This is a genomic window from Pseudomonas sp. Pseusp9 (assembly GCF_059491265.1).
Genome location: NZ_CP168500.1, coordinates 3,919,080 through 3,976,551, shown reverse-complemented (window position 1 = coordinate 3,976,551; position 57,472 = coordinate 3,919,080). Strand labels below are relative to the sequence as shown.

At 56.6% G+C, this 57,472-nt stretch carries 49 protein-coding genes and 4 pseudogenes (1 of these 53 running past the window's edge); 26 read left to right on the top strand and 27 right to left on the bottom strand.

Going from position 1 to position 57,472, the window contains the following annotated elements; translation table 11 throughout:
- The 5 genes from ACEN8E_RS17795 to ACEN8E_RS17775 form a co-directional block, all read right to left on the bottom strand.
- On the bottom strand, positions 1–335 hold the start of the coding sequence (locus tag ACEN8E_RS17795) for a CoA-acylating methylmalonate-semialdehyde dehydrogenase (RefSeq protein ID WP_495589230.1). 1,174 nt of this gene lie to the left of the window's left edge; only the first 335 of its 1,509 coding nucleotides appear in the window; it begins with the start codon at positions 333–335; its stop codon lies off the left edge, out of view.
- Positions 336–437: 102 nt separating this feature from the next.
- Positions 438–2,141 carry an AMP-binding protein gene (locus ACEN8E_RS17790; RefSeq protein WP_495589229.1) on the bottom strand — a complete coding sequence of 568 codons (1,704 nt, stop codon included), beginning with the start codon at positions 2,139–2,141 and terminating at the stop codon, positions 438–440.
- A 268-nt stretch (positions 2,142–2,409) separates the two neighbouring features.
- Positions 2,410–3,660, bottom strand: coding sequence for an OprD family porin (locus ACEN8E_RS17785; RefSeq protein WP_495589228.1), 1,251 nt, complete (start codon positions 3,658–3,660; stop codon positions 2,410–2,412).
- A 169-nt stretch (positions 3,661–3,829) separates the two neighbouring features.
- Positions 3,830–5,479: a cation acetate symporter gene (locus ACEN8E_RS17780; RefSeq protein WP_495589227.1), complete on the bottom strand. Its 1,650-nt coding sequence runs from the start codon at positions 5,477–5,479 to the stop codon at positions 3,830–3,832.
- Positions 5,476–5,805: a DUF485 domain-containing protein gene (locus tag ACEN8E_RS17775; protein WP_495589226.1), complete on the bottom strand. Its 330-nt coding sequence runs from the start codon at positions 5,803–5,805 to the stop codon at positions 5,476–5,478. The genes ACEN8E_RS17780 and ACEN8E_RS17775 overlap by 4 nt, the downstream gene beginning before the upstream one ends.
- Positions 5,806–6,209: 404 nt before the next feature.
- Here ACEN8E_RS17775 and ACEN8E_RS17770 point away from each other — a divergent pair, with 404 nt between their 5' ends.
- Positions 6,210–7,160 carry a LysR family transcriptional regulator gene (locus ACEN8E_RS17770; RefSeq protein ID WP_495593347.1) on the top strand — a complete coding sequence of 317 codons (951 nt, stop codon included), beginning with the start codon at positions 6,210–6,212 and terminating at the stop codon, positions 7,158–7,160.
- Positions 7,161–7,261: 101 nt separating this feature from the next.
- Here the strand turns inward: ACEN8E_RS17770 and pqqE are convergent, their stop codons facing one another.
- The 7 genes from pqqE to ACEN8E_RS17735 all read right to left on the bottom strand — a co-directional run bounded on the left by pqqE (position 7,262) and on the right by ACEN8E_RS17735 (position 13,882).
- Positions 7,262–8,437, bottom strand: a complete 1,176-nt coding sequence (pqqE, locus tag ACEN8E_RS17765) for a pyrroloquinoline quinone biosynthesis protein PqqE (protein ID WP_495589225.1) — start codon at positions 8,435–8,437, stop codon at positions 7,262–7,264.
- Positions 8,409–8,684, bottom strand: coding sequence for a pyrroloquinoline quinone biosynthesis peptide chaperone PqqD (pqqD, locus tag ACEN8E_RS17760; protein WP_495589224.1), 276 nt, complete (start codon positions 8,682–8,684; stop codon positions 8,409–8,411). The genes pqqE and pqqD overlap by 29 nt, the downstream gene beginning before the upstream one ends.
- A complete protein-coding gene (gene pqqC, locus ACEN8E_RS17755; protein ID WP_495589223.1) occupies positions 8,681–9,433 on the bottom strand; it encodes a pyrroloquinoline-quinone synthase PqqC in 753 nt (250 codons plus the stop codon). Before pqqC ends, pqqD begins: the two co-directional genes overlap by 4 nt.
- Before the next feature lie 126 nt (positions 9,434–9,559).
- Positions 9,560–10,471 carry a pyrroloquinoline quinone biosynthesis protein PqqB gene (gene pqqB, locus ACEN8E_RS17750; RefSeq protein ID WP_495589222.1) on the bottom strand — a complete coding sequence of 304 codons (912 nt, stop codon included), beginning with the start codon at positions 10,469–10,471 and terminating at the stop codon, positions 9,560–9,562.
- 126 nt (positions 10,472–10,597) lie between these two features.
- The gene (pqqA, locus tag ACEN8E_RS17745) at positions 10,598–10,669 is read right to left on the bottom strand and encodes a pyrroloquinoline quinone precursor peptide PqqA (protein ID WP_008365141.1); all 72 of its coding nucleotides are present in this window, start codon (positions 10,667–10,669) and stop codon (positions 10,598–10,600) included.
- 113 nt (positions 10,670–10,782) lie between these two features.
- A complete protein-coding gene (locus ACEN8E_RS17740; protein ID WP_495593346.1) occupies positions 10,783–12,876 on the bottom strand; it encodes a PQQ-dependent dehydrogenase, methanol/ethanol family in 2,094 nt (697 codons plus the stop codon).
- A 73-nt stretch (positions 12,877–12,949) separates the two neighbouring features.
- On the bottom strand, positions 12,950–13,882 hold the full coding sequence (locus ACEN8E_RS17735; protein ID WP_495589221.1) for a transporter: 933 nt from the start codon (positions 13,880–13,882) through the stop codon (positions 12,950–12,952).
- A 256-nt stretch (positions 13,883–14,138) separates the two neighbouring features.
- Between ACEN8E_RS17735 and ACEN8E_RS17730 the strand changes: the two genes are divergently transcribed.
- On the top strand, positions 14,139–16,040 hold the full coding sequence (locus tag ACEN8E_RS17730) for a sigma-54-dependent Fis family transcriptional regulator (RefSeq protein WP_495589220.1): 1,902 nt from the start codon (positions 14,139–14,141) through the stop codon (positions 16,038–16,040).
- A 55-nt stretch (positions 16,041–16,095) separates the two neighbouring features.
- On the opposite strand, the gene ACEN8E_RS17725 is transcribed toward ACEN8E_RS17730, so the two are convergent.
- Positions 16,096–16,368 carry a DUF4242 domain-containing protein gene (locus ACEN8E_RS17725; RefSeq protein ID WP_495589219.1) on the bottom strand — a complete coding sequence of 91 codons (273 nt, stop codon included), beginning with the start codon at positions 16,366–16,368 and terminating at the stop codon, positions 16,096–16,098.
- Between the two features lie 92 nt (positions 16,369–16,460).
- The gene (locus ACEN8E_RS17720; RefSeq protein ID WP_495589218.1) at positions 16,461–17,951 is read right to left on the bottom strand and encodes an aldehyde dehydrogenase family protein; all 1,491 of its coding nucleotides are present in this window, start codon (positions 17,949–17,951) and stop codon (positions 16,461–16,463) included.
- Positions 17,952–18,074: 123 nt separating this feature from the next.
- Between ACEN8E_RS17720 and ACEN8E_RS17715 the strand changes: the two genes are divergently transcribed.
- Together ACEN8E_RS17715 and ACEN8E_RS17710 are read left to right on the top strand one after the other, a co-directional pair.
- A complete protein-coding gene (locus ACEN8E_RS17715; protein WP_495593410.1) occupies positions 18,075–18,929 on the top strand; it encodes a hypothetical protein in 855 nt (284 codons plus the stop codon).
- Between the two features lie 362 nt (positions 18,930–19,291).
- Positions 19,292–19,468, top strand: a pseudogene (locus ACEN8E_RS17710) (IS5/IS1182 family transposase); the annotation flags it as partial.
- 838 nt (positions 19,469–20,306) lie between these two features.
- On the opposite strand, the gene ACEN8E_RS17705 reads toward ACEN8E_RS17710, so the two are convergent.
- Entirely contained in the window at positions 20,307–21,260 is a 954-nt protein-coding gene (locus ACEN8E_RS17705) for a LysR family transcriptional regulator (protein WP_495589217.1), read from the bottom strand.
- 128 nt (positions 21,261–21,388) lie between these two features.
- On the opposite strand from ACEN8E_RS17705, the gene ACEN8E_RS17700 reads away from it, so the two are divergent.
- The 6 genes from ACEN8E_RS17700 (at position 21,389) to ACEN8E_RS17675 (ending at position 27,419) form a co-directional block, all read left to right on the top strand.
- On the top strand, positions 21,389–22,567 hold the full coding sequence (locus ACEN8E_RS17700; protein ID WP_495589216.1) for a M20 aminoacylase family protein: 1,179 nt from the start codon (positions 21,389–21,391) through the stop codon (positions 22,565–22,567).
- A gap of 51 nt (positions 22,568–22,618) precedes the next feature.
- Positions 22,619–23,398, top strand: a complete 780-nt coding sequence (locus ACEN8E_RS17695; RefSeq protein ID WP_495589215.1) for an ABC transporter substrate-binding protein — start codon at positions 22,619–22,621, stop codon at positions 23,396–23,398.
- A 377-nt stretch (positions 23,399–23,775) separates the two neighbouring features.
- Complete coding sequence (locus ACEN8E_RS17690; protein ID WP_495593345.1) at positions 23,776–25,062, top strand: OprD family porin; 1,287 nt, start codon at positions 23,776–23,778, stop codon at positions 25,060–25,062.
- A gap of 140 nt (positions 25,063–25,202) precedes the next feature.
- Complete coding sequence (locus ACEN8E_RS17685) at positions 25,203–25,931, top strand: ABC transporter permease (RefSeq protein ID WP_495588733.1); 729 nt, start codon at positions 25,203–25,205, stop codon at positions 25,929–25,931.
- Entirely contained in the window at positions 25,928–26,638 is a 711-nt protein-coding gene (locus ACEN8E_RS17680) for an ABC transporter permease (RefSeq protein ID WP_429371962.1), read from the top strand. The genes ACEN8E_RS17685 and ACEN8E_RS17680 overlap by 4 nt, the downstream gene beginning before the upstream one ends.
- A 16-nt stretch (positions 26,639–26,654) precedes the next feature.
- Positions 26,655–27,419: an ABC transporter ATP-binding protein gene (locus ACEN8E_RS17675; protein WP_322617920.1), complete on the top strand. Its 765-nt coding sequence runs from the start codon at positions 26,655–26,657 to the stop codon at positions 27,417–27,419.
- Between the two features lie 457 nt (positions 27,420–27,876).
- On the opposite strand, the gene ACEN8E_RS17670 is transcribed toward ACEN8E_RS17675, so the two are convergent.
- From ACEN8E_RS17670 to putA, 4 genes and pseudogenes are all read right to left on the bottom strand, one after another.
- Positions 27,877–27,972 carry a helix-turn-helix domain-containing protein gene (locus ACEN8E_RS17670; protein ID WP_495589214.1) on the bottom strand — a complete coding sequence of 32 codons (96 nt, stop codon included), beginning with the start codon at positions 27,970–27,972 and terminating at the stop codon, positions 27,877–27,879.
- Positions 27,973–28,366: 394 nt separating this feature from the next.
- Positions 28,367–28,571 (bottom strand): annotated as a pseudogene (locus tag ACEN8E_RS17665) (IS3 family transposase); the annotation flags it as partial.
- Between the two features lie 159 nt (positions 28,572–28,730).
- Complete coding sequence (locus tag ACEN8E_RS17660) at positions 28,731–30,374, bottom strand: acetolactate synthase large subunit (RefSeq protein WP_495589213.1); 1,644 nt, start codon at positions 30,372–30,374, stop codon at positions 28,731–28,733.
- A gap of 172 nt (positions 30,375–30,546) precedes the next feature.
- Positions 30,547–34,491, bottom strand: coding sequence for a trifunctional transcriptional regulator/proline dehydrogenase/L-glutamate gamma-semialdehyde dehydrogenase (gene putA / locus ACEN8E_RS17655; protein ID WP_495589212.1), 3,945 nt, complete (start codon positions 34,489–34,491; stop codon positions 30,547–30,549).
- A gap of 559 nt (positions 34,492–35,050) precedes the next feature.
- Here putA and ACEN8E_RS17650 point away from each other — a divergent pair.
- From ACEN8E_RS17650 to ACEN8E_RS17610, 9 genes are all read left to right on the top strand, one after another.
- Entirely contained in the window at positions 35,051–35,773 is a 723-nt protein-coding gene (locus ACEN8E_RS17650; protein ID WP_495589211.1) for a FadR/GntR family transcriptional regulator, read from the top strand.
- A 675-nt stretch (positions 35,774–36,448) separates the two neighbouring features.
- Entirely contained in the window at positions 36,449–37,072 is a 624-nt protein-coding gene (locus tag ACEN8E_RS17645; RefSeq protein WP_495589210.1) for a helix-turn-helix domain-containing protein, read from the top strand.
- A 71-nt stretch (positions 37,073–37,143) separates the two neighbouring features.
- A complete protein-coding gene (locus ACEN8E_RS17640; protein WP_495589209.1) occupies positions 37,144–37,668 on the top strand; it encodes a GAF domain-containing protein in 525 nt (174 codons plus the stop codon).
- Positions 37,669–37,679: 11 nt separating this feature from the next.
- A complete protein-coding gene (locus ACEN8E_RS17635; protein WP_495589208.1) occupies positions 37,680–39,770 on the top strand; it encodes a hydantoinase/oxoprolinase family protein in 2,091 nt (696 codons plus the stop codon).
- On the top strand, positions 39,763–41,418 hold the full coding sequence (locus tag ACEN8E_RS17630) for a hydantoinase B/oxoprolinase family protein (RefSeq protein ID WP_495589207.1): 1,656 nt from the start codon (positions 39,763–39,765) through the stop codon (positions 41,416–41,418). Before ACEN8E_RS17635 ends, ACEN8E_RS17630 begins: the two co-directional genes overlap by 8 nt.
- Positions 41,419–41,538: 120 nt before the next feature.
- Positions 41,539–42,924, top strand: coding sequence for an aminopeptidase P family protein (locus tag ACEN8E_RS17625; RefSeq protein WP_495589206.1), 1,386 nt, complete (start codon positions 41,539–41,541; stop codon positions 42,922–42,924).
- 119 nt (positions 42,925–43,043) lie between these two features.
- Positions 43,044–43,922: a hypothetical protein gene (locus tag ACEN8E_RS17620; protein WP_495589205.1), complete on the top strand. Its 879-nt coding sequence runs from the start codon at positions 43,044–43,046 to the stop codon at positions 43,920–43,922.
- Between the two features lie 156 nt (positions 43,923–44,078).
- Complete coding sequence (locus tag ACEN8E_RS17615; RefSeq protein WP_495589204.1) at positions 44,079–45,440, top strand: MFS transporter; 1,362 nt, start codon at positions 44,079–44,081, stop codon at positions 45,438–45,440.
- 289 nt (positions 45,441–45,729) lie between these two features.
- Positions 45,730–45,936 carry a 4-oxalocrotonate tautomerase gene (locus ACEN8E_RS17610; RefSeq protein WP_495589203.1) on the top strand — a complete coding sequence of 69 codons (207 nt, stop codon included), beginning with the start codon at positions 45,730–45,732 and terminating at the stop codon, positions 45,934–45,936.
- A gap of 82 nt (positions 45,937–46,018) precedes the next feature.
- Here ACEN8E_RS17610 and ACEN8E_RS17605 read toward each other — a convergent pair whose 3' ends face one another.
- Positions 46,019–46,252, bottom strand: a complete 234-nt coding sequence (locus ACEN8E_RS17605) for a hypothetical protein (RefSeq protein ID WP_495589202.1) — start codon at positions 46,250–46,252, stop codon at positions 46,019–46,021.
- 89 nt (positions 46,253–46,341) lie between these two features.
- On the opposite strand from ACEN8E_RS17605, the gene ACEN8E_RS17600 reads away from it, so the two are divergent.
- Together ACEN8E_RS17600 and ACEN8E_RS17595 are read left to right on the top strand one after the other, a co-directional pair.
- Positions 46,342–47,565, top strand: coding sequence for a DUF3422 domain-containing protein (locus ACEN8E_RS17600; RefSeq protein ID WP_495589201.1), 1,224 nt, complete (start codon positions 46,342–46,344; stop codon positions 47,563–47,565).
- Between the two features lie 520 nt (positions 47,566–48,085).
- The gene (locus ACEN8E_RS17595; RefSeq protein ID WP_495589200.1) at positions 48,086–48,901 is read left to right on the top strand and encodes a transporter; all 816 of its coding nucleotides are present in this window, start codon (positions 48,086–48,088) and stop codon (positions 48,899–48,901) included.
- A gap of 277 nt (positions 48,902–49,178) precedes the next feature.
- Here the strand turns inward: ACEN8E_RS17595 and ACEN8E_RS17590 are convergent, their stop codons facing one another.
- Positions 49,179–49,940 (bottom strand): LysR substrate-binding domain-containing protein, encoded by a 762-nt coding sequence (locus ACEN8E_RS17590; RefSeq protein WP_495589199.1) that lies wholly within the window; start codon positions 49,938–49,940, stop codon positions 49,179–49,181.
- A gap of 197 nt (positions 49,941–50,137) precedes the next feature.
- On the opposite strand from ACEN8E_RS17590, the gene ACEN8E_RS17585 reads away from it, so the two are divergent.
- Complete coding sequence (locus ACEN8E_RS17585) at positions 50,138–51,028, top strand: DMT family transporter (RefSeq protein WP_495589198.1); 891 nt, start codon at positions 50,138–50,140, stop codon at positions 51,026–51,028.
- Between the two features lie 112 nt (positions 51,029–51,140).
- Positions 51,141–51,539 carry a flavodoxin family protein gene (locus ACEN8E_RS17580; protein WP_495589197.1) on the top strand — a complete coding sequence of 133 codons (399 nt, stop codon included), beginning with the start codon at positions 51,141–51,143 and terminating at the stop codon, positions 51,537–51,539.
- Here ACEN8E_RS17580 and ACEN8E_RS17575 read toward each other — a convergent pair.
- From ACEN8E_RS17575 to ACEN8E_RS17565, 3 genes and pseudogenes are all read right to left on the bottom strand, one after another.
- Positions 51,427–51,774, bottom strand: a pseudogene (locus ACEN8E_RS17575) (hypothetical protein); the annotation flags it as partial. The gene ACEN8E_RS17580 and the pseudogene ACEN8E_RS17575 sit on opposite strands and share 113 nt — an antisense overlap.
- A 21-nt stretch (positions 51,775–51,795) precedes the next feature.
- Positions 51,796–51,960 (bottom strand): hypothetical protein, encoded by a 165-nt coding sequence (locus ACEN8E_RS17570; RefSeq protein ID WP_495589196.1) that lies wholly within the window; start codon positions 51,958–51,960, stop codon positions 51,796–51,798.
- Complete coding sequence (locus ACEN8E_RS17565; RefSeq protein WP_495589195.1) at positions 51,960–52,286, bottom strand: nuclear transport factor 2 family protein; 327 nt, start codon at positions 52,284–52,286, stop codon at positions 51,960–51,962. The genes ACEN8E_RS17570 and ACEN8E_RS17565 overlap by 1 nt, the downstream gene beginning before the upstream one ends.
- Before the next feature lie 99 nt (positions 52,287–52,385).
- Here ACEN8E_RS17565 and ACEN8E_RS17560 point away from each other — a divergent pair, with 99 nt between their 5' ends.
- Positions 52,386–52,727, top strand: a complete 342-nt coding sequence (locus tag ACEN8E_RS17560) for a winged helix-turn-helix transcriptional regulator (protein ID WP_495589194.1) — start codon at positions 52,386–52,388, stop codon at positions 52,725–52,727.
- Positions 52,728–53,062: 335 nt separating this feature from the next.
- Here the strand turns inward: ACEN8E_RS17560 and alr are convergent, their stop codons facing one another.
- The gene (gene alr, locus ACEN8E_RS17555; protein WP_495589193.1) at positions 53,063–54,292 is read right to left on the bottom strand and encodes an alanine racemase; all 1,230 of its coding nucleotides are present in this window, start codon (positions 54,290–54,292) and stop codon (positions 53,063–53,065) included.
- A gap of 384 nt (positions 54,293–54,676) precedes the next feature.
- Between alr and ACEN8E_RS17550 the strand changes: the two genes are divergently transcribed.
- Entirely contained in the window at positions 54,677–55,096 is a 420-nt protein-coding gene (locus ACEN8E_RS17550; RefSeq protein WP_495593344.1) for a DJ-1/PfpI family protein, read from the top strand.
- Between the two features lie 141 nt (positions 55,097–55,237).
- Here the strand turns inward: ACEN8E_RS17550 and ACEN8E_RS17545 are convergent, their stop codons facing one another.
- Positions 55,238–55,861, bottom strand: a complete 624-nt coding sequence (locus tag ACEN8E_RS17545) for an eCIS core domain-containing protein (protein ID WP_495593343.1) — start codon at positions 55,859–55,861, stop codon at positions 55,238–55,240.
- 183 nt (positions 55,862–56,044) lie between these two features.
- Between ACEN8E_RS17545 and ACEN8E_RS17540 the strand changes: the two are divergent.
- Positions 56,045–56,305: pseudogene (locus tag ACEN8E_RS17540) on the top strand (helix-turn-helix transcriptional regulator); the annotation flags it as partial.
- Between the two features lie 27 nt (positions 56,306–56,332).
- Here ACEN8E_RS17540 and ACEN8E_RS17535 read toward each other — a convergent pair.
- Positions 56,333–57,412 carry a saccharopine dehydrogenase family protein gene (locus ACEN8E_RS17535; protein WP_495589192.1) on the bottom strand — a complete coding sequence of 360 codons (1,080 nt, stop codon included), beginning with the start codon at positions 57,410–57,412 and terminating at the stop codon, positions 56,333–56,335.
- Positions 57,413–57,472 lie beyond the last annotated feature (60 nt).

Here is a 57,472-nt window from a genome sequence, read left to right as displayed (position 1 = left end):
TCCAGACCGCGGAATACATCACCTTCGGCATCGGGCAGGGTCTTGCCCTGTTCGGCGGTGAGCAAGGCAGCCAGTTCCTTGATGTTCTCGCGGATCAGTTGCTGGTATTTGAAGAAGATCCGGGAACGGGCGCCGATCGGCGTCTTGCGCCAGGTCTTGAAGGCTTCCTTGGCGCTGGCGACGGCGGCGTCCATTTCCTCTGCGGTGGCGAAGGGCACGCGAGCCAGGACTTCCTGAGTGGCCGGGTTGACCACGTCGCGCCACTGAGTGGTGCGCGATTCGACGAACTCGCCGTTGATCAGGAGCTTGACGCTTGGAACGATGGAAGAGGTCATTTTCGGGTCCTGCCTGCTTTCTTTGGGTCGAGTTAAGCCCCTCGGCCAGATTGGCCGAGCGGTCGGATTTGAATTCGGAAGGGCCGGCGCACCGGCCCCGGTTCAGCCCTTGAGCTGAGGGAAGTCTTCTTCGAAGTACTCTTGCGGGCCGCGTGCGTCGCTCTGGCGACGCTGGGTTTCCATCTGCCGCAGTTCTACCCGGCGGATCTTGCCGGAGATGGTCTTGGGCAACTCGGTGACGAACTCGATGCGTCGTACCCGCTTGTAGGGCGCCAGGTGCTCACGGGCGAAGGCGAGGATGTTGCCGGCCAGTTCGGCACTCCCGGGTTCGTCATGGGCCAGGATCAGAAACGCCTTGGGCACGGCCAGGCGCACTGGGTCCGGGCTTGGCACCACAGCCACTTCCATCACCGCCGGGTGCTCGATCAGTGCGCTTTCCAGCTCGAAGGGGCTGATTCGGTAGTCGGAGGCTTTGAACACGTCGTCGGCGCGACCGACAAAAGTGATGTAGCCATCGGCGTCGATCTGCGCGGTGTCGCCGGTACGGTAGTAGCCGTCGCGCATCACTTCGGCGGTTTTTTCCGGGCAGTCCTCGTAGCACAGCATCAGGCCGAGTGGTCGCACGTCCAGCGGCAGGGCCACTTCGCCTTCGTTACCCGGCACGCCATCAGGGTCGAGCATGGTCACCCGGTAGCCCGGCAGCGGACGGCCCATGGACCCCGGCTTGAGCGGCTGGCCGGGCGTGTTGCCGACCAGAGCGGTGGTTTCCGACTGACCGAATCCGTCGCGCAGCGCAAGGCCCCAGGCATGCTGGATCTGCTCGATGATTTCCGGGTTGAGCGGCTCACCGGCGCCCACCAGCTCGCGCAGGCACAGGCGATCCTTGATACCGGCCAGATCCTCCTGGATCAGCATGCGCCACACGGTGGGCGGAGCGCACAGGCTGGTGACGCCGTAGCGTTCCAGAGCGCCGAGCAGGGCTGGAGCGCTGAAGCGCGCGACGTTGTGGATGAAGATGCAGGCGCCGGCGTTCCACGGCGCGAAGAGGCAGCTCCAGGCGTGCTTGGCCCAGCCCGGTGACGAGATATTCAGATGCAGGTCGCCCGGCTGCAGGCCGATCCAGTACATGGTCGACAGGTGGCCGACCGGGTAACTCTGGTGACTGTGCAACACCATCTTCGGCTTGGAGGTCGTGCCGGAGGTGAAGTACAGCAGCATCGGGTCGGTGGCCAGGGTGCGACCCTCGACTTCGAACTGTTCGCAGTGTTCGCTGGCAGCGCTGTGCGGGGTCCAGCCTGCGGGGGCCGGGCCAACACAGATGCGGCTGCAACCTTCACCCAGGCCGTCGAACTTGTCGACATGAGCGGCGCCGACCACCAGGTGACGCACATGGCCGCGCTCGATGCGATCACGCAAGTCTTCAGGGGTCAGCAGCGCGGTGGCGGGGATGACCACGGCGCCGAGCTTGAAGGCCGCCAGCATGGTTTCCCAGAGGGCAACGTCGTTACCGAGCATCAGCAGGATGCGCTCGCCGCGGCGTACGCCAAGGGCACGCAGGTGATTGGCCACCTGATTGGAGCGCGAGGCCAATTGCTGGAAACTGTAGCGCTGTTCGCTGCCGTCTTCTTCGACTATCCAGAGCGCGTTGGCCTGGTTGCCCTGCGCCATTGCATCGAAGTAGTCCAGAGCCCAGTTGAACTCGGTCAACTGTGGCCAGCGGAAATCACGCACGGCTGTGGCGTAATCGGTGCGGTGCTCCAGCAGGAAGTCTCGAGCGGCGAGGAAAGGTTGGCAGTGGCTGTTCATTGGTGTCTCCCGAGACCCGTGCGGGTACTTGATGGCAAGGAGACGGCGGTAAGCATGAATGTCTTCACGATGGGTGCCCTTGTTTGTTTTTATTGGGTCTGAGCCGGTGCATGACCAGGCGGTGAAACCGAGTATAGGCATGCAAAAATCAAATAAGAATGCTCATAAAAACCGGTGCGTTGTGCAAAAAAATCATGGCATTTCCGCGCCGGTCGGGAGCCGCCTGCATCCGCGGAAATTGGACGCGGCCCCCGGCTGGCGGGGCTATTTACCAGAGCGGCAGGGTATAGCTGAGGATCAGGCGGTTCTCGTCGAGGTCGCTACCAAAATGGGAGGTGCGCACCGTTGCATTGCGCCATTTGAGACCGACGTTTTTCAGTGGTCCGTCCTGCACCACGTAGCCGATGTCGGTATCACGTTCCCATTCGCGGCCGTCGGGCTTGCGCGCACCCAAGTCGATGTTGTCGCCCGACAGGTAGCGGGTCATGAAGGTCAGGCCGGGAACTCCGAGCGCAGCGAAGTTGTAGTCGTAGCGCGCCTGCCAGGAGCGTTCGTCCTTGTTGGCGAAGTCACCGATCTGCACGAAGTTGACGAGGAACGCGTCACTGCCGTTGACGTAGGCGAAACCGGTATCGCCGCTCATGCGCTGGTAGCCGAGACCGAAGGCATGGCCACCGAGGGCGTAGGTGAACAGCGCGCCAAGCGCAGTGTTGTCGATGTTGCTGCTGCCGTCGTCGGTGGAGCGGGCGTAGCGCAGGTCGCTCTTGAGCGACTGCCCCTCACCCAGTGGCAACACCTGCACCAGGTTGAGTTGGTGCTGATGGTAGAAATTGTCCAGGCCACCGTAGCTGTAGCTCGTGTTCAACCGGTCGTTCCACTGGTAGGCCAGGGTGGCGAAATCGAAGGCATTGCTGCGCGCCTGGCTGCTGACGATGCCTTTGGCGCCCGTGGTGGTGATGCCCATTTTCTCGTAGTCCGAGGAGTCACGCTGGTTGACCCGGTCCACGTGCCCGGCATCGATGGTCAGGCCCTTGATCTCCTGAACGTTCAGCTGGCCACCGCGAAAGGTTTGCGGCAGCAGGCGCGAGTCATTGGCCAGCAGCACCGGTAACCTGGGTGTCAGGGTGCCGACCTTGAGCACGCTGTTCGAGGCCTTGAACTTGGCGGTCAAGCCCAGCTCGCCGTATTCGTCCTTGGCGCGCCTGGGCGATTGGTTTTCGCGCTTGAGCAGGCCGGAGCCGGCGCGATCGGGGCTGGAATCGAGCTTGAGGCCGAGCAGACCGAGGGCGTCGAGGCCGAAGCCGACCGTGCCGTCGGTGTAGCCGGACTCGTAGCGCAGCAGCAGGCCCTGGGCCCATTCCTCTTGTTTGGACTGGGCGGCACCTGGCTGACGATAGTCACGATTGAAGTAAAAATTGCGCAACTCCAGTTTGGCCTTGCTGTCTGCGAGGAAGTCCGCGTGGGCCTGGGTGGCAAGGCTGCTGCCTGCCAGGAACAGGGTAAAAAGGGTGGGTTTCATTGCATGCCTCTTGTTGTTATAGGCAAGCCGTTCCCGCACCGGTCGGGGCCGGTGGAGGGAGGGCTCTGTGGCGGTGCCCTGCGCCAGGTGGCGCAGGGCGTGAGTAAAAAAGCGCGAAGCAAAGGAGCGCACTCGCGCTCGGGGCCGTCGGCCCCGAAAAGCTGTGGCCTTAGTGACCGCTGGCCATGGCAGCGCCCAGGCCGGTCTGGGCGCGGACGAACTGATCGGCAAAGGCGGCACGCTCGCGGTCGGCGCGTTCGCTACGGTCCAGCCTGGACACCAGCACGATGACCAGGAACGCCAACGGCATGGAGAACAGCGCAGGCTGATCGTAGGGGAAGATCGCCTGGGCATGGCCCAATACACCGACCCATACCGACGGTGAGCCGATGACCAGGGCCAGCGCGCTGACCAGGCCGGTCAGGCCACCGTAGAGGGCGCCACGGGTGGTCAGGCCACCCCAATACATGGCCATGATCAACACCGGGAAGTTTGCCGAGGCCGCAATGCCGAACGTCAGGCCGACCAGGAAGGCGATGTTTTGGCCCTCGAACAGAATGCCGAGGGAAATCGCGACAATGCCCAGACAGACAGTGGCGATGCGCGACACGCGCATTTCCTGCTTCTCGTCGGCGTTGCCCTTCTTCAGGACCGAGGCATAAAGGTCGTGGGAGATGGCCGAGGCGCCCGCCAGGGCCAGGCCGGCCACCACTGCAAGGATGGTGGCGAAGGCTACGGCGGAGAGGAAGCCGAGAAACAGGTTGCCGCCCACCGCCTTGGCCAGGTGCATCGCCACCATGTTGCCGCCGCCGATCATCGCGCCGCCGAGCTTACCGTCGACGTAGTACTGTGGGTCCGTGCCAACGATGACGATGGCGGTATAGCCCAGGATGCAGACCACGAGGAAGAAGAAGCCGATGAACACCGTGGCGAACAGCACCGACTTGCGCGCCTCCTTGGCGTTGGGCACGGTGAAGAAACGCATCAGGATGTGCGGCAGACCGGCGATGCCAAAGACCAGGCCAAGGGACAGTGATACGGCGTTGATCGGGTCGGCCAGCAAGGTGCCCGGGCCCATGATCTTCACGCCGCTGGCGTGCACCGCCACCGCCTGAGCCGACAGCGTCTCGAAGCTGAAGCCGAAGCGGCTCAGGGCCATGATCATCAGGGTCGTACCGCCAGCCAGCAGCAGGACCGCCTTGGTGATCTGCACCCAAGTGGTGGCGAGCATGCCGCCGAAGATCACGTAGACCAGCATCAGCAGGCCAACCACCACCACCGCCGTGCGATAGTCGAGGCCAAACAGCAGCTTGATCAACTGGCCGGCACCGACCATCTGCACCACCAGGTAGCAACACACCACCGTCAGCGAACCGAGGGCGGCGAAGCTGCGCACGCGAGTCTGATCGAGGCGGAAGGAGACGATGTCGGCGAAGGTGTAGCGGCCCAGGTTGCGCAGGCGCTCGGCCATCAGGAAGGTGACGATGGGCCAGCCGACAAAGAAGCCGATGATATAGATGAAGCCGTCATAGCCCTTGGTGAACACCAGGCTCGAGAGGCCCAGCAAAGTGGCGGCAGACATATAGTCACCGGCGATCGCCAGGCCATTCTGAAACCCCGTGATACCGCCACCGGCACTGTAGAAGTCGGCGGCAGAGCGCGTGCGGCGCGACGCCCACCAGGTGATCAGCAACGTGGCGAGGACGAAGACGAAGAACATGCCGATGGCATGCACGTTGAGCGGTTGCTTCTCGGCGGTGATGGGGCCGGCGTTGGCCAGCAGGGGGCTGAGGGCGAGCAGGGCGATCAGGCGTTTCATGCGCGGGTCTCCTTGAGGATCTGCGCGCTGAGCGCGTCGAAGCGGGTGTTGGCGGTGTGCACGTACCAGGCGGTCAGCAACCAGGACAGCAAGATGATTGCCACGCCAATCGGTATGCCGAGGCTGAGGTGACTGCCGTCGTACAGGGGCAGGTGCAGCCAGGCAGGGGCGAAGGCCACCACCATGATGAAGCTGTAATAGACGGCCAGGACCGCGCCGCTCAGTGACCAGGCCAGCAGCGAGCGCTGGCGGGTGAGGTGCTGGAACTTGGGATTGGCCCTGACTTGGGCGCAGGTCCGGGCGTGATCCGGATGGTCAGTCGTCATGGTGAGGCTCCGCTTTTTAATTGTTTTTGTTTGTCGGCCTTTTCAGGGGCGTACGGGTACCCGGGCGACGACCCGAAGCGGGGCGTCACCTGAATGCTTTTGCTGGAGTCATTGCCTCTCTGGTGATCTTCCCGAGGCGAGGGGAGGGTGGAAGGTCGCAGGAATCACGCCTGTAAGGTGCTCGCCGCACGAGCCCTCGGCGGGCAAAAATCCGGCCGTGATTGCGCTGCCGCGCAGCGGCCTGTTTTCAGTTTGAAAGCCAACATTGCGCCCTGCATTCATGCTGTCAGTCCTGTTTGGGTTGGGGACCTTGCTGGCTGGCAAACGGTGCTGTTCAAACCAGGCTGAATGCGAGTATATGGTTGCAAATTTCCAATATGTATTGGCAGAAAAGCCTAATGAATATGCAAAAACGCACAACGCACAGTCAGGTGAATTGGGACGATATGCGCTTCTTCCTCGAAGTCGCCCGTGCCCGCACCGCCAGTGGTGCCGCACGCCGCCTGGGGGTGGACTACACCACGGTGTCGCGGCGCATCCGCGCCCTCGAGCAAAGCCTGGGCGCTTTGTTGTTCGAGAAATCCCGAACGGCGGGCTTCGTCCTGACGGTCGAGGGGCAGCACCTGATCAGCCACGCCGAAACGTTGGAGAGCACGTTGCTGGCAGCCTGCGAGCAGGTTTCCGGAACCACCGGCGGGCTCGCCGGGCACCTGCGCATCGGCTGTACCGAAGCGTTTGGCTCCTGCTTCATCACCACGCAGATGAGCCACTTCATCATTCACTATCCGAATATCTCAGTGGACATCCTGCCGGTCCCGCACTTCGTCAACCTGTCGCGGCGCGAGGCGGACATTGCCATCACCCTGGAGCGGCCCGAGCGTGGTCCCTACGTGTGCTCGCGTCTGTGCGACTACCGCTTGCGCCTGTATGCGACACCGGCGTACCTGGCCAATCATCCGCCGATTACCAGCAGCGAGGACCTGGCGAGTCACCCGTTCGTGACCTATGTCGAGGATCTGGCCTTCAGCTTCAAGCTGCTCTACCTGAACGACCTGCTGCCCGGCGCGCAAAGCCGCCTGCGCAGCACCAGCGTAGTGTCCCAGTACCATGCGGCGCTGGAAGGGCGCGCGCTGGCCATTTTGCCCTGCTTCCTCGCAGGTCCCGACCCGCGCTTGTGTGAAGTGCTGCCGGATGAGGTCGAGGTCACTCGACAGTTCTGGATGTACTACAGCGAGGATCTGCGCAAGCTCAAGCGGATCACCCTGGTAGCCGACTATCTGCGCGCCTGCGCGGAGCTCAATCATCCCCTGCTGATGGGCGAGTCGCGCGTGATGGCCTACCTGCCGTCGCCCTGAGTTGCAACGTTGGTCCGCGGCTAACCAGCACGCACCCGGCGGCGCTTGCGGCCGCCGATGAGGGCTCATTGACGTGGCCACGGTGAGCCTGGATTCATGCATTAACCGACCTTGACGATCAGCCGTGAATTTCGTTCATTGCGAAAGGCCAGTTGGTCGATGGTCTGGGTCGCGTGTTCGGCTTCTTCGCGAGCCTTGAGGATCACGCCGTGTTGGGGCGACTTGCTGCACACCGGGTCGGCGTGGCTGGCGTCGCCGGTGAGCATGAACGCCTGGCAGCGGCAGCCGCCGAAGTCTTGCTCTTTCTCGTCACAGGAGCGGCACGGCTCGGGCATCCAGTCATAACCGCGAAAGCGGTTGAAGCCGAACGAGTCGTACCAGATGTGTTGCATGCTGTGCTCGCGCACGTTGGGAAACTGTACCGGCAGCTGTCGGGCCCCGTGACAGGGCAGGGCGGTGCCGTCGGGCGTGACCGTCAGAAAAATACTGCCCCAGCCATTCATGCAGGCTTTCGGGCGTTCTTCGTAATAGTCCGGGGTGACGAATATCAGCTTGCACGGATGCCCTTCGGCTTGCAGTCTGGCGCGGTATTCATTGGTGATGCGCTCGGCACGCACCAGCTGTGCCTGGGTCGGCAACAGCCCGACGCGATTGAGCTGCGCCCAGCCGTAGAACTGGCACGTGGCGAGCTCGACAAAGTCCGCTTCCAGGGCGATGCACAGCTCGATGATGCGGTCGATCTGGTCGATGTTGTGCCGATGGGTGACGAAGTTCAGCACCATCGGATAACCGTGGGCCTTCACCGCCCGGGCCATTGCCAGTTTCTGCGCAAAGGCCTTTTTCGACCCGGCCAGCAGATTGTTCACCTGCTCGTCGCTGGCCTGGAAACTGATCTGGATGTGATCGAGGCCGGCCTGCTTGAAGTCGCTGATTTTCTGCTCGGTCAGGCCGATGCCGGAGGTGATCAGGTTGGTGTAGAAACCCAGCTGGCGGGCTTCGGCAATCAGCTCGGCGAGGTCCTGGCGCACCAATGGTTCGCCGCCGGAAAAGCCCAGTTGCGCCGCACCCATTTCCCGCGCCTCGCGGAACACCTTGATCCACTGTGCGGTGCTCAGCTCCTGGCCTTGCTCGGCGAAATCCAGCGGATTGGAACAGTAGGGGCATTGCAGCGGGCAACGATAGGTCAGCTCGGCCAGCAGCCACAGCGGCAGGCCGACTTCCGGTGTGGGCGGCACCTGCACCGATGCCTCAGGCAAGTTCGATCCAGTGCTGCGCACGGGCCACCTCCATGAATTGCTCGATGTCGTCACCCTGTTCGGGCACGCCAGGGAACTGCTGGTCGAGTTCGGCGATGATCGCCGCGACATCCCGTTGTCCGTCAATCAAGCCACCGATCAGCGCGGCACTTGCGTTGAGCTTGATCATGCCTTCCGGGTACAGCAGCACGTGGCCTTGTTGCGCCGGCTCGTACTGGAAGCGGTAGCCGGGGCGCCAGGTCGGGGTCTTGCTGCGATCGAAACTCATACGGTGATTCCTTTGTGCCAGACCCGTTCCCCGGTCACGCTGTGATACGGCGGGCGTTTCAGTTCGTAGGCCATGCTCATGGCATCGAGCATGCTCCAAAGAATGTCCAGTTTGAACTGGAGAATGTCCAGCATGCGCTCCTGGCCTTCGCGGGTCGTGTAGTGCTGCAGGGTGATCGCCAGACCGTGCTCGACATCCCGCCGTGCCTGGCCCAGGCGCGTGCGGAAATATTCGTAGCCGGCCGGATCGATCCACGGGTAATGCTGTGGCCAACTGTCCAGGCGCGACTGGTGGATCTGCGGGGCGAACAGTTCGGTCAGCGAGCTGCTGGCGGCCTCCTGCCAACGGGCGCGGCGCGCGAAGTTGACGTAGGCGTCCACGGCGAAGCGCACGCCAGGCAGCACCAGCTCCTGGGAGCGCAACTGGTCCGGGTCGAGGCCCACGGCCTGGCCCAGGTGCAGCCAGGCTTCGATGCCGCCGTCTTCACCGGGCGCACCGTCGTGGTCGAGCAGGCGCTGAATCCACTCGCGGCGAATCTCGCGGTCCGGGCAATTGGCCAGAATGGCCGCGTCCTTCAGGGGGATGTTCACCTGGTAGTAGAAACGGTTGGCGACCCAGCCCTGAATCTGTTCACGGCTCGCCCGGCCTTGGTACATCGCCACGTGATAGGGGTGATGGATGTGGTAATAGGCGCCCTTGGCGCGCAGGGCCGCTTCGAATTCGGCGGGGGACAGCGGGGTGTCGGTCATTGCTTTTCTCCGGGTGCAACCGGTGGAATCCTGGGTGTCTGGGTGGACGCCTTCGCGAGCAGGCTCGCTCCCACAGAGTTACGCGGTCAACTGTGGGAGCGAGCCTGCTCGCGAAGGGGGTATCCGCTACAGCACAATACTCATGCCGTCATACGCCACTTCAACCTGGCGCCGCTCCAGCTCCGCGCGCTGCGGCGAATCCTCATCGAGAATCGGGTTGGTGTTGTTGATGTGGATAAGCACCTTGCGCTGTTCCGGCAGTTGCTCGAGCACTTCGAGCATGCCGCCGGGGCCGTTTTGCGCCAGATGGCCCATCTCCCGGCCGGTGCGGGTGCCGACGCCACGCCGCTGCATTTCATCGTCATCCCACAAGGTGCCGTCGACCAACAGGCAATCGCTGCCGGCCATGATCTCCAGCAGCGGTGCATCGACCTTGCCCAGCCCCGGCGCATAGAACAGCTTGCCGCCGGTGCCCCGGTCTTCGACGATCAGGCCGATGTTGTCGCCCGGATGCGGGTCGAAGCGGTGCGGCGAGTACGGTGGCGCGGCGCTGCGCAGAGGCAGCGGGGTGAAGCGCAGGTTCGGGCAGACGGGGACGGTGAAGCTTTGATCGAGTTCGATGCGGTTCCAGTTCAGCCCGCCGTTCCAGTGCGTCAGCATGGTGAACAGTGGAAAACCGCTGCTCAGGTCTTCGTGGACCATGTCGGTGCACCAGACCTGGTGCGGGCACCCCTCACGCAGCATGAGCAGGCCGGTGGTGTGGTCGATCTGGCTGTCCATCAGGATGATCGCGCCGATCCCGGTATCGCGCAGGGCCCGGCCCGGCTGCATCGGGGCGAAGCCCTGGAGTTGGGCGCGGATGTCCGGGGAGGTGTTGCACAGCACCCAGTTCACGCCGTCATCGGAAATCGCGATGGACGATTGCGTCCGCGCCTGGGCCCGCAGGCTGCCGTCGCGAAAGCCTGCGCAGTTCACGCAGTTGCAGTTCCACTGGGGGAAACCGCCGCCGGCGGCGGAACCTAGAATCTGGATATACATGATTTGATCCGACAAACAATCGCGTCAGGGCGCGACTGCGCAAAAAAGTGCCCCGGCGCACCGGGGCCAAATTGACGTGGTGCCATGCTGGTGGAGTGGAGTCGCGCACAGCACCACGCTTGCGGGTCAGCGGCTGGCGAAGTACATGGTGACTTCAAAGCCGATACGCAGGTCGGTGTAGGCAGGTTTGGTCCACATGATCGAATTCCTCACTATTGTTGGATGGTTCATCTCAAAAAGCTGTTGCGCATCCTTGCTCGACGGCGAGTCCGGTCACGCCGGCTCACCGCCATCGCGTTACCCAAGTGCGGTCATGGCGTGGCTTTGGCCGTGGCCGGCTGTTGCGCCTTGAGGTAGTCCGCGTATTCGCGGCTCATCACGTATTGCTTGATTTTCTCGACATCGGCGGGCTCCAGCGTGTCTTTGAAAGCAGGCATGCCCAAAGGCTTCAACACGCCATCAAGGACGATCTGCCGGAACAGGCTACGCCGCGCCTCGTCGGACTTGCGCAGGTCGGGAATCAACCCGCCGCTGACGGCGCCCACGCCGTGGCAGACAGAACAGTAGGAGCCAAACAGCTGTTGGCCCGCGGCGAGGTCTGTGGTGGATGCCTCGACCGGCTTCGGTATGCGGGTCACGACTTGCGCTTTTTCCGACAGTGGCGGCAATGAGTCCTTGCCACCGAGTTTGAACACCAGCAGGCGACTGACGTTGCCCACCCCCGGGGCATTCGCGGCATCACCGCCGATCAGGGGCGCGACACCGCCCCAACCCGCCATCACGGCAATGTACTGCTCACCTTCGAAGCGATAACTGATGGGGGCCGCGACGATGCCGGTCTGGGCGCCGAAGGACCACAGCTTCTTGCCTTTGTCCGCAGAGTAAGCGATGAGGTTGCCGTCTGCCGTTCCCTGGAACACCAGGTTACCCGCGGTGCTCAGGGTGCCGCCGTTCCAGTAGTGCGGGTAGGGCGCGCGCCAGACTTCTTTTTGCTTCACCGGGTCCCAGGCCAGTAATGCACCGGACACTGCCTCGCGGGGGATTTCAGTGGCGTCGGAAAACCCGGCGCCGGTGTTGAATCCCTTGCGTTTGATGAAGTCCTTGGCTTCGTTGCGGTAGACGCCTGGAATTTCCTGGTAAGGGATGTACACCAGACCGGTCTGCGGGTTGAACGACATCGAGTGCCATCCGTGTGCGCCGAACGGACTCGGCCACATCACAATGGGCTTGTCCTTGTAGCGCACACCGGGTGTTTCCACGGGTTTGCCGGTCGCCATATCGATCTTCTCGGCCCACGTCACCTTGCCGAATTTTTCCGCGGAGAGCAGTTGGCCGGTTTCGCGATCCAGCACATAGAAGAAACCGTTCTTCGGTGCCTGCATGATCACTTTGCGCTGTTTGCCGGCGATCTCCAGCTCGGCCAGGGTGAGCTGTTGGGTCGCTGTGAAGTCCCACGAATCACCCGGGGTCACTTGATAGTGCCAAGCCAGGCGGCCACTGTCCGGGTGGATGGCCAGAATCGATGACAGGTAGAGATTGTCGCCGCCACGCGGGCTGCGAATGTTGCGGTTCCACGGTGAACCATTGCCGGTGCCGATGTAGAGCAGGTCGAGTTGCGGATCGTAGGCCATGCTGTCCCACACGGTGCCGCCACCGCCAAGTTTCCAGTACTGGTCACCGGTCCAGGTCTTGGCTGCCTCGGCCAGCTCCGGGTGCTCGTAGGGTTTGTTCGGATCGCCTGGCACGGTGTAGAAGCGCCATTCCATTTTTCCGCTTTCGGCGTCGTAGGCAGAAAAGTAGCCGCGTACGCCGTATTCGGCGCCGCCGTTGCCAATGATCACCTTGCCTTTGACCACCCGTGGCGCACCGGTAATGGTGTAGGGCAGGCTGTTGTCGGTTGTCTGCTGGCTCCACACCTGTTGACCGGTCTTGGCATCAAGGGCGATGAGACGGCCGTCGAGGGTGCCGATATAGACTTTGCCATTCCACAGTGCGACACCGCGGTTGACGGCATCGCAGCAGGCATCGCGGGCTTTGCCGCGATCAATCTGCGGGTCGAAGGTCCATAGCTGTTTGCCGGTCTTGACGTCGATGGCGATGGCACGGCTCCAGGACAGCGACGCATAAAGCACGCCGTCCGAGAATAGCGGCGTCGCTTCCAGGCCCCGGTGGTTATCGAGGTCCAGATGCCAGGCCAGGCCCAGTTGGTCGGCGTTCTGTTCGGTGATCTGCTTGAGGGGGCTGAAGCGCTGTTCGGAATAGGTTCGACCGTGGCTGAGCCACTGGCTGCCGTCGTTCTCGCTGGCGACGATGGCGGCTTGATCGACTGGGGTGGCGCCGACCATCGGGGCGAGCAGGGCCAGGGTCAGGGCGGCGATTTTCAGAGGTGCTGACTGCGTCTTGATCATTACGCAAGAGTCCTGTTGTGCTTGTTGTAGGTAGATCGTTTTGCGTGCTGTGCGCGCGAACGCGTGAAAGCTAGAACAGTTGCAGGAGGCGTAGATTGATTCGCCTTTCCTCTTTGAAGCCATTGTCCACGGACATGTCCTGGCCGTAATTGACCATCAGCTGGGTGCTCGGCGTGACGAAGTAGGAAGTGCCCACGGTATATTTGCTGGTGCCGGGTTTATCGTCCATGTCCAGCCCGGCGATTTCGCTTTCGCCACCCCAGAGTTTCGATACGCCGGCACGTACATCGAAGCGCTCGGTAAAGTTGTAGCGCAGAAAAGCCTGGCCCTGGTAGAGCGGATCCTGCTTTTGGGTAACGCCTGCGCTGCCGTAGTCATTGTTGTGGCCGAAGAACGTGACATCGCCCACCAGATCGAGGGTCAGCTTTTCGGTCAGCCCGGTGATGTAGCCACTCTGCAACGTGAACTTCCAGCGGTTCTCGCCCAGGTTGATCGCGTCGTGTTTGTCGTAGCTGCCGGTGGGCACGAAGAGAAAAGGGGTGATGCCGAAGTAGCGGCGTTTTTCAGGTTCATTCACCAGCCAGACGGTAGCGGCAAGGATCAGGTCGCCGATGCCGCTGTCGCTGCCCAGGTCCTTCAGGTCGTCCCTGGCCCGCAGGTTGCCGAATGGCAGGAGAAACTGCGGATCGACGATGTAATCGCCCAACTGCATGAAATGCACGCCACGCAGGATACCGATATCCGAATCCAGCCCTGCATGGATCGGCACCTTGTGGCCATCGGCATAGAGCGCATTGCGTTCGGCATGTTGGTAATAAAGCAGGCCCAGGTTGGTGTCCTTGGGAAGTGCGGTGTAATCGCCGGCATCGACGTCCAGGGCCAGGGCGCCGCAGGAAAAACCGGCCATCAGGCTAAACAGCGAAGCGTGCAACAGATGCGCTTGAAGAAGCTCGCGCGATAACCGGCCCGGGTTGGCGCGAGCCGGCCCTGTGCTCATTTTCATGACATCACCTTTATTGTTTTTGTTTATGATTAACGCCAGGCCGGAGGGGATGTCCGGCTTGGTGATGTCATTGAGCAGGGCCTGTGCCAGTTTTTCTGTTTAGTGAAAAACTTCATATAAATCAATAATATGAATAACATTAAAAGTGATCGAAGCAAGCGCGGGGGTTGTCCCGCTGTATCGCTGGCTCAAACTGAGACAGTGGCTTGGGGTCAGGTCGGCCCAGTTCGAGACACCTGCCTGCGAGATGCCTGCCATGCGCAAAATCAGTCCCCCCTCTGAGACGCCTCCTTCGCGCAAACGATTCGTCGATTCCCAAGTGGTCGAACGCTCATGGCAGCGTTCGTGGAACTACGGAATATGTCATCGCGACAACCTGCTTTTCGAAGCGCCGGTCGTCGCCAGCAGTTCGCAGATCGCTGAAAGCAATCGCCTGTTATTGAGCTGTGCCACTCCGGAAATGGAACAACTGCACGCGGCCCTGTCGCCCAAGGATTGGGTGCTGGCGTGTCTTGATCTGGAAGGCGTGGTCATCAGCAGCCTGGGCCGACGCAACGCAGAGAATCGTGAGTTGAACCAGGTCTTTCGCGTTGGCGCACAGATTTCCGAGCAGAATGTCGGTACTACCGCACCCAGTTGCGTGCTGACCGAATGCGATTCGGTTTTTTTCGTCGGCGAGGAACACTATCTGGAAGAGGCACGCCAGTTTTCCTGCCTGGCCACGCCGATCTTCGGTCTGAACGGCAGCATCGTCGGTGTCCTGGATGCGAGCAGTAAACAGGGGGCGCCTTCGATCTACACCCTGGAGTCCCTGGTGTTTGCCGCCCGGGCCATAGAAAACCGCATGTTCGCCCAGCTCGGGGAGGTGCTGCTGGTGCATGTGCACCACCGCCTGGACATCCTTGGAACGCCCATGGAGGGGCTGCTGGCTTTCAATTCGGCCGGCAAGCTACAGTGCGCCAACCGCATCGCCGGTCAATTGCTGAAGCTCGGAGAAATCCAGATCGACCTGGATTTCTCCGAGCTGTTCGACATGCCCTTCATCCATGCCGCCTGCTACCGACGTCACGACCTCAGCGCACCGCTGCGTCTGCGCAGCCACCATAGCGGCGAGCTGCACGCTTGCATCACCATGACACCTGGCCAGAAACCGGCGCGGCGCGAGGCTGCGAAGTTCCTGCCAGCCATCGTCGCCGAACAGCCTCCAGCGCCGCAATCCAGGCCCTGTCTGGAGGATCCTGCCTTGCAGGGTGCCCTTGACCGCGCACGCAAGGCCTTTGCCCACGACATCCCGGTGCTGGTCAACGGCGAAACCGGCACGGGCAAGGAGGTCTTCGCCCGACTGTTGCACGAAGGCAGCGACCGCGCCGGCGAAGCCTTCGTCGCGATCAATTGCTCATCGATCCCGGCCAGCCTCATCGAATCTGAACTGTTCGGTCACGTTGAAGGTGCCTTTACCGGTAGCCGCAAAGGGGGCGCCAGCGGGAAGATCGAAGAGGCCCACAAGGGCACACTGTTTCTCGACGAGATAGGCGACATGCCCCTGGAGCTTCAGGGGCGGCTGCTGCGTGTTTTGCAAGAGCGCAGCCTGACCCGTCTTGGCAGCAGCCAGGTGATCAAGGTCGATTGCGCGCTGATCTGTGCCACCCACCGCGACCTCAAGCAACTCACGGACAACGGGGGCTTTCGCGAGGATCTGTACTACCGCATCAATGGCCTGCGTGTGTCCCTGCCGGCCCTGCGTGAACGCAGTGACCTTCAAGCGCTGATCGACCATCTGCTGCGCGCTGAAACCTCCGCACACCGGCCGGTTCAGCTCAACAGCCAGGCGTTGCAGGCGCTGTTGGCCTACCGCTGGCCAGGCAATATCCGACAGCTTTACCAAACCCTGCGTCTGGCAGCCGCCCTGGCAGAAAATGAAGGGGAAATCGGTTTGCAGCACCTGCCGGACGAAGTCCTGGAAACCTGTGCCGCGCAGACCGCAGTGGATCCTGGCACACCGCAACCTCAGGAGCGGACGACCTTGCACGCCACCGAACTGCGCGCCATCAAGGCGGCGGTGGAAGCCAACGGCGGCAATCTCTCGGCGACAGCACGCAGCCTGGGTATCGGCCGGGCGACGCTGTACCGCAAGCTCAAAGGCATGGAGCAAAGTTGACGCTGTGGGCAAGGCTGCGCTCCGACGGGGCGCCAGCCTTGTCCAGGCAGACGGTCTATTCGGCGGTGGTCGGATCGATGATTTCAACCACTTCGGACACGCGGTTGGCCGGGAAACCGCCCTGTGCGGCGTGTTCGCGAACCTGTTGCTCGTTCGGTGCGATGTACAGGCAGTAGACCTTGTCGTCCGTCACGTAACTGTGCAGCCATTGAATCTGTGGCCCCAGGGAGCCAAGCACGGCACACGACTTTTGCGAGATCGCCCGGAGTTCTTGCGCCGAGAGTTTTCCGGCTCCCGGGATTTCTCGTTCGATGACATATTTCGGCATAGTGGTTTCCTCGAAAAGCAGTGAAGGGCGAGCCGCCCGGAATAAAAAGCAGGCCGAGGCCGCGTGAGACGGCCCCGACCTGAAAGCGGGATTCAGAGTTTGATCATGACGGTTTTCAGTTCGGTGTAGTGCTCGATGGCCGCCGCGCCCATTTCGCGGCCGACGCCGGAAAGCTTGTGGCCGCCAAAGGGCAGTACCGGGTCGAGGGCGCTGTGGCAGTTGACCCACACCGAGCCCGACTTGATGCGCGGGATCATGCGATGCACCGCCCCCAAATCGTTGGACCAGATACTCGCCCCCAGCCCATAGGGATTGTCGTTGGCCAACCGCACCACCTCGTCGATGTCGTCGAAGGGCATGGCCACCAGCACAGGACCGAAGATTTCCTCCTGGACCAGGCGATGCTTCTGGTCGACATCCACGATCACCGTGGGTTGGACGAAGTAGCCGGGGCCTGATTTCTCGCCGCCGCAGGCAACAGTGGCGCCCAGCTCGCGGCCCATTTCGATGTAGTGGTGCACCCGGTCCTGTTGCTTGGCGGAAATAAGCGGGCCCATGTCCACGCTGGGGTCGAGGCCATTGCCCAGCTTCATGCCATTGGCGACCTCGACGATGTCACCCACCACCCGGTCGAAATGCTTGCGCTGTACATAAAGTCGCGAACCTGCGCAGCACACCTGGCCCTGATTGAAGAAGATGGCATTGGCAGCGCCGGTGGCGGCCTGCTGCAGGTCGGCATCGGCGAGGACGATGGTGGGGGACTTGCCGCCCAGTTCCAGGGTGACGCGGGTCATGTTGTCCATGGCCGTCTTGCCGATCTGCTTGCCCACTTCGGTGGAGCCGGTGAACGTGAGCTTGTCCACGCCGGGGTGACGGGTAAGGGCAGCGCCGGCATTGAGTCCGGTCCCCGTGACCACGTTGAACACGCCGGCGGGATAACCGGCCTCCAGCACCAGTTCGGCCAGCTTGAGTGCACTGACCGGTGTCTCGTCGGCAGGCTTGAGTACCAGGCTGCAACCCGTGGCCAGGGCGGGGCCAAGTTTCCAGCACGCCAGCATGAAGGGAAAGTTCCAGGCAACGATGGCCCCGACCACACCGACCGCCTCACGACGGATGAAAGCGTGGAAATCGGAATCCGGCATCAGCGGCAGCGACGGATCCACGGTGCTGCCCGAAATCTTGGTCGCCCAGCCAGCCATGTAGCGCAGGAAGTCGATGGACAACTGAACGTCCACCAGGCGCGCCATCTGCACGCTCTTGCCATTGTTCAGACATTCAAGCTCGGCGATCACCTGCGCATCGCGCTCGATGAGATCGGCCAGGCGCCACAGCAGATTTTGCCGCTCGCGCGGGCGCATGCGACTCCAGACGGAGTCGTCGAAGGCACGGCGCGCGGCTTGTACGGCGCGATCCACATCGACATGGTCAGCGGATGGCACTTCCAGCAAGAGGTTGGCAGTAGCCGGATTGCGCACGGCCATGGTTGCGCCGCCGGAAGCGAACACCCATTCGGTGCCGATCAACATGCGCGGTTGCCTGGAAAGGAATTCGACGGTCTTGTGATGCAGCGGTACAGATTCCATGGGTGAGGCCTCGTTGTTGTGGGTCTTGTGCGTGACCCTGGAGCAACGCATGTGCCAGCCACAGGAAAATGCCGCGGGCACTGGCCGCGGCGTTGTCGGCAGGCAAACCAGACAGTTGCGGACATGGGGGAGTTGTATCGAACCCGTACAACTGTCTCGGAACGGGGCAGTCACAAGGGAAGCCGGATACGATCAGATCAGGGCAAAGACCTTGATAACTGCGGTGCAAGTCATCCAAACCCGATGATTGCGATTGGCCGATTGCTGACTGTCACGAAGGGCAGCAACCGATACAAGTCGGGCAGTCGGGGGCGTAGTGACAGCGGCTTAACCGTTGATGGTGATCGTGCCCAAAGATCACCGGTTGAAATTGAAGCTATGCTGGAAAAAAACATCGGATTTGTACATGCCGGACAGCCAGTCACGGTGAAAGTCGAAACGTTCTTACTTTTGGTGGCGGAGAAAAGAATGGGTGCTAATACATCAAGTCTTTCTAAGGATACCTATAAAAAATTTGCGATAAATAGTGCTGTTGGTTATTTCGGATTTGTGGTTGTTATGTTGTGGTATCAGTCCTCGGCAGAGATTCCAAATAAGCTGAATGAGTCCTCAGGTGTACTTTCAGAGGAAAGGGTTGGAGGTAAGGTTGTGACGAAAATTACCAATGGAAAGGATGTGTATTCGTTCACCTGTGCTTCGAGTTTGAGAGGGTTTTCGACATGTATCACGAAGCAAGAAAGTTCTGAGTTGTTGGGCCGGAATGCGAGTGTGCTCTGGTATGACCAAAAAATCTTTCCTGCAATAGAGCAGCGGAAACTGGTCGTGCTGGTGGTGGAAGGGAAAGAAATTATCAGTAGGGCGATGTCCGAGGAGAGGCTGGCTAGCGGTAAGAGAATTAATTTTTGGATATCCGGTGTCGTTGGTTTTTTTGCGCTTTGCGTCTCTGCTTTCTTTTTAAAGAAGGCAAGGCAGAGTTAAAGTGGTTCAGAAAATATTAAATTCTACTTCCAGTCTCATGTCATACCTAAGTACTCCAGAGAGTTCGGCGCCAATTATTAACGTGGTTTGATTCTGGCATAGGATATCTAACAATTAAGCTAAGGGGCGGCAGTACGCTGATCAGTTCCGACAACCATCCAGGCATAGCTGCTCATTTGCTGATCGCTCCGCCCACCTTCTGCTTTTGGCTGTGGATTCAACCGGTCGATGCAACGGATTGGCTAAATCGTTCAGCGGGCGTTTCTGCCTTTCGCGACGGGCAGCAAACGACCCAGAGTGTGCAAGAACGCCTCCGCGAACCCTTGCTATGATTTCTAAGGATTACATCGCAGGGATTGCCCATGAAGCGCTTCATCCAAGGTAAACATCGAGGCCAGGGCACCTTACTTCCCGAGAGCCTCGACAACTACGTGAGCGATACCAATCCAGTGCGCGTAGTCGACGAACTCGACCAGGTCACACGAGGATTTGAAGGTGCCATTCCAGTCGATACTGGCCGACCTGCTTCCTTCCCCGCGCACACCAAGCGATAGACAGATGTGGGGGAAGATGGAATCCTTTCTGAATGCACATTGGGAGTTTAATTGTTGTGCTTGAAGGTGAAGTAGAAGCACTGTTTCCAGAGAGGGCAGAGAGGGCAGAGAGGGCAGAGAGGGCAGAGAGGGCAGAAGTGTAGAGGGAAAAGCACTAGATGATCGACTGTTTCCTGGTTTTACTAGCGCAGTACGGTGATAAAAATTATAAAGTGCGATAGAGGGGTGTAGCTAATGACGGATTTTTTATTGTTCTTGGCTGGCTTTTTTCCTTCTCTGGCACTTGTGGTGCATTTGGTTGTCGAGCGTAGAAAGGTGCTGGGGGAAGATGTGGGGTCGATATTGGATGTAATTAATAAAGTCCTGGCTACTCTGGTTTTGATTGAGTTTGCTTTTCTTGTTCTAATGTATCTAAGGTTTGTTGCTGGCTAATGGTGTTAATGAGGTGGAAGTGATTTTCGCGGCGGATTGCCAGTTTAATGCGGCTGGCGCTACGCTGGATAGCGATGAAGTCCTCGCGCGCTCAAGGACGAAGTTGAGCACGAACCGGAGACCTATGATACTCCGGGCACCTAACGCGGCATCCAAGTCGTTCGCTTCGCTCACTGGGACCGCGTGCCGCAGCCCCTTAATTTAAACGTCAGGCGTCAAATGCATAGCATCCTGCAGTGAAAAGGGGGCAGATTTATTTTTGTTACTAAACGTCCGTTCCTGGCCGATTGCAGCCTGTCGCGAAGGGCTGCAACCGCCCCATACCGGTCTTTATACCGGGGTTACCTTGGCAGCGGGTCAGGCGTTCAAACAGGGGCCGTGTTGGCCTTCTTCAAAACGACAAAGTAAGCACATCAAACAATGCCCGGTCCGCCACCGCCGCCGAGCGGGCGCGCCGCTTGATTTCCATCAGCAAGCAGTCCTTGAAGCATTGCGCCGCCGTACTAAGCACGGCGTTGCGACGGGTGATGACGCCAAGTTGGCTGCTTTCGAACCGCTCTTGCAGCGGTAACGCAGTTACCCAGCCTTGCATCGATTCGGTGGCCATCATCACGCTTGGGCAATGGGTGAGCATGCCCCCATGGCGCACCATTTCGAATAGCAGCGAGGTAGAGTGGGCGCAGTGCAACCGCGCTCGGTCAATCTGCGCGCCATGTTGCCAGAACAGCTCCTGCATGAAAGCGCCATAGTTGGCCTGTGTGTAATTCACCACCCAATCCTGATCCAGCAATTGGTGCAGGGAGGTCGCGTTGGCGCAGGGGTGGTCGCGGTGAGCGATGACGCTCATTTCATAGGTCATCAACGGCGTACTGTCGAACTCTTGTAGCGACATGGTCGGCGTTACCGGTCCAACGGCAAAATCGAGTGTACCTTCGCGCAAGCGTGGCAGCGCCACAGCGCTCAAGCCCTCGAAGATTTCCAACTGCACGCCGGGCATGCGTTCACGAAAATGCTGCACCGCCTTGGTCAGAAAGGTCAGCATGATCCACGGCGTGACCGCAATGGACAGCCGACCCGTTATTTCGCCGCGTAGTTGTGCAAGCTGCGTATTGGCCCGTTCGATCTGGCCAACGACCAGCCGCGCATGCCCCAGTAGTATCCGGCCGGTCTCGGTGAAGTCGATCCCTCGAGCGGTTCGCATCACCAGTGGCAGTTGGGCCGTTGCTTCCAGCTCACGTAGCGACTTGGTCACGGCCGCATGGGAAAGATCCAACAGGCGTGCCGCCGCGCGGATGCTGCCGGTATCGGCTACGGCAACCAAGGCTTGAAGGTAATGAACTTTCATGAAGGGGGCTCGAAATAATGGCGAGGGGGCAACCAATGGTTGCCAGTGTAACTAATTTGGGTCTCCCTGGGCCGCAGGTGCCTGCTTATGCTTGGAACCACCCCCCAACACCGACCAGGAACCCCATTATGCAGCACGACGCCGTATTAGCCGGTATCCGCGATATTCAGGACGAGATGATTGAGTTGCGTCACCGTATTCACGCGCATCCGGAACTCAGTTTCGAGGAGTTCGTGACCAGTGACCTGATCGCCGATTGCCTGCAGCGCTGGGGCTATGCCGTGCATCGCGGACTGGGGGGTACCGGAGTGGTCGGCACACTTCGCAATGGCGAAGGCCGCGCCCTGGGTCTGCGGGCCGATATGGACGCGCTGCCCATTCAAGAGGCCACCGGCCTTGCCTATGCGAGCAAGCTCGAAGGCAAAATGCATGCTTGTGGCCACGACGGTCATACCGCCTCGTTGCTTGCTGCGGCTAAATACCTGGCTGAGTACAAACCGTTCAAGGGCACGCTGCACATGATTTTCCAGCCTGCCGAGGAAAATGGTGGCGGCGCCCATGAAATGCTCAAAGACGGTTTGTTTGAGCTGTTTCCATGCGACGCGGTGTTCGCGTTACACAATATGCCAGGCTATCCAGTGGGCAAGTTCGGCTTTCTGGCCGGTCCTTACATGGCTTCGGCCGACGACGTCACCATTCACGTTCGCGCCTTGGGTGGTCATGGTGCAATGCCGCACAAGGCAATCGATCCTGTGGTGGTCAGTGCTTCTATCGTGATGGCGCTGCAAAGCGTGGTGTCGCGTAACGTCCATCCGCTCGACACAGCCATTATCACGGTGGGTTCTATCCATGCGGGTAAGGCGAGCAATGTCATTCCCGATAGTGCCGAAATGCGCCTGTCGGTACGAGCGCACAGTGCGCAGGTGCGGGATCTGCTGCAAAGCCGTATTACCGAGTTGGCGCAGCACCAGGCCAAGAGCTTCGGAGCGACCGCCGATGTTGAGTACACCCGCAGCTATCCGGTGCTGATCAACCATGTCGAGGAGACCGCACTGGCACGTGAGGTGGCGCGCGAATGGCTGGGGGAGGCAGGTCTGATCGAGAATATGGTGCCGCTGACCGGCAGTGAAGATTTTGCCTTCCTGCTGGAGAAGTGTCCCGGGTGTTACCTGATTATTGGTAATGGCGAGGGCGAGGGCGGCTGCATGGTGCATAACCCGGGTTATGACTTCAACGATGACTGCCTGCCGCTGGCAGCGACGTACTGGGTCAAACTGACTGAAAGATTTTTACCGTTGAATCCTTGAGCTGCAAAGCTCACTTATTGCCGATAGTCCTAATCTAATAATGAGGTGATTATGTTCCGACTCAACACTCTTTTTGCAACTACATTACTGGGTTTCAGCATGGCGGCCATGGCCCAGACCGATACTGAAATCAAGTTTGGTGTGGACCCCAGTTATCCGCCATTTGAAGTCAAACAACCTGATGGCTCCCTGAGTGGCTTTGACATCGACCTGGGTAATGCTATTTGTGCCGAGCTCAAGGTCCGTTGCGTTTGGGTCGAGCAGCCTTTCGACGGCATGATTCCTGCCTTGAAGGCGAAGAAGTTTGACGCAATCTTATCGGCGTTCAGTGCCACCGAGGTGCGACGTAAACAAGTGGACTTCAGTCATCGACTTTACAACGGTCCATCGGCCCTAATCGCCAAAGAACATTCAAACCTGCTACCGACCGCCGAGTCCTTGAAAGGCAAGACCGTTGGGGTTATGCAAGGTTCGGCGCAAGAGATGTTCGCGAAGGCAGAATGGGGGCCTCACGACGTCAACATTCTCTCCTATCAAAGCCAGGATCAAGTTTACATCGACCTGATCAGTGGCCGCTTGGACGCGGCTTTTCAACCGGCGGTACAAGGTGATCTCGGATTTTTGCAAAAGCCTCAGGGCAAAGGCTTTGCCTTTGCCGGCGAGCCCCTTACCGATAAGCGCTTGACCGATGACGGTGTCGCGATCGGAATTAGAAAAGGAGACGATCCGCTTCGAGAGAAACTCAATACAGCCATTGCCAGCATTCGCGCGTCGGGTGAGTACGACAAACTTGCGAGTCAATATTTCAACTTTGATATCTATGGCAAATGATCCCGGTTCGACGAGTCAAGATGTCAGGGAAGTGAAGTAGATATCACTGGTGCGCAGCATTACAGCTGTAAATCATCGCAATAACTCGTGCGGTTATTTGGTTTGAAGCAAGTTATGTATTGCCCGTTTTAGATTATGGGTTTCACCCGCTGAGGTTGGTGGCATGTTTTCTGTGCGTGGCGCATCCACGCAAATGGTTCTTGATCATTGGCTTTGGCGGTTCTACCCACTCGAACGCTGAGCGCTGGCTGGCGTGTAATTAGTTGTATGCCAAGGATGGCGAGTGGACAAAATCGCGTCGAACAAATAAACAGTTGTCCCGAACAAAACTGATTTGGGGTGACAGTACTTTTAATAATAAAAAAGAGCAAAGCACGATGTGTATGATGAAGTGGAACATTGTTGCCCTGTCTGTTGCCGCAAGCATCTCGCCGATGGCGATGGCCGCATCCCAGGACGACAGCAAGGGTTTCGTTGACGACAGCACTCTCTCAGCCCTGACTCGCCTGCAGTACATGAACCGCGACTTCAAGGATGGTTTCAGCAACCCTACCAACGGTGGTAAAAGCGGTTATCGTCAGGACACCGGCTTAGCCGAACGAGTCAACTACAACTCAGGCTTCACTCAAGGCACCATCGGCGTCGGTGTCGATGCTTATGCCATGGGTACCGCCAAACTCGACGGTGGCAAGGGCCGCGCAGGCAACGGCATGTTTCAGGTCGACAATGATGGCTCCGAAGCTAAAACACAGTCGGCCGCAGGGGGCGTAGTCAAGTTTCGCGTTTCCGACACCGTCGCCAAATACGGCAACCAAGTGGTTGTCAACCCGGTATTCAGCACCGGCGATAGCCGCCTGCTGCCAGAAGTCGCGACCGGCACCCTTGTTACCAGTAACGAAATCAAGGGGCTGGAATTGAACGCCGGCCACTTTACCGCGCTGCGTACACAGACCGGCCAATTTAATGACAGTGCGGGCCTGGAGTCGATCAATTTCGGTAGTGCAACCTATAAGTTCACCCCAGACCTTGTTGCTGGCTTCGCCGCCTCCGATGTTGAAGACAACTTCAAGAAGCAGTACATCGAAACCTACTACAACCTGCCTATCGTCGAAGGCCAGGCGCTGAACTTCAGCCTCAACGGCTACCACACCAAAAGCCAGGGACAAGCACTATCCGGTAAGTTGGACAATAACCTGTGGAGCCTTGCAACCGCCTACAGCTTCGGTGCTCACAAGTTCACTGTTGCATATCAGCGTTCTAGCGGCGACACCCACTACGCGAATGGCGTGGACGGCAGCGACACAGTGTATGTGTTCAACTCAATCCAGATGTCCGACTTCGATGGTGAACAAGAACGTTCCTGGCAGGGCCGCTACGATCTGAACATGGCGGGCTACGGTGTTCCTGGATTGAGCTTCATGACTCGTTATGTGTACGGTGACAATATCCGGACTACAGAAGGTCCTGAAGGCCGCGAGCGCGAGCTCAATGTCGAAATCAAATATGTGATGCAGAACGGTCCCGCCAAAGATCTTTCCTTTCGCGTACGTGCTGCGTACTTCCGGGCCAACGATGCTTACATCTTGGCCGCTAACAACAATGATATCGGCCCGAGCTGCGACGACATACGCTTGATCATCAATTACCCGCTGAACATTCTGTAAAGCGCTTTAAATGCGTTGTACGCAAGGGACTGAGTCTCTCTCTCTGAAGCCCTTTTAAGGGACTTCGCGCAATCCCGGGAAATACAGAGACTGCACCCATCTCCAGATGGGTGCCTTCTTGATTGAGGTAGGGCTGCTCAATGCTGGAAAACCTATTGCAGATTCTTGGGCTATCAGGCTTCAGCCTCAAGGGTTTCGGCCCGCTGTTGCTGCAAGGCTCCTGGATGACCGTCAAATTATCCTTTCTGTGCTTGCTGGTGAGCGTTGGCCTGGGCCTGCTCGGCGCCAGCGCCAAGCTGTCGAACTCGGCACTGCTGCGCGTCCCCGCACAGGCCTACACCACGCTGATCCGCGGGGTGCCGGACCTGGTGCTGATGCTGTTGATCTTCTACAGCCTGCAAACCTGGCTGACCAGCCTGACCGAAGCCCTGGGCTGGGACTACATCGAAATCAACCCGTTCAGCGCCGGGGTCATTACCCTGGGCTTCATCTACGGCGCGTATTTCACCGAAACCTTCCGTGGCGCCATCCTTGCCGTACCACGCGGGCAGATGGAAGCGGCTACCGCCTACGGCCTGAGCCGCGCCCAGCGCTTTCGCCTGGTGGTGTTCCCGCAAATGATGCGTTTTGCCCTGCCGGGCATCGGCAATAACTGGATGGTGATCCTCAAGGCCACCGCGCTGGTGTCGATCATCGGCCTGGCCGATCTGGTCAAGGTGGCCCAGGACGCGGGCAAGAGCTCCTATCAGCTGTTCTTCTTCCTGATTCTGGCGGCCTTCATCTATCTGGTGATCACCACCGTTTCGAACTACGTCTTGCGCCGGATGGAAATCTTCTACGCCGCCGGCACCCGGGAGGCCGTGCGATGATCGAGCTACTGCAGGAATACTGGAAGCCTTTCCTGTACCAGGACGGCACTCACATCACCGGGCTGGCCATGACCCTCTGGCTGCTCAGTGCCTCGATCTTCTTCGGCTTCGTGATGTCGATCCCGCTGTCGATTGCCCGGGTCTCGAGCAATGTCTGGGTGCGCTGGCCGGTGCAGTTCTACACCTATCTGTTTCGGGGTACGCCACTCTATATCCAGCTGCTGATCTGCTACACCGGCATTTACAGCCTGGCCGCGGTGCGTGCTCAGCCCGTGCTGGATGCGTTCTTTCGCGATGCGATGAACTGCACCATCCTGGCGTTCGCCCTGAACACCTGCGCCTACACCACGGAGATCTTCGCCGGGGCGATTCGCAGCATGGCCCATGGTGAAGTCGAAGCGGCCAAGGCCTATGGCCTGACCGGCTGGAAGCTGTACGCCTACGTGATCATGCCGTCGGCCCTGCGTCGTTCGCTGCCTTACTACAGCAACGAAGTGATCCTGATGCTGCACTCGACCACCGTGGCCTTCACCGCCACCATCCCGGACATCCTGAAAGTCGCGCGGGACGCCAACTCGGCGACCTTCCTGACCTTCCAGTCGTTCGGCATCGCCGCATTGATCTACCTGGCAGTCACCTTCTCCCTGGTCGGCCTGTTCCGCCTGGCTGAACGCCGCTGGTTGTCCTTCCTCGGCCCGGCTCACTAATTCAGGATGCTTGTTCATGTACAAACTGACCGTTGAAAACCTGCACAAAAGTTACGGCAACCATGAAGTCCTCAAGGGCGTGTCGCTCAACGCCAGGACCGGCGATGTAATCAGCCTGATTGGCGCCAGTGGTTCGGGCAAGAGCACCTTTCTGCGTTGCATCAACTTCCTGGAAACGCCCAACGACGGCGCCATGAGCCTGGACAACCAGCCGATCAAAATGGTCCATGACCGCCACGGCATGCGCGTGGCCGACGCCAATGAACTGCAACGCATCCGCACGCGCCTGGCGATGGTGTTCCAGCACTTCAACCTGTGGAGCCACATGACCGTGCTGGAAAACATCACCATGGCGCCGCGCCGGGTGCTGGGCGTGAGCAAGAAGGACGCCGAGGATCGTGCCCGGCGCTACCTGGACAAGGTCGGTTTGCCGGCACGGGTTGCCGACCAGTACCCGGCGTTTCTCTCCGGGGGTCAGCAGCAACGGGTCGCCATTGCCCGGGCCCTGAGCATGGAGCCGGAGATCATGCTGTTCGACGAGCCGACGTCGGCCCTGGACCCGGAACTGGTGGGCGAAGTGCTCAAGGTGATCCAGGGGCTGGCCGAAGAAGGCCGCACCATGATCATGGTCACCCACGAAATGAGCTTTGCGCGCAAAGTGTCGAACCAGGTGCTGTTCCTGCACCAGGGACGGGTCGAAGAACAGGGTGCGCCCGAGGATGTATTGGGCAACCCCAAGAGCGAGCGCCTGCAGCAGTTCCTCAGCGGCAACCTGAAGTAAGTCTCAACCTTTGAGCAATTAGTAAGTCACTCAATGCGGCAAAAGTCTGGGCACCTAGTAATACAGTGCAGGGCATTTCGCCAGCGTTGGCGTCCAGCTATCACTTTCAAGCGTTATTGCGCGGGTACCTTCACGGACATGTCGATGGATTGGATCAAAAAGCGGAAGTCAGCATGTCTGACCCCAAAAAGCGAGCCTGAGTCGATGTCCTCGTGCATGCGTGTTGGTTGATATTGTCAACGACACAAGGCTTTGGGGTCGTGGCTGTCAGCGGGATTGCCTTTGGTGGATTTTGATGTGCATCAGTGAATGACTGCTTTTGGGTGTGGCTGCCTGGCACGAAGGGCAGTGATCGACCCATAGCTGCCTGTGAGCAGCGGCAGCAGTCGGCCAATATCAGTCATTCACTTGAAATCGTTTGTGTCCCTTTGGACATCAAAAACGGCTCCAGGGACTATCACCCGTTAACCAACTCGCTAGGGCTCGTCCCGTACCATCGACGAAAAGCCCTGCTGAAATTTGATACCTCTCGATACCCTAGGGACTCCGCCACTCCGCCACTCCGCCACTTCGCTCACTGTAAGCTTGCCGGTCGTCAGCAAGTCACGCGCCAGATAGCGGCGTTGCACATCGATAATCGCGTTGAAGCTCCAGCCTTCGCGCTGCAAGGTGCGATGCACCGTCCGCGAGGTCATGTGCAGGTGCTGGGCGGTCTGCTCCAGACTGGGTTCTTGGGCAATGCCTTCAAGTACATCATTGGCTACCGCCTCGAGCACCGATTCATGAGTCGTTTGGGCGGCATAATTTTTGAGCGCCGCAACCAGCGCCGTGCAAACCGCCGGGCTGCCTGCCGGACGCGGCTCGCGCAAGGCCGTCATGTCCAGTACCACTTCATTTCGCGTGGCACCAAAATGAACTACACCAGAGGCAAGCTTCAGCCAGGGGCCTGGGTCGTCCGGTGCTGCACGACACATAAAGGCGTACTTCAGCCGCACTCCTTGGAAAAGTACGCGGCGGCCTGTTTAAGGTGTCTCGCTCTTCAATCCGCTTGAGTTCTGCTCGCAGACGACGCATTTCAACGTGCGGATCATCGTCTTGCTGCCGTTCTTCTTGAGATTTGCTGCAGCGCTTTTTCCAGGCATAGAGGCTATGCGTGATGCTGGATCTTCAACCTGAAACAGTCGATGACTAGCAAGAAAGCGACGGGTCTGTCATACCCACCTGTATAAGTCGCTGCAAGGGCAGCGGTCATTTATCTCTCCATTCATAAAACTCAAGGTCATCGAAACTGGGGTTTCGACGACCTTGTCATCACAGTGCCTGCGCGCGCTCTCGAATCTCGCTGTTCAAGATCCGGTCGTTCTCGCTGTAATCGACCGGGCAGTCGATCACATGCACGCCCGGGGTCTTGATGCAGTGCTCCAGCAGCGGCAGGAATCCATCGGCGCTTTCCACGCGATAGCCATTGGCACCATACGCCTGTGCGTATTTCACGAAATCGGGGTTGCCGTAATCGAGGCCGAAGTCGGTAAAGCCCATGTTCGCTTGCTTCCAGCGGATCATGCCGTAGCCATCGTCACGCAGGATGACCACGGTGACGTGCATGTTCAGGCGCACCGCCGTTTCCAGTTCCTGGCTGTTCATCATGAAGCCGCCGTCGCCGCACACTGCGATGACGGGGCGATCCGGATACACCAGGTGCGAGGCCATCGCCGATGGCAGACCGGCGCCCATGGTCGCCAGGGCATTATCGAGCAGTACGGTATTGGGTTTGTGCGCCTTGTAGTTACGGGCGAACCAGATTTTGTAGATGCCGTTGTCCAGCGCCACGATGCCCTCGGACGGCAGCGCCCGGCGGACATCGGCTACCAGACGCTGCGGGTACACCGGATAGCGATTATCGTCGGTTCCTTCGGCGATCTGCACTTCGTTGGCTTCACGAATCGTGAGCAGGCGGGTGAAGTCCCAATGTGCAGTGTCGTCCAGCGCCTCGCCGATCTGCCAGACCGCGTTGGCAATGTCGCCAATCACCTCGATCTGCGGGAAATACACGGCATCGACTTCAGCGGAACGGAAGTTGATGTGGATGACCTCTGTACCGCCACGCACCATAAAGAACGGCGGTTTCTCGATCACGTCGTGGCCGATGTTGACGATCAGGTCGGCAGCTTCGACCGCGCGGTGCACGAAGTCGCCTGAGGACAATGCGGCATTGCCAAGGAAGCGCGGGTGGCGCTCATCGACCACCCCCTTGCCCAACTGGGTAGTGACAAATGGAATGCCGGTCTTGTCGATCAGCTGCTTGAGGACCTTGGCGGTCATCTTGCGGTTGGCGCCGGCACCGATCACCAGGATCGGACTGCGGGCCTTTTGCAGCTTCTCGACAGCGGCGTTGATGGCGCAGTGCTCGGCCAACGGGCGGCGATGCAGACTGCGCGGGATTGGCAAGCTGTCGGTCTGCTCGGCGGCAATGTCTTCCGGCAGTTCCAGATGCACCGCGCCCGGCTTTTCCTCCTCCGCCAGACGGAAGGCTTCACGCATGCGCGAAGGAATGTTATCGGCTGAGGCCAACTGGTGGGTGTACTTGGTGATGGGCGCCATCATGTTGCACACGTCGATGATCTGGAAGCGACCCTGCTTGGACTTCTTGATCGGTTTCTGGCCTGTGATCATCAACATTGGCATGCCGCCCAGGTAAGCATAGGCACCCGCGGTAACGAGGTTAGTGGCACCAGGGCCAAGGGTCGAAAGGCTAACGCCAGTTTTGCCGGTCAGGCGACCATAGGTGGCGGCCATAAAACCGGCTGACTGTTCATGGCGAGTCAGTACCAACTTGATCTGCGATTTGCGCAGGGACTCCAGCAGGTCCAGGTTTTCCTCACCGGGAATGCCGAACACATACTCGACATCTTCGTTTTCCAGGCATTGCACAACGACATCAGCGGCCTTGGCCATCTTGCTATACCTCAAGTGTTGTATTGGATTGAAATCGCAATCGCGGGTCACTTCGCGTAGATCAAAAAAAAGCGACGGCCTCCAGCATGCTCAACCGCCACACTGGAGTGCCGAATCGCTGAGGAAAACGACAAGAGAAGCCGCCCGCTCACTACGTTCGAGCGCAGCTCAATTAGCTGATAGTCATAAGGTTGGCATTACCACCCACTGCAGCGGTATTGACGCTGAGGGCATGCTCGACCAGCAGGCGCTCCAGCGGTACGTCAGTTTCGCCAGTGCTTAGGCCGTGCACACTGATGATCGCGCCTTTGCGCGAGGCGACACGGCGGCTTATTTCAACCAACTGGTCACAATCGCCGTGGTGCAGAATGGCGTCAAACTCAACGCCTGCAGCCATCCAATCGGAAACAGTGATCACACGCTGAGTGACGGATTTCGGCAGGGTGGCGATCAACGCGAACTGACGCTCGGGGACTACGGCCAAGCTTCCCACCGCCAGCGCTGCGCCAATCTCCACCAGCAGATCCTGCTTGTTTTGCGCCAAGCACAGCACGCGATCGCGAGGAAGCAACGTGTATGTATTGCATTCACCCGTCGGGCCTACCAGGGTGTGACAACGGAAGCTCGGTGAGCGGAAGGCGAAATCGTCCAGTACACCAGCAAGGGCTGTGTCGTGCTTTTCGGCCCATTGCCGTAAACCGGCCAACCCTTCAGCCGTTGCCGCAGGCACCGCGACAACCTCGGAATTCCCTTTGGTCAGCTGCTGGATGATTGCGTTCTCTGGTCGGCTGGACAGCAGGCGATACATGTACAGCGGGCCTCCGGCTTTCGGACCTGTACCAGACAAACCTTCGCCCCCAAACGGTTGCACGCCGACAACGGCGCCGACGATGTTACGGTTGATGTACAGATTGCCCACGTTCGCCGAATCGACTACTTGAGCGATGGTCTCATCGATCCGGGTGTGTACACCCAAGGTCAACCCGTAACCGGAAGCATTGATCTGATCCAGCAGGTTAGCCAGTTCGCTGCGCTTGTAACGTAACAAGTGCAGTACTGGGCCGAAGATTTCCTTCTTCAACTCATCAAAGCTTTCCAGCTCGACAAGTGTCGGCACCACGAACGTACCGTTGCGGATGTCTTCGCTCTGAAAGCGTGCAGCTTGAAACACGTTGCGGCCTTTTTGCCGCATCGCCTGAATGTGCCGATCGATCAGGCCCTTGGCCTCTTGGTCGATCACGGGACCGATATCGGTTTCCAAATGTTCTGGAGAGCCTAAGCGGTACTCGGCCATGGCACCTTTAAGCATTTGTATCACGCGGTCGGCTACATCCTCCTGCACGCACAATACGCGTAGAGCAGAGCAGCGCTGGCCTGCACTGTCGAAAGCCGAGCTGATAACGTCCCCTACTACTTGCTCAACCAATGCCGACGAGTCGACGATCATTGCGTTCATACCACCGGTTTCGGCGATCAGCGGTACGTTGCGGCCTCGAGAATCCAATCGACCTGCAATGTTGCGCTGTAGGATGCCAGCCACTTCGGTGGAACCGGTGAACATGACCCCACGTACACGGCTGTCACCCACCAGGGTCGCTCCGACGGTTTCTCCACGGCCTGGTAACAGTTGCAGTACACCCTCTGGGATGCCAGCCTGAAGCAGGATACGCACGCCTTCGGCAGCGATGAGCGGGGTCTGTTCTGCCGGCTTGGCCAATACCGTATTGCCTGCGGCCAGCGCTGCAGCAATCTGCCCTGTGAAAATCGCCAGTGGGAAGTTCCAGGGGCTGATGCAAACAACGGCGCCTAGTGGGCGATGGCTGTCGTTCGAGAAGGTGCGCGCCTGGTCTGCGTAGTACCGCAGGAAGTCCACTGCCTCGCGGACTTCAGCTATCGAGTTGTTGAAGGTCTTGCCCGCTTCACGAGCCAACAGCCCCATCAGCGGCTGCATCTCACCCTCCATGATGTCGGCTGCACGGTCCAGAATCTCGGCGCGCTGCTCGACCGGGGTCGATTGCCAAATCTGTGCACTCGACTGGGCAATGTCCAAAGCCTTGTGTACGTCTGCCAAGCTGGCTTCACTTACCCGGCCTACCACATCGCGATGGTCGGCCGGGTTGAGCACAGGGGCTGGCTCCAGGCACTGCGGCGCATGGTCGCCAATCACCGGTTTGGCCTCATAGGCTTGATGAGAGCTTGTCAGCAGGGTCGAAGACAGCGAGGCAAGTCGCTGCTCATTGGACAGATCGAGACCGGCGGAGTTGACCCGCGCGTCACCGTACAGGTTACGGGGCAGCGGTATGCGCGGGTGCGGCTTGCCGACCTCGCCTTCTTCGGCGGCGAACTTCTCCACCTGACGCACTGGGTCTTCAACCAAATCCTTTAAAGCAATGGTGTGGTCGGCGATGCGGTTCACGAATGATGTGTTGGCACCGTTCTCCAGCAGGCGACGCACCAGGTAGGCCAGAAGGGTCTCGTGACTGCCGACTGGTGCATAGATGCGGCATGGGCGATTGAACTTGCCATCGGCTAGCTTGCCTACCACCTGCTCATACAGAGGCTCGCCCATGCCGTGCAGGCACTGGAACTCGTACTGTCCAGCGTAATAGTTCTGTCCGGCAAGCTGGTAGATGGCCGACAGCGAATGGGCGTTGTGGGTGGCGAACTGCGGGTAGATGTGTTGCGGTGCGGCCAGCAACTTGCGGGCACACGCAATGTAAGATAGATCGGTGTACGGCTTACGGGTGTATACCGGATAGCCTTCCAGGCCGTTGATCTGCGCGACCTTGATCTCACTGTCCCAGTAAGCGCCCTTGACCAGACGGATCATAAGACGGTGGCGGCTGCGCGTGGCCAGATCGATGACGTAATCGATCACGTACGGGCAGCGCTTTTGGTAGGCCTGGATGACAAAGCCAATGCCGTTCCAGCCAGCGAGGGATGGGTCGAAGCACAGGCGCTCGAGCAGATCCAAGGAGATTTCCAGGCGATCGGCTTCTTCGGCATCGATGTTGATGCCGATGTCGTACTGCTTGGCTAACTGAGTCAGTCCCAGCAATGTTGGGTACAGTTCGCTCATCACCCGGTCGTACTGGGCGCGGCTGTAGCGCGGGTGAAGTGCTGAGAGTTTGATGGAAATGCCCGGTCCTTCATAGATGCCACAGCCTTGCGAGGCCTTGCCGATGGCATGGATGGCCTGCTCGTAGGAGGCTAGGTAACGACGGGCATCCTCCTCGGTCAGGGCGGCCTCACCGAGCATGTCGTAGGAATAACGGAAGCCTTGGTTCTGCATTTTGGTGGCATTGGCTAAAGCTTCGCCGATGGTCTCGCCGGTAACGAACTGTTCGCCCATCAAGCGCATCGCCATATCGACGGCCTTGCGGATTAGCGGCTCTCCGCTTTTTCCGACGATCCGACTGAGGGTTGAGGTCATGCCCGCTTCGTTGTGAGTACTTACCAGCTTGCCGGTGATCAACAATCCCCAGGAGGCGGCGTTGACGAACATCGACGGGCTGTTGCCGAGATGTTGCCCCCAATTGCCATTGCTAATCTTGTCTCGGATCAGCGCATCGCGGGTGGCTTTGTCGGGGATACGCAGCAATGCTTCGGCCAGGCACATCAGGGCTACACCCTCCTGAGACGAAAGCGAAAACTCCTGCAGGAGGCCCTGCACTAAACCCTGACGGCCACCGGAGTTCTTCTGGTTGCGCAGCTTCTCAGCGATACCGAGGGCCATCTCGTTGGCAGCCTCGGCTTGGGCTTCACCTAGGCGGGCCATTTCAAGCAGCATCGGCACCGCTTCGTTCTCTGGGCGGCGGTAAGCGGAAGTAATTGCCGCACGCAGCACCGTCTGCGGCAGGACGCTCTCTGCAAACTCCAGGAACACATGTTCACCACCCTCAGGGATAGCCTCGAGGATCTGTTGCTCGTTGACAGCTTCATCAAAGAGGTTGACCAGGTGGCCGACGGTCGAGCCCTGTTCGGTACGCTCAATGAAACCGAGCACCAGTTGCTTGATAACCCAGTGGGGTGTGCGCTCGATCGACTGTGCGGCAGTTTTCAGGCGATCACGAAGATCGGCGGTCAGTTTGACGCCGACCGTAGTTGTTGTGCTCATTTTTTTATACCTGCGTTCGGCGAATACTGAAATGGAGGTTGCGGCGTGATGGCGCTGCGGGTCAGCGCTGGTTGCCCGCCGGGGTAGCGCGTCCTGCTGTGGATTTTGTTAAAGATGACATCCATTCCCTCGATGCTTTGGCCAATGATCTAGGCAGCCAGGCGGCTTCTGCTTGAGTGTGACCGGACAGCATTTCTACACGTGCCATGGCATTGGCCTCACGGTGAGTGGTGTTGTTCTTATCCAAATAGCTTTCGATAGTGGTTTTAAAAACGACCGCGTTTAAACGAGGCTCTCTAAAAAACGCAAGTGACCCACCTAAATAGAGAAATTGGTCACTGTAGAGCCCGAATATTGGTCATCTTAGGTCCAGTGAATCGAAGGTTGCAATAGGTGCAACCAGATAGGTTGCAAAATATTTCGCTTGGGTAGCACCTAGCGGTTGCAATGAACTCACTTGATCCGGTTGCACCCCGCTCACATCGGTTAGCAACGGCACCGTTTGCAGATAGTGATAAAATTCCGGCCCGAACCCCCCCCTTGCGAAGAGAGCCACCGCATGCAAGTAGACTTCCGCCCCAAGCAGATCTATGAACAGGTCGCGGATCAGATCCGGGCGGGTATCCTCAATGGTCAATATACTCAGGGGGCTCGCCTGCCATCCGAGCGAGATTTGGCGCAACTGCTGAGTGTGAGCCGGCCAGCAGTGCGTGAGGCGATTGGCGCCCTTCAGAACGAAGGTCTTGTCCTGACGCGGCATGGCTCCGGCACTTACGTTGCCGATGTTTTGGAACCCTGTAACAAAGGGCTGCCGCTTAAACCGAATGAGCTGCTGGCCGATCCTGATTTCAGTCCTATTAGCACTCTCGGGGTCCGCATGCTGATCGAGCCTGCTATCGCCCGTCTGGCTGCCCGCCGCGCGCAACGCGACCCAATAGCTGAGCAGTACCTCAAACAGATGGCCGACGTGAAGGACATCACCGATCCGCTTCACCAGGCGCGCTGGAGCGAATCCGATCGGCTATTCCATCGCCAGCTCGCAGTTATGACTGGGGACCAACTCATCGTGAAGATCGCCGAAGAAATCAGTAAGACCATGGCCCAACCACTATGGAACAGGTTGCGGGACGACGGGATTTACGACCCGGAGCGGATTCAGCTGTATGTGGCTGAGCATCAATTGATCTATGAAGCGATCGTGACTGGTGACGAAGAGGCCGCAGCGTTCTATGTGGAGGGGCATCTGAAGCGCGTGCAGCGAGACATGAACTCGCTGGAGTGATGGCGCTTACTACTTACTTGTTCGCTTCGATCATAAGCGATCGCTTCTTAGACACAGTCGGCGCCTAGCAAATTTTCAAAGTTGGCTCGCCTCCCTCCTAACGCCTCCAGTTCGCGAGTGCGGTCCGCCGCGAGAATCGCTGGCTTATCCATGCGTACTGCGCGCCCCGAAACCTCATGCCGATTAGTGGTTGGAAGACGGTGTACCGATGCCTTGTCATTCAGGTGGTTGCCGGCTTCCGCACCACCTCTTCCGAAGTGACCGGCCTGTGTTCTGAACCATCGAGGTGAACCGATGGAGATATTTCGAAGCCGACCGGCGTTGCCGCCGGCTGCTCCCCCAATACACGCGCTTCACTGCTGCTCTTGACGAAGCTGAAAGCTCAGCCATCCCTGCCGGTCAAGTGTGGATCGTTTTACAGAATGATAATCATCTCTCATCAGATTGAACCGGCCGCGACTTAGGCAGCACAAGCGCGGAATGGGCGAATGTTGCATCTATGGGGTGGGATGTGCCCTGATGCGCGCCTGCATTCACGCGGGCACTGTGGGTTGCTTCAGTGCCGACTGTCAGAATTATAGTAGGACTACAATTATAGCTTGACTAAAATTTTTAGCCCTACTAAATTTCAATCAACCTTGGTTGGTCTCCAGCCAGGAAATAGAGGAAACCAGCATGATTGGTCCGTTGGGCGAACGACTTCGGGAACGCCGTCGCGAATTGAAATTGACCCTAAAGGACGTGGCGGAAGCTTCGGGGCTTTCAACAGGCTTCATTTCGCAAATCGAGCGTAATCAGACGACTCCGTCGCTCTCGTCGTTGGCGACCATTGCCGAGATTCTCGGCACTTCAATTGGTGAATTGACAGGTCGGCCTGCAGGCCCACATCCGGACACCTACCACGACAAACGTGTTCAGTACAAGTTAGATGACGGACAGGTGCAGTATGAAAGGCTCTCCAGTGCCTTTACTGGAAGTGCATTGCATTCGGTAAAGTTTTCAATGCCGAGTGGCTATCGTTCTGAAACCGTTTCACACCACGGTGAGGAAATGGTTTTTGTTTTGCGCGGTCGCATTCAGTATGAAGTAAATTCAGAAACTTTTATTTTGGAAGAGGGCGATAGTCTGCATTTTGATGCTATGACACCACATAGTATTGAGGCCTTGCCAAGTGATTTCGGATTTGCAGAGGTTATATGGACAGGAACTCTGGATATATTCGACGGTGAAACTCATGCGGTAGGCGAGACAAGCTCTTTGGCTATGAACGGTACTGAGTTTTCTGAGTTGGCAAAATAGAATAATCAATCAAGTTTAGAATTTCTATAGAGGGGGCGCCTCGCCAATTATTTGGCGAGGGAGGGATTACTTTGTCTAAAATTAATAAAAATAGTGATATTTCATTCGAATGCCTTGCAGATATTGCGGCGGACTTGGCCTCTGGAAGCAGTCGAGATACAGGCTTTCCGTCGGTAGCGAAATTGCTTCAGAAATTAATTGGCTTTCGATTACTGACGATTACTTCAATTTTAAAGAGCAGTTCTACGGTCGAGCGGCTGTGGAGTTCAGATGAAAGCAGATTCCCGGTCGGCGGCAGCAAACAGCTTCAAGGCGGAGAATGGGCTAGTTTGATCTTTGAGCAGCACAAGCCCGTGATTTGTAATAAACCGAGCGACTTGCGTAAGTTTTTCTTTGATCACGAAACAATTGCGGAAGTTTATTGCGGATCCGGTGTGAATCTCCCTGTAGTACTGCACGGAGAAGTTGTAGGTACAGTTAATATTTTCAATGAGACGGATTGGTTTACACCGGAAAAAATTTCCCAAGCAAATGCGCTATTGGCACTTGTGTATACACCATTGCTCCTAGCTCGTCGTTCGGACAAACAAAAATAAAGGAGAACAAAGTGAAGCAACATAATCGCGTGTGCACTGACGTAGGTGGTACTTTTACAGACTTGGTTTACTTCCAAACCGACGAGTCTGGTCATCACACTGTCAGAACTGCCAAGGCGGACACGACACCCCCAAATTTTGAAGAAGGGATTCTTGAGGTTCTACGGCGTGGAAATGTCGATATTGCAGATATTGGCATCTTTACCCATGGCACTACGGTCGTGATCAATGCCCTTACCGAAAAGCGGGGTGTCAAAACGGCGTTGTTGACGACGGCAGGGTTCCGCGATGTCCTGGAGATCGCGCGGGGCGCGCGACCTGATTTTTACAATTTACAGTATCGTAAATCAGAGCCATTCGTCCCTCGCTACCTCAGGCGCGAAATTCCTGAACGTATGGGCCCAAATGGCGAAGTCCTGACTGCTATTGATTTGTCCGGTCTTCCCGAAATCCTGAATAAGTTCCGCGCAGAAAGTGTCGAAGCAATCGCCGTCAGCTATTTGCATGCTTACGCAAACCCGTCACATGAACAAGAGACCTTGGCTGCTATCAAATCGCTTTGGCCAGAGGTATCAGTGGTTGGTTCCCACCAAATCACCAGGGAATGGCGTGAATACGAGCGCACCAATACTGCCGTACTTTCCGCATATGTTCAGCCAATCGCTGAACGTTACCTTTCACGCTTGGAGAGTGAGTTACGGCGCAGCGATTATGCGGGCCCGATTTATGTAATGCAGTCAAACTGTGGAGTGGACACCCTTGACCACGCGAAGCAGGCGCCGATCACAATGGTGGAGTCCGGTCCGGCTAGCGGCATGTGGGGTGCAGCAGCTCTGGGACGCTTGATCGGCGAGACAAATGTTATCGCGCTTGATATTGGTGGAACTACTGCTAAATGTGCCCTGATTAAAAATGGTGATGTCCAGATCAAAACGGATTATTACATTGAACGGGACCGAGCCAATCCAGGCTACCCAATTATGGTTCCGGTTGTTGATCTGGTTGAAATTGGAAATGGTGGTGGCTCCATCGCATGGGTGAATGATTTCGGCAAATTGCATGTCGGACCTAAATCCGCAGGAGCATTACCAGGGCCTGCTGCATATGGTCGAGGTGGCATGAACGCTACCACTACTGATGCAAATTTGATGCTTGGTCGGATCAACCCCAATTATTTTTGTGGGGGTACGATTGAAGCCGATATGGGTGCCGTCGAAACAACGATGTCTGGGCTTGCGGAGCGCCTGAATCTGCCGCCAGTCGAGGTTGCCAAGGGCATTATCCAGATTGCTGATTACAATATGGTTAATGCTTTGAAACTGGTATCTATCAACAAAGGATTTGATACTAGGGACTTCACCCTTGTAGCGTTTGGTGGTGGGGGCGGTATGCATGCTGTATCCCTGGCCCAGGAACTTGGGGTTAAAAAGGTTATTATTCCGCAAGCAGCAGGCGTATTTTCCGCTTGGGGAATGATGATGTCGGATTTGCGACGTGATCAGTTCATCACAAAACTTGCGAGTTTTGAGGACATTCCAAACATTAAAACGGCGCAAGCGCTGCTGGATGAATTGGTTGATAGTGCTTATAAGGACTATGAGCTAGAAGGTATTGCTGCGAAAAATGTCAGCATTGGTCGTGCAGTTAAGCTCCGCTATCAAAACCAAGAGCACGCTATTGAAGTTCAACTGAATGATGATGAACGGTTGCCCGAAAACCTAGACCAGGTAGCTATCAGGTTTCATGCTGAATATGAGAGGCAATTCACTTATCGACTCTATGCTCCAGTAGAAATGGTTGGCTTCCATCTGGTTTCCACTGCGGCTGTAGGGGCTCTTGAAATCAAATCTCAAGAGTGCGGAGGCGCAGAGGCAAGCGCAGCCAAGAAAGGCTCCCGAAGTGTCAACTACTCTGAGTGGGGTGTGCATGAGGCGGACATTTATGACAGCTTGCGCCTCGCTCCAGGTATGAAGTTTACCGGTCCTGCCGTGATTGAAGATCCAGGCACGACAATTGTCATTTTCCCAAACAATCATGTGGAAATTGATGGGTATCGCAATGTCTGTGTTACCAATTTGAACTTTGGAGACGATCATGAGTAAGACCAGCGCGTTTACTTCGGAAATTATCCAGAACTCGCTTCAGGCGATTGCAGCTGAAATGTTCGACGCCATGCGGGTAACTGCAATGAGCCCGATTATTTACGAAGTACTGGATATGGGCACCGGTATTCTGAACGCGCAGGGTGAGATGGCGAGTTCAGGTGCTGGCATCCCGGTTCTCGTAGGGGTCGTTGACAAAGCGGTAAGGCGTCTGGTTGAGATCTACGATCAATCAGGAGATATCGAACCTGGTGATGTATTCATTACCAATGATCCGGCGTACGGAGGTGTTACTCACCTCAACGATATGGTTATTGCCATGCCTGTTTTCGTTGGCGATAAAATTGTCGCCTGGACAGCGAATAGTGCGCATTGGAATGATGTCGGTGGCATGGTTCCGGGCTCCATGGCCATTAATGCAACAGAGATTTTCCAGGAAGGGCTTCGTCTTCCAGCTGTCAAGCTCATCTCGAAGGGAAAGGTGCTTCGATCAGTAGTCGATATCATCAAGGCAAACTCTCGTATGCCCGACTTCTCCGAGGGTGACATGTGGGCAGGTGTTGCTGCGGTCAGGAGTGGTGAACTACGGCTTAGCGAAATCATCTCCAAGTATGGGGTTGACGCGTTCAATAGCGCTCTCAACGAATCCATGGACCTTGCGGAACAAGTCTCCCTGCGCTCGTTACAAGCGCTTCCCAAAGGTCGTTTTAAATACGAAGAACCTCAGGATGACGGCGCCACATATCGTGTTGTGATTGACATCAACGATGAGGGCATGGTCATTGACCTGCGCGACAACCCAGATAGTGTAAAAGGGCCAGGCAATATCTGCCGTGATGCGACCGAAATCGCGGCTCAAATGGTATTCAAATCGATTACTGATAGTTCCTCTCCTGCGAATGGTGGAACCTTCCGTCCGCTTACCGTACTCACCCGGCCTAATAGTGTGTTCGATGCGCAGACTCCAGCAGCAGTTGGATTCTATTTTGAAACATTGATTCGAGTGCATGACCTGATTCTCCGGTGCCTCGCCCAACACAACCCAAAACTGGTTTGTGCAGGAACGTATTCCTCAAATTGCGTAACGTTTATTGGTGGGGTTAATCCGAGCACCGGTAATGCATTCACTTTGGTGGAGCCTGAATTAGGAGGGTGGGGGGCTACTCATGAACATGACGGCAATCATGCTGTTTTCTCTCCGATCCATGGCGATACATTTAATTGCCCGGTTGAAATTGCCGAAAACCGTTACGGTGTAAAAGTTGATAAGTTGTCGCTTAATATGGAACCTGGTGGAGAAGGGCAGTATCGTGGCGGCCGCGGTATCGTTCTTGAGTACAGAGTTCGGGAGGATAACGCATCCATGACCTGCGGTTATTCCCGCTCCAAAGTTCTGCCGTGGGGGCTTGAAGGCGGCAATGATGGAACTTCCAACCATGTCCAATTAGTGCGTACCGATGCATCGGTTACTCGTCATGCGTTTGATAGTGACATCCGCATGAATAAAGATGACGTCGCCAGGATTATAACTGGCAATGGTGCGGGGTATGGCGATCCTCGTAAAAGGTCTCATGAAGCTATTTTGCAGGATCTGCGTGATGAGTTGATCACGCCGGAACGTGCCTTCGAAGTCTATGGCTTCCGGTAATTTACTCGAAACCAACTGTAAGTAAGTTATACGTTGTATCGATGTGGCCAGCAATTGGTTGCAGGTGAGTCTGTATGGGCATGTGCCAAATATTTTTTATTGATGAAGTGAGATCGCATTATGTTTGATGCAATAACTTATCAGGATAGGCGCGATAGGCTTTGCTCTCTAATGCCTTCTGGCATAGTAGTGCTTATCGGCAATACAGACTCACCGATCAACTACTCTCATAACGTTTACCCATTTAAGCAGGATGGCTCTTTTGCATATCTGTTTGGGCTAAATGTTCCAGGGATGGCGGCCGTTATTGATTTGGATGATAGAACGTCAACATTGTTCGGAATCCAGGCCGAGGCAGATGACAAAATCTGGCACGGCGAGACCGCGGACTTGTCAGACCTAGCTGCGGCGTGTGGTTGTTCGGGCGTCAAGCCATATGAGGCCATTGGCACGGTTATTAGTGCAGCAAAATCCAATCAGCGGAATATCCATATTTTGCCGGCATATCGTGCCCAAACAAAACTGGAACTTTGTCGTCTCCTTGAAATCAATTTTGCGCTACTGGAGAGTTTCGTATCTAAAAATTTAGTTGAAGCACTGGTTGGTCTGCGAGAGATCAAGAGTGATGCTGAAGTCATACAGATCGAACAGACTATGAAAGTCACCGGCCTGATGCATCGGGAGGCGATGATATCGTCACGTCCGGGAGTCTCGGAGTATGAAGTGGTTGCGCGAATGCGTCATGTAATGGGAGCGCACGGACTCGCTGAGGCATACGCCCCAATATTCACCAGGCATGGAGAGATTCTCCATAATCACAGTCACGATAATGTGTTGCGAAAGGGTGATTTGGTAGTTAATGACTATGGCGCATCAAGCCCTCTAGGATATGCCACAGATATAACTCGAACCTTGCCAGTCGGTGGGCGATTTAGACCAGAACAACGCGAACTTTATCAGTTGCTTTACGAGGCGCAGCAAACCGCTATTGCTGTTCTTCGGCCAGGAGTTCCGTTTATCACTGCTCACCGTATTGCAGCAATGCAAATCGTCAAAGGAATGGTTTGCCTGGGGTTTTTCAAAGGGAAAGTGGAGGATGTCGTGGATTCAGGGGCATATGCGCTCTGTTTTCCCCATGGGCTTGGTCATCAACTTGGACTGGATGTACATGATATGGAGTCCTATGGAGAGGAGAATGTGGGGTACGACAGTGCACACAGCCGAAGTGCTTTGTTTGGACTTAAATACTTAAGGCTGGCTAAGCCCCTGAAAGAAAATATGGTGGTAACAGTCGAGCCTGGTATTTATTTTGTTCCTGAGTTGATCCGCCAGTGGGACAGATCAAAAAAGCATTCGGATATGATCGATTACTCGGTGTTCAATCGTTATATAGATTTTGGTGGGATGCGTATTGAGGATGATGTTCTCATCACCAGAACAGGATCTAGAGTGTTAAGTGACGGTATTCCAAAAACGGTAAAAGATGTTGAGGAGCTATTGATGTGATGAGATAACAGTTCTGATTGGTGAGTATTTATATCTTTTAACAACAATAAAGCTGCGGATAGCCCGCGTTTGCAAAGCAAACGCTAGTTGTCACGTGCTGGGATATTTTAGGGCTTGTCATGAGTAAATCCTTCTCCAAAGTTTTCACTTCCATAGCGTCAAGTATGGCTTTTGTTGCAGCATCGCCTACATTTGCTAATCAATTTATAAACTATGGCGGAATGGGGGCAACAAACGAGTTCGCGTTTGAGACCTTCCCAACGGTAACGCATCAGGATGGCAAAAATAGCCTCTACACGAACAATATCCTCGCCTATTTCACTGACGGCTTTACTGGAACAGGAAGGGACCAGTTCGAAGTCTGGGCAGGTGCTACTGCTGGATACAGTGAAGCTGACGATGCTGGTAAAGGGAAAAGCTGGGGCGTTTCCAATCCCAACGTCGGGCTTGAGTACTACTATAATATTATCGACCCGAAAGATTGCTCTAAGTGTGACTATTCTATTTGGACAATTTCTCCGTTGCTAACGGTCTCATTTCCAAACAATTCATCTGACACTACAGGGTTTCGAGCCTTCGGAAACAATTATTCGTATTACTTTGGTGTAAATAACTTCTTTAAGTTCGGTAAGTTTACGGCCACAGTAAACCCGGTTTCTGTTTTTTATAGTGCAGAGTCAAAAAATTCTACAGACCTGGGCGGTGGGGTGTCGGATCACCTTCGCGGTGGCGTTTCATATACTGTTGCCGATATGGTGGCAGGTTATGATGTCACACCTGATGTGGGTGTTGGTATTCACCACGAATACCGCTTTAATAACCAATCGGCCTCTGATTTTAAGCCTTCCGAACAAGGTTTCATCGGTCCGTCCATCTCGTACTTTGGGTTTAGCAAACAAGGACTTTATCTGTTTGGTAACGTAAGTTTCGATTACCACCATACGGATAATTTGGAGGCCGCACCTTTCGCTTCGTTTGTACTGGTAAAATATCTATAGACCGAAGGCTTTTGCCCGCCAAGCTATAGCGGCTTAATTAATTTTTACAAAAAACCATTTAACGGATCGTTACATGAGCGTTGACTTATTTGGGTGTGTATTGCCCGCTATTTTTACCGCTATGTGATTGATTTTAGTTAAACAGTGGGAGGTCGCATGTCTGTCCTAGAAGTAGATAATGCCAATAAGTTGAAAGAGCCATCGGTTTCTTTCGGTCCAAGTGCTCCATTGGGGGAGGTTTTTGAAAAGCTCCCCTTGACAATGCAGCATTTTAAAAGTTGCCTGGCGCTTTTCTTCGTTTTTGTAATTGAGGCGTGGGAGATGATGATTATCGTCTATACGTCCTCACTGATAGCCAAAGATTTTTCGCTTACCCCTTTGGAAATTGGTAACTTAATTGGCGCGATTTTTGTTGGGATGGCCGTAGGCTCAATTTTATGGGGCTTTATTACAGATAAAATTGGCAGGAAGAAGACTGTAATCTCGAGCATGATTCTTTACGGTATCATCTCGCTGATCAGTGTCTTTTCCAAAGACTATAGTATGCTTTACGCGACTCGCTTCTTATCTGGGGTTGCTGCAGCTGGTATGCTGATCGTTACATTCCCCTATTTCGCTGAATTACTACCAGTGAAGTGGCGAGGACGTCTTACTGTATACCTCGCATCAGGTTGGCCAATTGGTATCATTTTTGCGCTGGGCGCAACCGTACTACTTGAGCCCTATGGGTGGCGTTGGATACTTTTCGCCAGCAGCTGTGCCGCCTTGTGGTGTGTTGTAGTCGCGCTATTTGTTCCTGAATCACCCTATTGGCTAGTCTCTGTTGGTCGTCAACAGGCCGCACGAGATACTATTGCTCGCCTCAGCGGAGGTGAATTACATATCCCCAGTGCTACCAAACTGCTCTTGCAGACATCGAAAAGCGGAGGGTGGCGAGAGGCGCTTTCGGGGCCTATGTTTAAGCTCACGGTGGTCCAACTTGCTCTTAACTTCACGTTCTCTTGGGGATATTGGGGCTTACAAACCTGGTTGCCGACGCTTCTTCAGCAACGTGGTTTCAGTATTCCACAAAGTTACAGCTTCATTGCTATTTCCGCTCTTTGCATGGTCCCGGGATATATCACTGCTTCCTACTTTACCGGAAAGTTTGGTCGAAAGAAGGTATTGGTAGCTTATATAGCCGCAGCGGCTCTTTCGGGATATGTTTTTGCAAACGCGGAGTCATTGAATTCAGTGGTTGCTGCTAATTTTGCATTGGCCTTCTTCAGTCTGGGCGCTTGGGGTGTATGGGACACTTGGATCGCAGAGCTTTATCCCACCCGTGTTCGTACTATTGGTTACAGTTGGGCGATTTTCTCTCAACGCATCGCAAATATCTTTGCGCCCACAGTTGTCGGAGCATTAGTCGCCCAAGGTGCTTCTTATAACTTCACCACTACTTCTATCAACATTTTTATGATCGCCAGCGTCCTTCTGGCGCTTCTTTTGCCTGAGACCGAGGGTAGAGACCTAGAGTAAATATGTGAGTAATAAGGCGTCGCATCAGTAGGGCGTGGCGAATTGGATCGCGAGATTTCAATTAATCTGCTTAAGTCGGATTGGCGCATGCACTATTTGTTGAAGATGTAAATATTAGTTAGTGATCACCCGGCACGACGCAAGGACGCGGTGCTGGGATGTGATCTCGACCAGAAACACGCGATTACTTCAGGCCATCCCTAGGCCTGCCCAAGTGAGTTGTATGAGCGGAGTAGAGGATGAGTTATATCCCCCTCACTGAAATGGTTACTTTTTAGGAGATAATGAAATGCCCACAATACGAGTTGAACTTAGCCCTGGGCGCTCGCGTGAGCAGAAAGCTAGTTATGTTAAGGAACTAACGCGCTTGACCGTTGAAATTCTGAAATGCCAGGTGGAATCCGTAGACGTCGTCTTTGTCGAAATACCGTCCTACGACTGGGCTCGTGCTGGCCAGTTCCTGGCGCCGCCACCGGAGGAGGCCCGCCACCGCTGATCCTCAAGTCCGTCGCGCATGCGGCGGTTGGTTGCCGCGACGAACGGGCAGGCATTGCGCTGCTACTCCGTCAGGGTGCGACTTAAGACTCCTTCTGGTCCTCCGTGAATTCTGTCCATTGACCGATGAGCAGCAGGAGATCAATCAGTTCAAAAGCAGCAACGCTGCGCCGCTGAGTGCAATCATTTCCATCGAGTGTGACGAAAGTACCTGTAGCGCCATCAGTGACTCTAAAGGCCGAATCACAGAAGCCGTCATCGGCACGCTCTATGGATAGTGTCTCTGGAAAGCATGGATGTTCCAGAACAAAACTCACGGACATCCTGACCCAGTTGTCCTAGACATCATCACCAGTGGCAAGGACTCAGCGCTCAAGGCATAGGCAACAATAAGGCAAAGGCCACCATGCACCCGCTACGACATACGCTGCACAACGAACTGCACGCCCGCCCTTCCCTGTACTTCAGCGAACCGGCCCATGTGTTTCACTTGGCCATCCTGGGCAACAATGGCGATCGACAGGCGCTACTCGACAGTCTCTACACAGAACCCGTGGCTGATGAAACGCCCCAAGGCATCATCAAGCTGGATGGGCACTGGCTGAAATGGGAGCGACATGCCGAGTTCTTCACCCTCACCTACGTTGTGACCACTACCGAGCAAAATCCGCACTGGATTGCCTTGCCAGATGCCCTGGCCGCCAAAATCAGCCCTTACACCCAACTGTTGATCAGCCGCGTGCAAATTGTGGTGCGAAACGAGCACTCCTGGAACGGCGATCATTTGGAGTACGGGTTCAAGGACCCTTGCGGCTCCTCCATCGGTGGCGGTGATGCAGCGGTATGGAGCGACTTCAGGCTCGGTGAGGACGGCGAAAACGGGTTTTTGTTCATCAATAAGCACCTGAACGCCTACCGCCAGGGTCGGATGATTCGCCGGCTGCTCGAGATTGAAACCTATCGCATGATGGCCTCGCTCTCGCTTCCCGCCGCCAAGCAGTTGAGCTCGCAGCTCAATGTTTTCGATAAAACCCTGGCCGAACTATCGGAGCGCAATTCAGCTCCCGATTCGAGTAATGCAAAGGAGTTGCTCACGGAAATTGCAGCCCTGTCGGCGAAAGTCGTCAGTCTCTCAGCCAAGCACCGACACCGCTTCAGCGCCACGCAAGCCTACGCCCAACTGGTCTTCGAACGCTTGGCAGAGTTGCGGGAGAATCACGCCGGTGATTGCCAGCGCGTGGGGATCTTCATCGAGCGACGCTTCAAACCGACGGTCAGATACTGCGCCGTGACCGAACAGCGCCTCGACGTGCTGGCCAAGAGCGTGGCCAATCTGGGCGAACTCCTGCAGGCTCGCGTGCAGGTGGAAATGGAAGAACAGAATGCCGAAATCCTCAAAAGCCTGAATGCCCGGGCCGATGCGCAAATCAAGATCCAGCGGGCGGTGGAGGGGCTCTCCATCATCGCCATCACCTACTATGTGCTAAGCCTGTTCAAGCTGCTTTACTCGGGCATCCATGTGCTGGGAGTGGACGTGTCGCAAAGAGCGGCCGTGATGGTAATGGCACCTGTTGCAGCACTGGTTTTGTTGAAGATATTGATGAAAATCAGAGCCGTAAAATATCATTGAGATACCCTCAGACTTTGTACCGAGGGATCAACCTCCGTCACCACGACTGCAGGTCATAGAAAACGTTGAGTGATTGGGGACTTCAACTTCGAGACTCAACCGGAAAAACCAATGCTATGTCAGGTTCAAACGAGCCTCCTCGAATAGCTGTTGACGCCAATGCGGAATTAACCCACGTGCTGACGTATCACTCACCCACCTTCAAATCGGAACAAATCCAGTAAAGGTAGTGGTTCGCGTTGAGTCGGACGGGGTCAGTGACATGTCGGAAACTGGGTCAATTCGGCGTAGGCACCAACACACAGTCCGCTTTTGGCCGATTGCTGCCTTTCAGACGACTGATCGATGGCTCAACGGGACGTTAGTCAATACGAGTTAATCCGACTGGCCGGAGACAGTGTTTTTCCCCGCCGAACATAGTTCAGATACCTGATCTAAGCTCATCGGCGGCAGGGTCATCCTCAGCCTTGTAACCGCGATACAACAGCCCAAGCTCTCAATTTCGAGAAAGGAGTTGGAAATGAACAATGGCGTTCGACTTGTTCCTTTCATTACCTTTGCGGTGGTATGGCCCGAAATCAGCCTCGCCGTCGATAGTCAGGCCGAGCTGGCCAAGCAAACGCTGAATCCCGTTGCCGCACTCTACAGCGTACCTGTTCAGTACAACTGGAACCAAAAACTTGGCCCGAGCGGTGAGGGCTACCAAAGTGTCACCAACATCCAGCCAGTGCTGCCATTCAGTATCAATGACGAGTGGAACCTGATCTCCCGAACCATCCTGCCGATCATTGATCAGCATGGTCTGGTACCTGGTGGGCAGGCGGACAAATCCGGTATGGGGGATGTGACCCAGAGCTTCTTTTTTTCACCCAGGCAGCCGACTTCCAGTGGTTGGATTTGGGGGGCAGGACCGGCGATTCTGGTGCCGACCGGCAGCGATGAGCTTTTGAGCAGTGAGCAATGGGGGTTGGGGCCCACAGTGGTGGCCCTCAAACAGAGCAATGGTTGGACCCGCGGCATTCTGGCCAATCACATCTGGTCGCTGGAAAACAGCCCGCCCGATGACAAGGACAAGGTCAACGCGACTTTCCTGCAACCTTTCTTCAGCTACACCACTCACACCTACACCACCTTCGGCATCAACACCGAATCCACCTATGACTGGCAGACCCGCGAATGGTCAGTGCCAATCAACCTTTTCGTCACCCAGTTGTTCAAAGTGGGCCATCAACCCATGACCCTGCAAGCAGGACCACGCTATTGGGCAGATAGTCCGAAAGATGGTGCCGAGGGCTGGGGATTCCGGGTGGCGTTTACACTGTTGTTTCCCAAGTGAGCGCCAAAGCTCAATGGAGCATGCAAAGCGTCTGCTTTTGGCCGGTTACTGCCCGTCACGAAGGGCGTGAAGCGGCCTATAACGACGCTGACAGGGTACATCCGATCGTACTCGTTCTGAGTGTTCCTATCGCACAGGCAGGACGGACGATATGCCAACAGTCATCAAGTAATGGTCAGGTGGAGTTCAAGAAGCATGGGGTACTCCTGATTCATTTGGTGAGGGGCGGGTGGTTCGATCAGCAAGGGCAACCGAACCGACCGCACCTAAGCTGGAGTCATTGTGATTCGCCCACTGGCCAGCAAACTCGAAAGGAATCCTTCCACCAGTGAAAGGCCCTGGATCCCTTCGAAAACCATGAATGACATTCCCACGGTATGGCTGACCAGGCACTTTGGTAGCCGAGCCGCTCCCTTAATCGCGGAACCGAGAAGTCCAGGAACGCGCGTACCTTCAGCGGAACCTGGCGCTGGCTGGGGTAGAGCAGGTTGACAGGCATGGGCGCAGGTTCATACGCCTCCAGCAAGGATACCAGCGCGCCCGATTCCACCAGCTTGTCTACCTGATACGACAATGCTCGTTCGATTCCTGCCCCGGCTGTTGCGGCGATGATCGCCGCCTCGGTTGAGTCTGCGACGAGCCGCGAGGAGACACGGATCTCCTGCGCAATTGCGTTTGTACCGAAAGCCCAATAGTTCCCGGTCCAGAAACCTTCGTACGTCACACAGTCATGTGATTCGAGATCATCTTGCATCGTCGGTGCGCCACGGACTTTCACGTAAGTGGGGCTCGCGCACAGCACCTGTCGAAGCAACGCAACACGCGTGGCGATCATGCTGCTGTCGGGCAGTTCACCGAAGCGTAGAGCGAGATCGACGTGCTCCTCCAGGAGGTTCACGTTCCGATCGGTCAGTTGCAAGCGCACACGGATGTCCGAACAGGTTCGGAGAAACTCCACGACAATGAGCACAATATGCATTTGGCCCATGATCGCGGGCGCGCTGATGGTCAATTCCCCTTGCGATCCATGGTCTCCCACCTGTGAAAGGATTCCTTGCGAATCTACAGGCTGGTTGCTGGAGAGTGAAGGGCCTAATGTCTATCCCATTGGCAGTCGCCATCCGCGGCAATAAGGCATGAATACGCATTGTCTGCGCCTGTACGCCAAGCTGTTGAAGCACCGTCTCATGTCACCCGGTGTGACCTTCGCAGGCCGCCAACCCAGTGGAGTCGAGCATGAAAACGATAGCGCGCCCTGCCATTTTTGCGTTCGCATCTCTGGGCCTGATCTGGGGCAGCAATTTCATTTTCATGAAGTGGGCGGCCGAACTGATCAGTCCTATCCAGATCGTGTTCCTGCGAGTGCTGTTCGGTTTCTTCCCGATCCTGGCGCTCGCGCTTTATCGCGGCGTCCTGCAAAAGCAACACCTGCGTCACTGGCCCCACTTCCTTGTCATGTCGATATTGGCAACCGTGTTGTATTACTACGCCTTCGCAAAGGGGACCGCGCTGCTGCCATCCAGTGTCGCCGGCATGCTCAGCGGTGCCATCCCGCTTTTTACGTTTGTGTTGACGACGCTGTTCCTGAAGCAAGAGTCGATCAACGTCAGAAAGATCGTCGGCGTGGTATTGGGGTTCCTGGGTGTGCTGTTGATCGCTCGCCCCTGGAGCACCGGTGCTGGCGGGCTCGATCCGTGGGGTGTGGGCTACATGATCCTGGGGTCGCTCAGTCTGGCAAGTTCGTTCGTCTATGCCAGGCGATTCATGTCGAACCTGGAAATCGCGCCGCTCGCGTTGTCCACCTATCAGGTCGGATTGGCGCTCTTCATTCTCGCACTGATGACGCCCTATTCGGGCTTGAGCAACATCGGCCAGAGTGGCGTCGCCCTGAGCGGACTCGTCCTCGGTCTTGGATTGACCGGCACCGGGATCGCGTATGTCCTCTACTACTTCATCGTACAGCGGATGGGAGCGGTGCAAGCCTCGACAGTGACGTACCTGCCACCGGTGGTGGCGCTGCTGATCGGCATACTTGTCGGGGAGGGGCTGCGAGCAATGGATCTGATGGCGATGAGCGCAATTCTGGTTGGCGTGTATGTGATCCAGACGCCCGTTCGGCAGCGCTAGCAATGTCCGCTGCCGAATTCAAATGATCTGAAGGCATCTAACCGGCAACATGTTCCAAATTCTCGAACGAGCAGGGCAGAAACCTGGTGCGTCATTCGAATGGTATCGGCAGATGATCACTCTCAATCCGCAACCCATCATGGACGCGACCTCGCGGACTGTCTTCGCAAAGGGTGGCGTATGGGGCAACAAGATTGCAGCCGGTTTTACCAATGCCGCCTCCCGTTCCGGTGACAAACTGGCAACCTTGCAGCAACTGTCGATCTTCGCCGCGCAGCACGGCATGCACTGGATCAACCTGGGTCTTCCACCAGGTCACAACAGCAGCAAAACCACGGAAGACATGCTGAACCGCCACAGCTTCTGGCTCGGTGCAGCAGCCCAGTCCGATGCGGATGTCAGTGCTGAATTCGGTCCGCCGAAAGCTGACCTGCTGACCGCCGAACACCTCGGTGCCCGTGTGGCAAAGGTAGCCCGTCAGATGGCTGCGGGTCGCCACGCTGTGGAATGATCCCCGACGAGTGTTTAACCACCGATGTACGATGGCTCATCACCCAGTGAGCGCGATCGTACATCGGTTTTTTGCTGGTTTTTCTCGGCCAGAGGCGAACTGCCGAGAACAGGTTCAGGTCCAGGGCCCGTTGCCATTCCTGGTCGTCGAGCACCGCACAGCCACCGGCTGGAGCCGATGAGCCGCCAGCGACATGAACGATGATATCGAGCCCGCCGAGACGATCATGGACGGCATCGAAGACGCTGGCACCACCCTAGGTGGTGGTAATGTCCGCCGTGACTAAGAGGTCCTCGGGCAGGTGAGCTGTCAGGACTTTTGCGCCAGCCTCGCGAAGTCGGGAGACGACGGCTTCTCCAATGCCTTTGGTTCTGCCGGTGACCAGAGTCCGGAGGTCTTCGAGTTCCAGTGCGATGCTCATCAGCGAATCTCCAGGGATGCGATCTTGTCGTCGACCAGTACAACGGTGTAAGTGAGCTCGACAGGGCTGCCAGGGAAGTTCCCCGTAAGCCGGGCGAGCAGGGTCACGGTCTGTCCTTGCTGCGAGCTGCTCAATGGTTCGATGCTGTATTGATACTTGGCCTGCGAGGCTTGCTTCCAGGACTTGATGGCCTCCACCCCCTTGTACGTATGGCCTTCGTCGCGCACGGTGGCATCTTTGGCGAAGCAGCGCTCCAACACCTCGGTGTCTGTAATCTTTTCGGCCGCAAGGTAGCTGGCGAGCGGTTCAGGCAATTCGATTTTCATGGCGATTTCACCTCACTGGTGTAAGGATTTCTTCATCCACATGCTCGCCTTCGGCCATACCGGATGACAAGAACCCACGAAAAAGTAAGCCAGGGAAATATGAGAAGAATCTATACGCCCTCTACTGCGGCCAGCGAAGTAGAAGCAGTGTTCAAGCAACTCGAAGGACGGAGGAAGCTGGTGATCCTGTTCCACCTCTTCGGTGGCCAGGTGCAACGCTTTTCCGAGCTGGAAAAGCTGATCCCCGAGATATCCCAGAAAATGCTCGCCCAGCAGTTACGCCAGTTGGAAGCGGATGGCATCGTGCATCGCACCGCCTATCGGCAAGTACCACCCAAGGTGGAGTACCGCATGACAGAGTGGGGTCAGGCGCTTTGTCCGGCACTGGATGCACTGTTGAAATGGGCGGAACTTCGGGAGACGCTCAAGCCGGCAGGTTGAACCTTCCAGGTTTCGCAACTCCACCTGAGAGGCCGCTTTTGGCTGTGGATTCAACCGGTCGATGCAACAGATTGGCTAAATCCTTCAGCGGGCGTTTCGTAGTTTAGTGTTTTCCGGGGACGGCTGTTCACCGCCATGGCGCAGTAGTGAATATCTCAGGCAACTGCGCCGTCACCGGCGATACGTTGAGTCAGCGCGGAAAAACATAATGGTCACCTTCCGACAAGAGAATGCGACCTCTCTCCTGTCGGTCCCTGCCATACATTTGATCTTTTCCGCGCTTGGCAAAACTGTGCCCGAATGAGCGCACCCGGTAATTTACGATGGTGGCGGGATTACTTCTCGACCAGTATTTTCGGGTTGGCACTGCCCCAGACGGTGTAGAGGTCGGCCAGAAGCGCGCCGTTGATCTCTTCGACTTCAGCCTGGCTGACTTCACTTGCGCCTTGCTTGCCAAACAGCACTACTTCATCACCTGCCTTGACGTCGGGTGCATCCGTGACATCGACCATCACGGTGTTCATCGAAACCTTGCCCACCACCGGCACGCGATGACCATTGATCAATACCACGCCTTTATTGGTGAACACGCGGCGATACCCATCGGAGTAACCGACCGTGATGTTGGCAAGTTTCGAATCACGTGTCAGGGTGAAGGTGCGGTCGTAACCCACTGTGTTTCCAGCGGGATAGCTATTGACCGAGGCCACATGCGACTTGAATTGCATCACGCGCCGATATTCAGTGCGCGAAATGACGGTATCGCCAAACAACGCGCCGCCCGTGCGCACCATGTCCAGGCGCGATTCGGGCACTTCCAGGGTGGCGAAGGAGTTGGCCGCGTGCAGGGTGATTTTCTTGCGATCGAGCTGGGCCACGTCCATCAGCCAAGCCGCTTGTTCATTGAAGGTTGCCAGGCCCTTGCGTACGTCGTCCTTATCCTCCACCGCGAAGTGGGTCATGATTGCGACCACTTCCAGATTCGGTACCTTTGTGATTGCCACGGCGTCTTTCTTGCCCTGTTCGGTGGCCATTTCCACGCCGTTACGGCTCATGCCGCTTGAGTTGAGGCCGATGTGCACCTGCAGTTTGCGACCGTGGTTATGTGCAAGATCGGCCGCCTGACGGGCGAAATCGAGGTTGCCAACCAGTTCCTCGACGTTGTACTGCAGAGCATTTTCCAGTTCACCCAGGGAGGCGGTGCGAACACGGATTAACTGGCCTTTAAAGCCGCTTTGGCGAACCACTCGCGCTTCTTCGTTACTGGCGACTGCCACACAGGGTACACCCAGCGCGATCACCGAAGGCATCACCAGTCCGATACCATGACCATAAGCATCGGCCTTCAGTACCGCACAGAGTTTCGACTTGCCGGCCAGCTCCGCTTGCAGGGTACGGATATTATGCTCTAACGCGGTCTTGTTGATTTCAATCCAGGCATTGCTGATTTGCGCAGTCAGCTCGGAGTTGCCGTTAGTGAGCGACAGCGGCGGTGCCGCCTGGGCCTGGCTCTGCAAAAAAATCAGGCCGAGGGACAACGCTAGAACAGTACGGGTAAAGGGCATTTGAAACTCTCCATGTAATCGGTCTTTTTGTTATCCGAGTGCCGATTATTGGAAGGCGATGTAAGTTATCGTTGTGTGCCGTGTTCAAAGTTGTAAAAAGAAGTAAGGAGTTTGTTCGCGCCCACCTTGGCCCTAAGCGATGGCATCAGGAATGTGTGTTACCTGGATGGCTTCCCTCTAAGCTCATGTCGAGCTACAACGCAGGCAATGGACCGAATCGTTTTTGGAGTTGCTGATCTTTATCGGTGTTACGGTTTGAGATCGCGGATGACCGCTTCTGGCCGGTTGCTGACTATCGGGAGGGGCAGCTGACGACCCGAAGCAGCCATTGAGATCTATTTGTTGTCGCTTTATGTTATTCGCTTTCATGGAGGATTCTGACTGCTGGCACGCTTGAGCTTGATACTGACACCCGGTTTTGCGGACTGGGAATACGCTTTCATCGGTGGAATGATCTGGGAGCGTGCAGATGCACCGGATATTCGGGACTTTCTTCATACCAGTCGTTCAAGTGGAGCGACAATTGCCGGTATCTGTGGAGGAACGCTGACACTTGCGAGGGCCGGGCTTCTCGACACGGTTCCTCACACCTCGAACAGCGCCGACTTTTTACAACAGAATGCCGTAGGTTATGACGGGGCCGCGCTCTATCGAAGCAGTCAGGTTGCTGTGGTTGCTGACCGCATCATCACTGCTCCAGGTCCTGCCCCTGTTAGCTTTACCTGCACAGTATTCAAAGCTGCCGGGTTATCTTCAGAGATCATTTCGCAGTTCAGGTCATTGTTGGCAGCGGAGCACGGGTGACCGCTTCGTCCTACAAAAACAGCCGATCAGGTGATGTGTTCGAGTGTTCGCTCTTTGGCTTTGCGGACGTTCAAAAACGTCTACACAGGTTCGTTTCAAGTAACTCACCCTTGATAGCTGACAAGGTTAAAACCTTTGAACTCAAGGATGCCGAGCAGGCTCTGACTGGACCACGCTGGCTCTTAGCGCTCTGGCTACCTGGGTTTGAATCTCGTAAGCAGGCGCCTCGACGGCTGTGTAATCACGGGTATAGCGAGTAGAAAACTCCCGAACACCCCATTGCAGGTACTGCTGCACGTGCTTCAATTCATGCGCCCACAGCGCGACATCGTTAAGTGCATCATCGGCACTGCGAAAGACGATGATGTCTATAAGAGTGACTGCACTAACATCGGGATTCTGCAGCATGGTGTTTGCGGCGTTCAGCTCCACATCATCGCCTACCTTGTAGCGAGCCGAGTCAAGCACTTGAATGTCATAGTAGGGTTCGAGTTGGGCTCGGATATTCAGCGGGATTGTCTGAATATCGCCAGTTGCCGCGGTGTTGCGCGATTGCACAATCCAACTCTGTAATCCAGAGGAAGCCATTTGGTTCATGCTTTCAAAGATCGCCCCCGTTTCCTCTCTGGAGCCTGGAGCACAAAAGCAAGCGACCACGCAGACTTCGTACTGCCCTTTTGGGCAGGCGTAAACAGAAAATGAAGTACCAACGGAAAAGAGCAGTACCGCTAAGCGGAAGACTTGACGCAAAAAGACAGCTGACAATTGGTTCTCCCAGAGGTAGTGGTGGTCGGCAGGTGATCCTTCTGGTATCTCGCACCCGGTGTCCAGCCACGCGTATGACCATTGCGGCCACCGTTTGTTGCCTTGGCCCGGATTCATTCCTCTATTTGTGTATTCATGCGCCGTAACAGGCAGCGATGACAGTGAGCGCGAGAAAACAGACCAACTGCAGAAGCCCTGGCTCTTGAAGTGGACATGTCGCGCTCGTTATTCGCAGAGTGATTCACGGCATTGGTCGGACAGCCACCGATGCAATACCTGACGCTCTGGCGGATGCACGTGGCGGCTCAACACCTACGCGAAGGCCGCGGCAATGTGGTGCAAATTGGCTTTACAGCTGGCTACGAATCCGAAGCCGCGTTCAGTCGCGCATTCAAACGCCAGTTCGGCAAAGCCCCCGGCACTTGGCGCAGACAATCAGCATGAGAAGTTTCGGTGCCTGGCTCCCAAGTACTATTCGACCTTCAAGGCTCCTGACCCTGGCAAGTCCGTCACCAGGTCGACCCCCAGCAGCCTCGCTGGTGTGTAAGTGCCGCCAGCCGGACGCACCTGCAACAGGTAATCGACCACGGTCAACGCACCGTAGATCGTCAAGCTGTAGACGTTCGCAGTGTGCACGCGTGCCACTTTGCATTCTCCGCGAGCGTTACGGGCTTCGCCCCACACATAAGTGCCTTGATCTGCACGCTTTTCGTCATCCGGGCCGATCACCGTCTTGCCGATGCGTGCCTTGAGCAGTCTCTGCACGAACGACAAACCCAGCAGCGGACGAATGAAGTTGGCGACCCTGGCGCCGCGAATCATGCCGGCAGAGCCCGGTATGAACACCTCGATGTTGGGAATGCCGGTGGTGTGCCAGGCCGTGGAAACGTCACCCCAGGGAATCGTCATCGCGAGCTTCTCGCCGTCGCCGAAGTCGATACGACGCACTTGATAGGCCAACGGAACAGACACGATTTTCCCGTCGCGACGTATCTTGCCGCCCTGCGCCATGCCTTCGATTGACGTCTTGGCAGTGCCAGGCGAAAAGCTGGAACGGGAATCAAAACCCAGCGCCAGATGCGTTGCGTCCGGCAGCGCACTCTTGAGTGCAGCGGCGACACAGTCAGTGGGGATCACGTCGAAGCCGACGCCTGGGCAGATGACTACGTTTGCCGTTTGCGCACGTTCCTGCAGGGACTGGGCATGTTCGAATACGGCAATTTCGCCGGTGATATCCAGGTAGTGCGCATTGGCGCGCAAGCAAGCGTCCATCATCGGGGCGGCGGTCGCCGAAAACGGCCCTGCGCAATGCAGAACCAGACCATGGCCCTTGATCTGGGCGAGCAATCGCGCCTCGTCATCCAGTCCGAAAACACGGGCTTCAAGGCCCAGTTCCCGGGCCAGGGCTTCGATCCTGTCGCGGCTTCGTCCCGCCAAAACCGGCCTGAGTCCACGCTTGACGGCTTCGCGAGCAATCAACTCGCCGGTATAACCGTAGGCGCCATAGATCATCCATTTCATCTGCGTCACAGGGTTTTCTTGCGGACTCATGTATTGCTCCTGACAGGATTGATGAAGTGCGTTGTTGCCTTGCCCAATCAGCGTCAGACG

Excerpts from the sequence above, each read along its gene's own strand:
- ACEN8E_RS17775 (WP_495589226.1), bottom strand. The coding sequence starts at position 5,805 with ATGACGACTGACCATCCGGATCACGCCCGGACCTGCGCCCAAGTCAGG.
- ACEN8E_RS17770 (WP_495593347.1), top strand. The coding sequence starts at position 6,210 with ATGCAAAAACGCACAACGCACAGTCAGGTGAATTGGGACGATATGCGC.
- ACEN8E_RS17660 (WP_495589213.1), bottom strand. The coding sequence starts at position 30,374 with ATGGCCAAGGCCGCTGATGTCGTTGTGCAATGCCTGGAAAACGAAGAT.
- ACEN8E_RS17780 (WP_495589227.1), bottom strand. The coding sequence starts at position 5,479 with ATGAAACGCCTGATCGCCCTGCTCGCCCTCAGCCCCCTGCTGGCCAAC.
- ACEN8E_RS17790 (WP_495589229.1), bottom strand. The coding sequence starts at position 2,141 with ATGAACAGCCACTGCCAACCTTTCCTCGCCGCTCGAGACTTCCTGCTG.
- ACEN8E_RS17610 (WP_495589203.1), top strand. The coding sequence starts at position 45,730 with ATGCCCACAATACGAGTTGAACTTAGCCCTGGGCGCTCGCGTGAGCAG.
- ACEN8E_RS17625 (WP_495589206.1), top strand. The coding sequence starts at position 41,539 with ATGTTTGATGCAATAACTTATCAGGATAGGCGCGATAGGCTTTGCTCT.
- ACEN8E_RS17725 (WP_495589219.1), bottom strand. The coding sequence starts at position 16,368 with ATGCCGAAATATGTCATCGAACGAGAAATCCCGGGAGCCGGAAAACTC.
- ACEN8E_RS17645 (WP_495589210.1), top strand. The coding sequence starts at position 36,449 with ATGATTGGTCCGTTGGGCGAACGACTTCGGGAACGCCGTCGCGAATTG.
- ACEN8E_RS17565 (WP_495589195.1), bottom strand. The coding sequence starts at position 52,286 with ATGAAAATCGAATTGCCTGAACCGCTCGCCAGCTACCTTGCGGCCGAA.
- ACEN8E_RS17785 (WP_495589228.1), bottom strand. The coding sequence starts at position 3,660 with ATGAAACCCACCCTTTTTACCCTGTTCCTGGCAGGCAGCAGCCTTGCC.
- ACEN8E_RS17705 (WP_495589217.1), bottom strand. The coding sequence starts at position 21,260 with ATGAAAGTTCATTACCTTCAAGCCTTGGTTGCCGTAGCCGATACCGGC.
- ACEN8E_RS17700 (WP_495589216.1), top strand. The coding sequence starts at position 21,389 with ATGCAGCACGACGCCGTATTAGCCGGTATCCGCGATATTCAGGACGAG.
- ACEN8E_RS17595 (WP_495589200.1), top strand. The coding sequence starts at position 48,086 with ATGAACAATGGCGTTCGACTTGTTCCTTTCATTACCTTTGCGGTGGTA.
- pqqD (WP_495589224.1), bottom strand. The coding sequence starts at position 8,684 with ATGAGTTTCGATCGCAGCAAGACCCCGACCTGGCGCCCCGGCTACCGC.
- ACEN8E_RS17715 (WP_495593410.1), top strand. The coding sequence starts at position 18,075 with ATGGGGGAGTTGTATCGAACCCGTACAACTGTCTCGGAACGGGGCAGT.
- putA (WP_495589212.1), bottom strand. The coding sequence starts at position 34,491 with ATGAGCACAACAACTACGGTCGGCGTCAAACTGACCGCCGATCTTCGT.
- ACEN8E_RS17720 (WP_495589218.1), bottom strand. The coding sequence starts at position 17,951 with ATGGAATCTGTACCGCTGCATCACAAGACCGTCGAATTCCTTTCCAGG.
- ACEN8E_RS17600 (WP_495589201.1), top strand. The coding sequence starts at position 46,342 with ATGCACCCGCTACGACATACGCTGCACAACGAACTGCACGCCCGCCCT.
- ACEN8E_RS17735 (WP_495589221.1), bottom strand. The coding sequence starts at position 13,882 with ATGAAAATGAGCACAGGGCCGGCTCGCGCCAACCCGGGCCGGTTATCG.
- ACEN8E_RS17685 (WP_495588733.1), top strand. The coding sequence starts at position 25,203 with ATGCTGGAAAACCTATTGCAGATTCTTGGGCTATCAGGCTTCAGCCTC.
- ACEN8E_RS17695 (WP_495589215.1), top strand. The coding sequence starts at position 22,619 with ATGTTCCGACTCAACACTCTTTTTGCAACTACATTACTGGGTTTCAGC.
- ACEN8E_RS17560 (WP_495589194.1), top strand. The coding sequence starts at position 52,386 with ATGAGAAGAATCTATACGCCCTCTACTGCGGCCAGCGAAGTAGAAGCA.
- ACEN8E_RS17680 (WP_429371962.1), top strand. The coding sequence starts at position 25,928 with ATGATCGAGCTACTGCAGGAATACTGGAAGCCTTTCCTGTACCAGGAC.
- ACEN8E_RS17615 (WP_495589204.1), top strand. The coding sequence starts at position 44,079 with ATGTCTGTCCTAGAAGTAGATAATGCCAATAAGTTGAAAGAGCCATCG.
- ACEN8E_RS17650 (WP_495589211.1), top strand. The coding sequence starts at position 35,051 with ATGCAAGTAGACTTCCGCCCCAAGCAGATCTATGAACAGGTCGCGGAT.
- alr (WP_495589193.1), bottom strand. The coding sequence starts at position 54,292 with ATGCCCTTTACCCGTACTGTTCTAGCGTTGTCCCTCGGCCTGATTTTT.
- ACEN8E_RS17570 (WP_495589196.1), bottom strand. The coding sequence starts at position 51,960 with ATGAGCATCGCACTGGAACTCGAAGACCTCCGGACTCTGGTCACCGGC.
- ACEN8E_RS17690 (WP_495593345.1), top strand. The coding sequence starts at position 23,776 with ATGTGTATGATGAAGTGGAACATTGTTGCCCTGTCTGTTGCCGCAAGC.
- ACEN8E_RS17675 (WP_322617920.1), top strand. The coding sequence starts at position 26,655 with ATGTACAAACTGACCGTTGAAAACCTGCACAAAAGTTACGGCAACCAT.
- pqqB (WP_495589222.1), bottom strand. The coding sequence starts at position 10,471 with ATGTATATCCAGATTCTAGGTTCCGCCGCCGGCGGCGGTTTCCCCCAG.
- ACEN8E_RS17535 (WP_495589192.1), bottom strand. The coding sequence starts at position 57,412 with ATGAGTCCGCAAGAAAACCCTGTGACGCAGATGAAATGGATGATCTAT.
- ACEN8E_RS17620 (WP_495589205.1), top strand. The coding sequence starts at position 43,044 with ATGAGTAAATCCTTCTCCAAAGTTTTCACTTCCATAGCGTCAAGTATG.
- ACEN8E_RS17730 (WP_495589220.1), top strand. The coding sequence starts at position 14,139 with ATGCGCAAAATCAGTCCCCCCTCTGAGACGCCTCCTTCGCGCAAACGA.
- ACEN8E_RS17585 (WP_495589198.1), top strand. The coding sequence starts at position 50,138 with ATGAAAACGATAGCGCGCCCTGCCATTTTTGCGTTCGCATCTCTGGGC.
- ACEN8E_RS17630 (WP_495589207.1), top strand. The coding sequence starts at position 39,763 with ATGAGTAAGACCAGCGCGTTTACTTCGGAAATTATCCAGAACTCGCTT.
- ACEN8E_RS17580 (WP_495589197.1), top strand. The coding sequence starts at position 51,141 with ATGATCACTCTCAATCCGCAACCCATCATGGACGCGACCTCGCGGACT.
- pqqC (WP_495589223.1), bottom strand. The coding sequence starts at position 9,433 with ATGACCGACACCCCGCTGTCCCCCGCCGAATTCGAAGCGGCCCTGCGC.